At 73.0% G+C, this 55,949-nt stretch carries 49 protein-coding genes (2 of these 49 cut by a window edge); 24 read left to right on the forward strand and 25 right to left on the reverse strand.

The annotated features are described in order from the left end of the window. Window positions 1-536, forward strand: the 3' portion of a protein-coding gene (locus ACFZDL_RS32350) for a 3,4-dihydroxy-2-butanone-4-phosphate synthase (RefSeq protein WP_353594738.1). 127 nt of this gene lie to the left of the window's left edge; 536 of the gene's 663 nt are visible here — the last part of the coding sequence; its start codon lies off the left edge, out of view; the stop codon is at window positions 534-536. A gap of 127 nt (window positions 537-663) precedes the next feature. Here ACFZDL_RS32350 and ACFZDL_RS32355 read toward each other — a convergent pair whose 3' ends face one another. After that, window positions 664-2,202 (reverse strand): ATP-dependent DNA ligase, encoded by a 1,539-nt coding sequence (locus ACFZDL_RS32355; RefSeq protein ID WP_353594737.1) that lies wholly within the window; start codon window positions 2,200-2,202, stop codon window positions 664-666. Between the two features lie 86 nt (window positions 2,203-2,288). On the opposite strand from ACFZDL_RS32355, the gene ACFZDL_RS32360 reads away from it, so the two are divergent. Beyond that, entirely contained in the window at window positions 2,289-3,611 is a 1,323-nt protein-coding gene (locus tag ACFZDL_RS32360) for a SpoIIE family protein phosphatase (RefSeq protein WP_353594834.1), read from the forward strand. Here ACFZDL_RS32360 and ACFZDL_RS32365 read toward each other — a convergent pair. Further along, complete coding sequence (locus tag ACFZDL_RS32365; RefSeq protein WP_353594736.1) at window positions 3,598-4,116, reverse strand: hypothetical protein; 519 nt, start codon at window positions 4,114-4,116, stop codon at window positions 3,598-3,600. The genes ACFZDL_RS32360 and ACFZDL_RS32365 overlap by 14 nt on opposite strands. A gap of 164 nt (window positions 4,117-4,280) precedes the next feature. On the opposite strand from ACFZDL_RS32365, the gene ACFZDL_RS32370 reads away from it, so the two are divergent. The 6 genes from ACFZDL_RS32370 to ACFZDL_RS32395 all read left to right on the forward strand — a co-directional run bounded on the left by ACFZDL_RS32370 (window position 4,281) and on the right by ACFZDL_RS32395 (window position 11,566). After that, complete coding sequence (locus tag ACFZDL_RS32370; protein WP_391193169.1) at window positions 4,281-7,046, forward strand: SpoIIE family protein phosphatase; 2,766 nt, start codon at window positions 4,281-4,283, stop codon at window positions 7,044-7,046. A gap of 238 nt (window positions 7,047-7,284) precedes the next feature. Beyond that, window positions 7,285-8,898, forward strand: coding sequence for an ATP-binding protein (locus ACFZDL_RS32375; RefSeq protein ID WP_353594734.1), 1,614 nt, complete (start codon window positions 7,285-7,287; stop codon window positions 8,896-8,898). 14 nt (window positions 8,899-8,912) lie between these two features. Continuing rightward, the gene (locus ACFZDL_RS32380) at window positions 8,913-9,338 is read left to right on the forward strand and encodes a roadblock/LC7 domain-containing protein (protein WP_353594733.1); all 426 of its coding nucleotides are present in this window, start codon (window positions 8,913-8,915) and stop codon (window positions 9,336-9,338) included. Beyond that, a complete protein-coding gene (locus ACFZDL_RS32385; RefSeq protein WP_353594732.1) occupies window positions 9,335-9,694 on the forward strand; it encodes a DUF742 domain-containing protein in 360 nt (119 codons plus the stop codon). The genes ACFZDL_RS32380 and ACFZDL_RS32385 overlap by 4 nt, the downstream gene beginning before the upstream one ends. Beyond that, on the forward strand, window positions 9,675-10,295 hold the full coding sequence (locus ACFZDL_RS32390; protein WP_353594731.1) for an ATP/GTP-binding protein: 621 nt from the start codon (window positions 9,675-9,677) through the stop codon (window positions 10,293-10,295). Before ACFZDL_RS32385 ends, ACFZDL_RS32390 begins: the two co-directional genes overlap by 20 nt. Beyond that, complete coding sequence (locus ACFZDL_RS32395) at window positions 10,292-11,566, forward strand: cytochrome P450 (protein WP_353594729.1); 1,275 nt, start codon at window positions 10,292-10,294, stop codon at window positions 11,564-11,566. The genes ACFZDL_RS32390 and ACFZDL_RS32395 overlap by 4 nt, the downstream gene beginning before the upstream one ends. A 96-nt stretch (window positions 11,567-11,662) precedes the next feature. Here the strand turns inward: ACFZDL_RS32395 and ACFZDL_RS32400 are convergent, their stop codons facing one another. The 6 genes from ACFZDL_RS32400 to ACFZDL_RS32425 form a co-directional block, all read right to left on the reverse strand. Next, window positions 11,663-12,388, reverse strand: a complete 726-nt coding sequence (locus tag ACFZDL_RS32400) for a DUF305 domain-containing protein (protein WP_353594728.1) — start codon at window positions 12,386-12,388, stop codon at window positions 11,663-11,665. After that, window positions 12,385-13,053 (reverse strand): DUF3105 domain-containing protein, encoded by a 669-nt coding sequence (locus ACFZDL_RS32405; protein WP_353594727.1) that lies wholly within the window; start codon window positions 13,051-13,053, stop codon window positions 12,385-12,387. Before ACFZDL_RS32405 ends, ACFZDL_RS32400 begins: the two co-directional genes overlap by 4 nt. Before the next feature lie 60 nt (window positions 13,054-13,113). Further along, on the reverse strand, window positions 13,114-13,623 hold the full coding sequence (locus ACFZDL_RS32410) for a hypothetical protein (RefSeq protein ID WP_353594726.1): 510 nt from the start codon (window positions 13,621-13,623) through the stop codon (window positions 13,114-13,116). Window positions 13,624-13,707: 84 nt separating this feature from the next. After that, on the reverse strand, window positions 13,708-14,346 hold the full coding sequence (locus tag ACFZDL_RS32415) for a DUF305 domain-containing protein (protein ID WP_353594725.1): 639 nt from the start codon (window positions 14,344-14,346) through the stop codon (window positions 13,708-13,710). Window positions 14,347-14,445: 99 nt separating this feature from the next. Beyond that, window positions 14,446-14,853, reverse strand: a complete 408-nt coding sequence (locus tag ACFZDL_RS32420) for a DUF6153 family protein (RefSeq protein ID WP_353594724.1) — start codon at window positions 14,851-14,853, stop codon at window positions 14,446-14,448. Window positions 14,854-14,879: 26 nt separating this feature from the next. Further along, entirely contained in the window at window positions 14,880-15,239 is a 360-nt protein-coding gene (locus tag ACFZDL_RS32425) for a metalloregulator ArsR/SmtB family transcription factor (RefSeq protein ID WP_353594723.1), read from the reverse strand. A gap of 74 nt (window positions 15,240-15,313) precedes the next feature. Here ACFZDL_RS32425 and ACFZDL_RS32430 point away from each other — a divergent pair, with 74 nt between their 5' ends. The 3 genes from ACFZDL_RS32430 (at window position 15,314) to ACFZDL_RS32440 (ending at window position 18,149) form a co-directional block, all read left to right on the forward strand. Continuing rightward, window positions 15,314-16,375 (forward strand): cation diffusion facilitator family transporter, encoded by a 1,062-nt coding sequence (locus ACFZDL_RS32430; RefSeq protein ID WP_391193173.1) that lies wholly within the window; start codon window positions 15,314-15,316, stop codon window positions 16,373-16,375. A 175-nt stretch (window positions 16,376-16,550) separates the two neighbouring features. Then, entirely contained in the window at window positions 16,551-17,201 is a 651-nt protein-coding gene (locus tag ACFZDL_RS32435; RefSeq protein ID WP_353594722.1) for a DUF4232 domain-containing protein, read from the forward strand. Between the two features lie 102 nt (window positions 17,202-17,303). Further along, window positions 17,304-18,149 carry an aldo/keto reductase gene (locus ACFZDL_RS32440; RefSeq protein WP_353594721.1) on the forward strand — a complete coding sequence of 282 codons (846 nt, stop codon included), beginning with the start codon at window positions 17,304-17,306 and terminating at the stop codon, window positions 18,147-18,149. Between the two features lie 532 nt (window positions 18,150-18,681). Here ACFZDL_RS32440 and ACFZDL_RS32445 read toward each other — a convergent pair. Beyond that, on the reverse strand, window positions 18,682-19,335 hold the full coding sequence (locus ACFZDL_RS32445; RefSeq protein ID WP_353594720.1) for a DUF3558 family protein: 654 nt from the start codon (window positions 19,333-19,335) through the stop codon (window positions 18,682-18,684). A gap of 107 nt (window positions 19,336-19,442) precedes the next feature. Beyond that, window positions 19,443-19,934, reverse strand: a complete 492-nt coding sequence (locus ACFZDL_RS32450) for an FBP domain-containing protein (RefSeq protein ID WP_353594719.1) — start codon at window positions 19,932-19,934, stop codon at window positions 19,443-19,445. 71 nt (window positions 19,935-20,005) lie between these two features. Between ACFZDL_RS32450 and ACFZDL_RS32455 the strand changes: the two genes are divergently transcribed. Next, entirely contained in the window at window positions 20,006-20,575 is a 570-nt protein-coding gene (locus tag ACFZDL_RS32455) for a WHG domain-containing protein (RefSeq protein WP_353594718.1), read from the forward strand. Window positions 20,576-20,666: 91 nt separating this feature from the next. Here the strand turns inward: ACFZDL_RS32455 and ACFZDL_RS32460 are convergent, their stop codons facing one another. Beyond that, on the reverse strand, window positions 20,667-23,126 hold the full coding sequence (locus ACFZDL_RS32460; protein WP_353594717.1) for an ABC transporter permease: 2,460 nt from the start codon (window positions 23,124-23,126) through the stop codon (window positions 20,667-20,669). 176 nt (window positions 23,127-23,302) lie between these two features. Beyond that, window positions 23,303-24,070, reverse strand: coding sequence for an ABC transporter ATP-binding protein (locus tag ACFZDL_RS32465; RefSeq protein WP_353594716.1), 768 nt, complete (start codon window positions 24,068-24,070; stop codon window positions 23,303-23,305). Between the two features lie 110 nt (window positions 24,071-24,180). Here ACFZDL_RS32465 and ACFZDL_RS32470 point away from each other — a divergent pair, with 110 nt between their 5' ends. Together ACFZDL_RS32470 and ACFZDL_RS32475 are read left to right on the forward strand one after the other, a co-directional pair. Next, complete coding sequence (locus ACFZDL_RS32470; RefSeq protein WP_353594715.1) at window positions 24,181-25,371, forward strand: histidine kinase; 1,191 nt, start codon at window positions 24,181-24,183, stop codon at window positions 25,369-25,371. Beyond that, window positions 25,359-26,009 (forward strand): response regulator transcription factor, encoded by a 651-nt coding sequence (locus ACFZDL_RS32475; protein ID WP_353594714.1) that lies wholly within the window; start codon window positions 25,359-25,361, stop codon window positions 26,007-26,009. Before ACFZDL_RS32470 ends, ACFZDL_RS32475 begins: the two co-directional genes overlap by 13 nt. A gap of 144 nt (window positions 26,010-26,153) precedes the next feature. Here ACFZDL_RS32475 and ACFZDL_RS32480 read toward each other — a convergent pair whose 3' ends face one another. Continuing rightward, on the reverse strand, window positions 26,154-27,236 hold the full coding sequence (locus tag ACFZDL_RS32480) for a Ppx/GppA phosphatase family protein (RefSeq protein ID WP_353594713.1): 1,083 nt from the start codon (window positions 27,234-27,236) through the stop codon (window positions 26,154-26,156). 293 nt (window positions 27,237-27,529) lie between these two features. Between ACFZDL_RS32480 and ACFZDL_RS32485 the strand changes: the two genes are divergently transcribed. Next, the gene (locus ACFZDL_RS32485) at window positions 27,530-28,318 is read left to right on the forward strand and encodes an MBL fold metallo-hydrolase (RefSeq protein ID WP_353594712.1); all 789 of its coding nucleotides are present in this window, start codon (window positions 27,530-27,532) and stop codon (window positions 28,316-28,318) included. A 6-nt stretch (window positions 28,319-28,324) separates the two neighbouring features. Here the strand turns inward: ACFZDL_RS32485 and ACFZDL_RS32490 are convergent, their stop codons facing one another. From ACFZDL_RS32490 to ACFZDL_RS32505, 4 genes are all read right to left on the reverse strand, one after another. Further along, window positions 28,325-30,226 (reverse strand): cellulose-binding domain-containing protein, encoded by a 1,902-nt coding sequence (locus ACFZDL_RS32490; protein ID WP_353594711.1) that lies wholly within the window; start codon window positions 30,224-30,226, stop codon window positions 28,325-28,327. 292 nt (window positions 30,227-30,518) lie between these two features. Next, entirely contained in the window at window positions 30,519-32,369 is a 1,851-nt protein-coding gene (asnB, locus tag ACFZDL_RS32495; RefSeq protein ID WP_353594710.1) for an asparagine synthase (glutamine-hydrolyzing), read from the reverse strand. A gap of 195 nt (window positions 32,370-32,564) precedes the next feature. Then, window positions 32,565-32,966: a DUF1992 domain-containing protein gene (locus ACFZDL_RS32500; RefSeq protein WP_353594709.1), complete on the reverse strand. Its 402-nt coding sequence runs from the start codon at window positions 32,964-32,966 to the stop codon at window positions 32,565-32,567. Between the two features lie 28 nt (window positions 32,967-32,994). Beyond that, the gene (locus ACFZDL_RS32505; RefSeq protein ID WP_353594708.1) at window positions 32,995-34,110 is read right to left on the reverse strand and encodes a helix-turn-helix domain-containing protein; all 1,116 of its coding nucleotides are present in this window, start codon (window positions 34,108-34,110) and stop codon (window positions 32,995-32,997) included. A gap of 71 nt (window positions 34,111-34,181) precedes the next feature. Here ACFZDL_RS32505 and ACFZDL_RS32510 point away from each other — a divergent pair, with 71 nt between their 5' ends. From ACFZDL_RS32510 to ACFZDL_RS32520, 3 genes are all read left to right on the forward strand, one after another. After that, complete coding sequence (locus ACFZDL_RS32510; protein ID WP_353594707.1) at window positions 34,182-35,591, forward strand: amino acid permease; 1,410 nt, start codon at window positions 34,182-34,184, stop codon at window positions 35,589-35,591. Window positions 35,592-35,699: 108 nt separating this feature from the next. Beyond that, complete coding sequence (locus ACFZDL_RS32515) at window positions 35,700-40,385, forward strand: putative T7SS-secreted protein (RefSeq protein ID WP_391193177.1); 4,686 nt, start codon at window positions 35,700-35,702, stop codon at window positions 40,383-40,385. Window positions 40,386-40,407: 22 nt separating this feature from the next. Beyond that, window positions 40,408-41,019 carry an N-acetyltransferase gene (locus ACFZDL_RS32520; protein WP_353597078.1) on the forward strand — a complete coding sequence of 204 codons (612 nt, stop codon included), beginning with the start codon at window positions 40,408-40,410 and terminating at the stop codon, window positions 41,017-41,019. 160 nt (window positions 41,020-41,179) lie between these two features. Here the strand turns inward: ACFZDL_RS32520 and ACFZDL_RS32525 are convergent, their stop codons facing one another. After that, the gene (locus tag ACFZDL_RS32525) at window positions 41,180-41,809 is read right to left on the reverse strand and encodes an LUD domain-containing protein (protein ID WP_353597077.1); all 630 of its coding nucleotides are present in this window, start codon (window positions 41,807-41,809) and stop codon (window positions 41,180-41,182) included. A 156-nt stretch (window positions 41,810-41,965) separates the two neighbouring features. Between ACFZDL_RS32525 and sigJ the strand changes: the two genes are divergently transcribed. Then, complete coding sequence (gene sigJ / locus ACFZDL_RS32530) at window positions 41,966-42,904, forward strand: RNA polymerase sigma factor SigJ (protein ID WP_353597076.1); 939 nt, start codon at window positions 41,966-41,968, stop codon at window positions 42,902-42,904. 142 nt (window positions 42,905-43,046) lie between these two features. On the opposite strand, the gene ACFZDL_RS32535 is transcribed toward sigJ, so the two are convergent. Further along, complete coding sequence (locus tag ACFZDL_RS32535) at window positions 43,047-44,231, reverse strand: thiolase family protein (protein ID WP_353597075.1); 1,185 nt, start codon at window positions 44,229-44,231, stop codon at window positions 43,047-43,049. A gap of 234 nt (window positions 44,232-44,465) precedes the next feature. Between ACFZDL_RS32535 and ACFZDL_RS32540 the strand changes: the two genes are divergently transcribed. Continuing rightward, window positions 44,466-44,852 (forward strand): luciferase family protein, encoded by a 387-nt coding sequence (locus tag ACFZDL_RS32540; protein WP_353597074.1) that lies wholly within the window; start codon window positions 44,466-44,468, stop codon window positions 44,850-44,852. A 61-nt stretch (window positions 44,853-44,913) separates the two neighbouring features. On the opposite strand, the gene ACFZDL_RS32545 is transcribed toward ACFZDL_RS32540, so the two are convergent. The 4 genes from ACFZDL_RS32545 to ACFZDL_RS32560 form a co-directional block, all read right to left on the reverse strand. Next, entirely contained in the window at window positions 44,914-46,089 is a 1,176-nt protein-coding gene (locus tag ACFZDL_RS32545; protein WP_353597073.1) for an SPFH domain-containing protein, read from the reverse strand. Window positions 46,090-46,100: 11 nt separating this feature from the next. Further along, window positions 46,101-46,352, reverse strand: a complete 252-nt coding sequence (locus ACFZDL_RS32550) for a hypothetical protein (protein WP_353597072.1) — start codon at window positions 46,350-46,352, stop codon at window positions 46,101-46,103. A gap of 108 nt (window positions 46,353-46,460) precedes the next feature. Continuing rightward, entirely contained in the window at window positions 46,461-47,204 is a 744-nt protein-coding gene (locus tag ACFZDL_RS32555; protein ID WP_353597071.1) for an alpha/beta fold hydrolase, read from the reverse strand. A 138-nt stretch (window positions 47,205-47,342) separates the two neighbouring features. Next, a complete protein-coding gene (locus tag ACFZDL_RS32560; protein ID WP_353597070.1) occupies window positions 47,343-47,903 on the reverse strand; it encodes an NAD(P)H-dependent oxidoreductase in 561 nt (186 codons plus the stop codon). Window positions 47,904-48,023: 120 nt separating this feature from the next. Between ACFZDL_RS32560 and ACFZDL_RS32565 the strand changes: the two genes are divergently transcribed. Beyond that, complete coding sequence (locus tag ACFZDL_RS32565; protein ID WP_391193181.1) at window positions 48,024-48,698, forward strand: TetR family transcriptional regulator; 675 nt, start codon at window positions 48,024-48,026, stop codon at window positions 48,696-48,698. 176 nt (window positions 48,699-48,874) lie between these two features. Beyond that, entirely contained in the window at window positions 48,875-50,221 is a 1,347-nt protein-coding gene (locus ACFZDL_RS32570) for a diacylglycerol kinase family protein (RefSeq protein ID WP_353597069.1), read from the forward strand. Here ACFZDL_RS32570 and ACFZDL_RS32575 read toward each other — a convergent pair. After that, complete coding sequence (locus ACFZDL_RS32575) at window positions 50,118-50,540, reverse strand: transposase (RefSeq protein WP_391193183.1); 423 nt, start codon at window positions 50,538-50,540, stop codon at window positions 50,118-50,120. The two genes, ACFZDL_RS32570 and ACFZDL_RS32575, sit on opposite strands and share 104 nt — an antisense overlap. A gap of 36 nt (window positions 50,541-50,576) precedes the next feature. Here ACFZDL_RS32575 and ACFZDL_RS32580 point away from each other — a divergent pair, with 36 nt between their 5' ends. Continuing rightward, window positions 50,577-51,872 (forward strand): RNA-guided endonuclease TnpB family protein, encoded by a 1,296-nt coding sequence (locus ACFZDL_RS32580; RefSeq protein ID WP_353597068.1) that lies wholly within the window; start codon window positions 50,577-50,579, stop codon window positions 51,870-51,872. Window positions 51,873-52,053: 181 nt separating this feature from the next. Continuing rightward, window positions 52,054-55,356, forward strand: a complete 3,303-nt coding sequence (locus ACFZDL_RS32585) for a BTAD domain-containing putative transcriptional regulator (protein ID WP_353597067.1) — start codon at window positions 52,054-52,056, stop codon at window positions 55,354-55,356. Here ACFZDL_RS32585 and ACFZDL_RS32590 read toward each other — a convergent pair. Further along, on the reverse strand, window positions 55,353-55,949 hold the 3' portion of the coding sequence (locus tag ACFZDL_RS32590) for an ABC transporter permease (RefSeq protein WP_353597066.1). The gene runs 204 nt beyond the window's last position; the window shows 597 of its 801 coding nt (coding positions 205-801); its start codon lies beyond the right edge, outside the window; it ends in the stop codon at window positions 55,353-55,355. The genes ACFZDL_RS32585 and ACFZDL_RS32590 overlap by 4 nt on opposite strands.

The following is a 55,949-nucleotide window of genomic DNA, read 5'->3' on the forward strand; positions in this document are numbered from 1 at the left end:
TGGTGCTCGCCGCCGAGCACACGCACGAGGGCGCGCTCAAGCAGCTGCTGGACCACACCTCCGGCATGGTCTGCGTGGCCCTGCCCCACGGGCACGCCGACCGGCTGCGGCTGCAGCGGATGACGGTGGACGAGGAGCACACCACGCTGCTCAGCGCCGCCTTCACCGTCCCCGTCGACCTGCTGGGGCCCACCACGTCCACCGGCCTGTCCGCCGCGGACCGCTCGCGCACCGTCCAGGCGCTGGCCGATCCGCAGACCACCCCCGGGCAGCTGGGGCGCCCGGGGCATGTCTTCCCGGTGTGCGCGGTGCCGGGCGGGGTGCTGGAGCGGGAGGGCCACGCCGAGGCGGCCGTCGACCTGTCGCGGCTGGCGGGGCTCTCGGGGGTGACCGCGGTCGGCGCGGTCGTCACGGCGGACTGGGAGCTGGCGGGCTACGAGGACCTGAACCGGCTCGCGGCCAGCAGGCTGCTGCCGCTGATCTCGGTGGCCGACCTGGTGGCGTACCGGCTGGCCCGCAAGGCCCTGGGGCGGTAGGGCCCGTCTACAAGGGGCGCGCCCGCGGCCGGCGCGTACGGCTCATACGGCGTCCGCGCCGTACGCCCGCGGTCGGCGCGTAGGGTTACCGGGCCGCGCCGTACGCTCCGCAGTACCCGTACCGTCCTCACGCGACGCGCAGCGCCAGCACCGTCTCGACCGTGTCCGCCTCCGCCGCCGGCTTGTCCTCGCGGTAGCGCAGCACCCGCGCGAAGCGCAGCGTCACGCCCGCCGGATAGCGGGAGGACCGCTGCAGCGAGTCGAAGGCGACCTCCACGACCAGCTCGGGCCGCACCCGCACCACCCAGCCGTCGTCGCTGACGGCCAGCCGCAGCAGCGCCTCCGTCTGCCAGTCGAGCAGCTCGTCGGTCAGGCCCTTGAAGGTCTTGCCGAGCATGGCGAAGGTGCCGTCCGGGCGCCGGGCGCCCAGGTGGAGGTTGGACAGCTTGCCGGTGCGGCGGCCGTGGCCCCATTCGCCGGCCAGCACGACCAGGTCGAGCGTGTGCACCGGTTTGACCTTGAGCCAGGACGCGCCGCGCCTCCCCGCGCTGTAGGGGGCGTCGAGGGACTTGGCCATGACCCCCTCGTGCCCGCGGGCCAGCACATCGGCGGCGAACTCCCGCGCCGCCCGCCGGGTCGCCTCGTCCCCGGGCTCCTCGGCCACCAGCCTGCGGACCCGCCGGGGGGCGGGCGCGATCCGGGCCAGTTCGGCGTGGCGGTCGCGGGCGGGCAGGTCGAGCAGGTCCCGGTCGTCCACGGCGAGCAGATCGAAGAAGACGGGGAACAGCGGCAGCGAGGCGCTGGCCCCGGCCACGTCGAGCCGGGCGCCGACCCGGCCGGAGATCTCCTGGAACGGCCGGGGCCTGCCCGCGGCGTCGAGGGCGATCACCTCGCCGTCGAGGACCGCACGCTCCACCGCCAGCTCACGGGCGGCCTGGACCACCTCGGGCAGGCGGTCGGTGATCTCGTCGAGGGTGCGGGTGTAGACGCGTACGGTCTGCCCGTCCCGGTGCACCTGCACCCGGATGCCGTCCAGCTTCTCCTCGACCGCGCAGGGGCCGAGCCGGTCCATGGCCTCGTCCAGGTCCCGTGCGCTGTGGGCGAGCATCGGCAGCACCGGCCGCCCCACCTGAAGGCCGAACGCGGACAGCGCCGGCGGCCCGTCCTCCAGCAGCGCCCGGGCGACCACGCCCAGCGAGCCGCCGAGCATCACCGCGCGCCGCACCTCGGCGGCGGGCGCGCCGACCGCGGCCGAAAGCCCCTCCACGGCGAGCGCGTCCAGCGCGCCCTGGCGCAGCTCCCCGCCGATCAGCCCGAGCAGAAAGCGCTGCTCGTCCTCGGTGGCGGCGGACATCAGCCGGGAGACCAGCCGCTTGCGCTCGGTGGTGGCGCCGGTGCCGGAGACGGCCGCGACCCGGTCCAGGGCCTGGTGGACGTCGAGCACCCCGAGGCGGGGACCGGCGGCCGGTTCGGGGCGCACCCGCAGTCCGGCCCAGCCCACCCCGATACGGCGCTGCGGCAGCCTGCCCGCGAGGTAGGTGATCACCACGGGCGCCTCGGCGGGCTCCACGCGGCTGAGCAGCCGGGCCAGGGCCGCGATCTTCTCCGATCGGGCGGAGGTGGCCGCGACCTCGCGGGAGGTACGGGCGACTTCAGCCAGCAGCATGGCTTCAGCCTCCCGCTTCCCGCCCGCCCGCGCACCCCGGCCGTGTGCGGAAGCCGCGCAGTCGCCATACATTGGGCTTGAGCACGCTGTTCACCCCGCGGGCGCGGCGTGGCAGGGGCACGAGCAGGGAGCGGGCCACGGGACGGCAGATCGACTACGAAGCGCTGTTCGAGGCCACCCCGAGTCCGAATCTGGTGGTGGGCCCCGATCTGGTGATCGTCGCGGTCAATGAGGCGTATCTGGAAGCCACCCGGTGCAGGCGCGAGGATCTGCTCGGCCGCCATATCTTCGACGCCTTCCCCGACAACCCGGCGGATCCGAACGCCACCGGCACCCGCAATCTGGGCGCCTCCCTGCAACGTGTCCTGGCGACCGGCGAGCGGGACAGCATGGCGCTGCAGAAGTACGACATCCCCGTCCCCGGCGCCGAGGGCGAGGGCGAGTGCGGGGAGGGCGAGAGCAGGGGGCCGAGGGACGAGGGGCGGTTCGAGGAGCGGTACTGGAGCCCGCTCAACACCCCGGTCCTCGGCCCGGACGGCTCGGTGCGGTGGATCATCCACCGGGTGGAGGACGTGACGGACTTCGTCCGGGGGCGGGCGCGGGCGCCGCTCACGCGCACCGCGGAGATAGACGCCGACCTCCACACCCGGGCGCGGGAGCTGCAGGAGCTCAACGAGCGGCTGCGGGAGGCGCACGCCCGGGAGCGGGCGACGGCGCTGGCGCTGCAGCAGGCCATGCTGCCCGCGCTGGTCCCCGGGCATCTGCGGGTGGCGGTCCGCTACCGGCCCGCCGTCGGCTCGCTCAATGTGTGCGGCGACTGGTACGAGGTGTTCGAACTGGCCGACGGCCGGATCGCGGCGGCGGTGGGCGATGTGGTGGGCCAGGGACTCGAGGCCGCGTGTGTGATGGGGCAGCTGCGGAGCGCGCTGAGCGCGGCGATCCGGGTCGTGGACGGGTCCGCCAAGGCGCTGGAGGCGCTCGGTCTGTACGCGAGCTCCATCGAGGGGGCGCTGGCCGCGACCGCCGTGCAGGTGGTCATCGACCGGTCGGAGCGGACCGTCTGCTACAGCTGCGCCGGCCATCCGCCACCGCTGCTGCTGCGGGCTGACCGGCATGTCGTACAGCTCGACCAGGCCACGGACCCGCCGCTGGGCGTCCGCTCGGAGCATGTGGACCGGCCTGAGGCCACCCTCCCGTACACGCCGGGCGGCACGCTGGTGCTGTACACCGACGGGCTCATCGAGCGGCGCAACGAGGACATCGACGTCGGGCTCGGGCGGCTCGCCGACAGCCTGTCCCGGCACGGGGAGCTGGGGCCCGAGCAGCTGGCCGACGCGCTGCTGGTCGACCTCGGCGTCATGCGCGGGACCGTCGCGGACGACACGGCGCTGGTGGTCATCCGTTTGTGACCGGCGGGCCCTGCCCCTGCTGACCCTGCCTCTGCTCCCCTCGCTGCCCCTGGTATCCGCTCGCCTCTCGCTGAGCCCGTTCGGCCATGCCGGGCCCCGTGCACAGCGCCCAGATGACGAGGGCGTCCAGGACGAGCAGCGACACGGCCCAGACCGGGTAGTAGGGCAGCCACAGGAAGTTGGCGATCAGGCTGAGGCCCGCCAGCACCACACCGGTCACCCGGGCCCACATGGCACCGGTGAACACGGCCGCACCGGCGATCACGGCGACGGCGCCGACGATCGCGTGGACCCATCCCCACCCGGTGAGGTCGAACGCGAAGGCGTAGTGATGCGTGACCACGAACACCTGGTCGTTGCGGATGGCCGAGATCCCCTGGCCGAGGGCCAGGAGCCCCGCGAAGATCAACATGATGCCCCCGAAGACGAGCCATCCGCTCGCCGCCGCCCGGTGGTGCGCACTTGGCGCGGCCTGCGGCTGAACTCCACCGACGTGACTGGCCATTGCGGGCTCCTTCGTCCCTGCCGACTCGGCCGACCGAACGGCCGATGGAATGCGGCAATTATGGCTAATTGCACCCTTATCAGGTTTACACAGGCTGCCGGGGACGGCACCTGCGGAACCCGGGTGGCTCGCCTTCCGGGGAGCCGCGGTGTAGATGTAGGGGTATGGCCCGGTTTAAGGGTCGATCGTGGGTACTGGCTGCCCGTATGTTCCCCGGTCGGCGCCCACGGAGTCGGCGGCGTGAGCGCCCGGAGGCGGCGGGGCGGCGCTCTGGTTCTTGGCTGACCACGCGCAGCGTCGCCGGCCAGGTCTTTCTGCTGCAGCTGGTGATCGTGCTGCTGCTGATCGCCGCCGCGTCCGTCGCCCTCGTCCTCCAGGTCCGGCACGACGCCACCAGCGAGGCCCGCCACCGCTCGCTCGCCGTCGCCGAGACCTTCGCCGACGCACCGGGCATGCCGGCCGCGCTGCACTCCCCCCATCCGACCGCGGTGCTCCAGCCGCTGGCCGAGCAGGCGCGGCGGGAGTCCGGGGTGGACTTCGTCGTGGTCATCAACAAGAACGGAATCCGCTACACCCACCCCAAGCCCAACCGGATCGGAAAGCCGTTCGTCGGCAACATCGACAAGCCGCTGGCCGGCCATCCCATCACCGAAACCGTCCACGGCACCATCGGCGACGTGGTGCAGGCGGTGGTCCCGGTCACCGACTCCCGGGGCCATGTCATCGGCCTGGTGTCCTCCGGGATCACGGTCAGCAAGGTCAGCGGCCTGGCCAACCGCCAGATGCCGATCCTCATCGGCGCGGCCGGCGCCTCACTCGCCCTGGCCACGGGCGGTACGGCGCTGGTCAGCAGGCGGCTGCGGCGGCAGACCCACGGCCTGGACCCGGCCGAGATGACCCGGATGTACGAGCACCATGACGCGGTGCTGCACTCCGTACGGGAGGGCGTGCTGATCGTCGACGGCGACGGCCGGCTGATGCTGGCCAACGACGAGGCGCGCCGCCTGCTGGAGCTGCCCGAGCACCCGGAGGGACGGGCCGTCACCGAGCTCGGCCTGGACCCGCAGATGGCCAAGGTGCTGGCGTCGGGGCAGGTGGTCTCCGACGAGGTGCTGGTGGCCGGGGACCGCCTGCTGGCGATCAACAACCGCCCCACGGACCGGGACGGCGGCCCGCCCGGCAGCGTGGCGACCCTGCGGGACTCCACCGAGCTGCGCGCCCTGTCGGGGCGGGCGGAGGTGGCGCAGAAGCATCTCAAGCTGCTGTACGACGCCAGTGTGGAGATCGGCACCACGCTCGACGTCAGCCGGACCGCCGAGGAACTGGCCCAGGTCGCGGTGGGGCGGTTCGCCGACTTCGTCACGGTCGACCTGGCGGGGCCCGTACTGCGCGGCGAGGAGCCGCTGGCGGTGGGCGGTATCGAGATGTGCCGCGCGGCGGTCCGGGGCATCAGGGCCGACGACCCCTTCTACCCGGTGGGCACCCGCTTCTCGTTCGTCTCCTCCACCCCCCAGGCCCGGGGCTTCGGCAGCGGGCGGGCGGCGGTCGAGCCGGACCTGAGGGAGGCCCACGGCTGGCACGCCCAGGACCCGGAACAGACCGGCGTGGCCATCGCCTACGGCGTCCGGTCCCTGGTGACGGTGCCGCTGCGGGCCCGGGGCGTCATGCTGGGGATGGTCAGCTTCTGGCGCATGGAGGAGAACGCCCCCTTCGAGGACGACGAGATCGCCCTCGCCGAGGAGCTGGCCTCCCACGCCGCCGTCTGCATCGACAACGCCCGGCGCTACACGCGCGAGCACACGATGGCCGTGACGCTGCAGCGCAGCCTGCTGCCGCGGGTGCTGCCCGAGCAGAGCGCGCTGGATGTGGCGTACCGCTATCTGCCGGCGGAGTCGGGGGTGGGCGGGGACTGGTTCGATGTGATTCCGTTGCCGGGGGCGCGGGTGGCGCTGGTGGTGGGCGATGTGGTCGGTCACGGGCTGCACGCGGCGGCCACGATGGGGCGGCTGCGCACCGCGGTGCACAACTTCTCCACCCTCGACCTGCCGCCCGACGAACTCCTCTCCCACCTGGACGACCTGGTCGCCCGGATCGACCAGGACGACAACACCGCCACCTTCACCGCCGCCGGCCCGGAGGGGACCGAGGGCGGCGGCGCGGGGATCACCGGAGCCACCTGTCTGTACGCGATCTACGACCCGGTGACCCGGCGCTGCGCGATGGCCCGGGCCGGACATCCGCCGCCCGCGGTGGTCGCCCCCGACGGCTCGGTGGACTTCGTCGACCTGCCGGCCGGGCCGCCACTGGGCCTGGGCGGCCTGCCCTTCGAGACGGCCGAGCTGGAGCTGGACGAGGGCAGTCGGCTGGTGCTGTACACCGACGGGCTCATCGAGGACCGCAGACGGGAGATCGACGTCGGGCTCGACCTGCTGCGCGGCGCCCTCGCCCACCCCGGCCGTACGCCCGACCAGACCTGCGCGGACGTGCTGGACGCCGTGCTGCCCGCCCGCCCCACCGACGACATCGCGCTGATCGTGGCCCGCACCCGGGTGCTGGGAGCCGACCGGGTGGCGAGCTGGGACGTCCCCTGCGATCCGGCGTCGGTGTCCGAGGTGCGGGCCAAGGTCATCCGGCAGCTGACGGAATGGGGGTTGGAGGACCTGTCCTTCACCGCGGAGCTGGTGCTCAGCGAATTGATCACCAATGCGATCCGCTACGCCGCCGGTCCGATCCGGGTGCAACTCCTACGCGATCGCAATCTTATCTGCGAGGTGTCCGACACCAGCAGCACCTCGCCGCATCTGCGGTACGCGGCGACGACGGACGAAGGGGGCCGCGGGCTGTTCCTGGTCGCGCAGTTCGCGGAGCGCTGGGGGACCCGCTACACGACCGAGGGCAAAGTCATCTGGGCCGAGCTGGCGCTGCCCTGAAACCCCTGACGGCCCGGGGCGGCCCGGCTCCGGGACGAACCGCTCCTCGTTCGCGTTCGCGACGTTCGGTGGATGACATACCCTGTTGCCGGTCATGCTGGATGCTCGCCGTGCTGACGAGATGTCAAGGTCCGATTGGCGAGCTGGCCGGTCAAAAGTCTGTGTGCGGTACTACGATGTGCCGCCCATGGCTCGAAACCGCCCTCAACCCTCGACCGCGCCCCTGAGGACCTGAGAGATGTCAGCACATATATCCAGCCAGCCCGTCAAAGGGCTTTCCACGACGCGGCAGGCCCTGGCCGTACCGCTGCTGGCCGCCGTCGTGGTCGGCGGCGTGGGCGCTTGGCTGACGGCCGAAGTGCCCTCCACCAACCGGGCGTCCGTCGGCCTGTTCTGCGGTGTCGTCGCCGTCCTGCTGTGGGTGGCCGCCGCCCTCGCCTCGACCCGAGCCCAGACCCTGCGGCGGCTCCAGGAGCGCGTGGCGGCCGCGGAGGCCGACGCCGCGCGGCGTACGGCGGCGATGGAGGCCGAGGTCACGCGGCGCGCGGCGCTGATGGAGGCCGAGGCCGCCAGGCTCGCCGGCGAAACGATTCCAACTGCGGTGCGGCGTCTTCGCGAAGGCGAGACGGTGGACACCGTGCTCTCCTCGACGCCCTCGCCCGCCAGCAAGGCGCACGACCAGGTGCTCAAGTTGCTGGTGCGGGAAGTGGCCACCGGTGAGCGCATGCGCGCCTCGGCCATGGCGGCCTGCGCCAACGCCGCCGGCCGGGTGCAGGCGCTGGCCACCAGCATGCTCGCCGACCTGCGGGAGATGGAGAACCGGCACGACGAGGCCGTCCTCGGCGACCTGCTGAAGCTCGATCACACCACCGCGCAGGCGGGCCGTATCGCGGACAGCATCGCGGTCCTCACCGGTGCCCGCTCCGGGCGCCGCTGGACCAAGCCGATCGTCATGGAGAGCGTGCTGCGCGGCGCGGTCGGCCGGATCAGCGCCTACCAGCGGGTGCGGATCCACTCGGCCAGCACCGCCGCGGTCGCCGGTTACGCCGCCGAGGGCGTCATGCACGCCCTCGCCGAACTCATGGACAACGCCGCCACCTTCTCGCCTCCCACCGAGGAGGTGCACGTGTACGTCCAGGAGACGCACACCGGCGTCGTGGTGACGGTCGAGGACGGCGGTCTCGTCATGGGCCCGGCCGCCCTCGCCCGCGCCGAGAAGGCCGTCTCCTCCGAGCCCCTGGACCTGACCACGCTCTCCGGCACCCGGCTCGGGCTCGCGGTCGTCGGGCAGCTGGCCCGTAAGCACAACCTGACGGTCTCCTTCCGGCCCTCCTCGCGCGGTGGCACCGGCGTCGTCGTCCTGATCCCGCAGCAGCTGATCACGCATGTGAGCCAGGACGCCGCGACCAGCCCGGCCCCGGCCGCCCGCACGGCCGCGCCCCGCCCGGCCGCCACCACCCAGACCGCGAACCGCTCCGGCGCCGCCGCCTCCCCCTCCACCGCCACCCGGACGGCCGCCCCGGCCCCCGCCGCCTCGCCCCCCGCTCCGTCCGGCGCCCCGGACCCCGGCCCGGCCGCCGCGCAGCCCGCGAGCGAGGGGATGACCGGCGGACTGCCCAAGCGCCGCCGTGGTGAGACGCTGGCCGCGGCCTCCCGGACCGTCTCCCCCCAGCCGCGCAAGGCACCCTCCGACCGCCCGCGCCCCGACGCCACCCGCCTCGATGCCTTCCGCCAGGCCACCCGCGGCGGTTCCGCCGCCGCCTGCCCCGCGGCCGAGCCGGCCCCGCGCGCCGACGACCAGGCAGCCCAAGCCCCCACCTTTGAGACGTCTCCCGAGAACGACCAGCCGTGACAGAAGGAACCCCGATGAACACCACAGATCGCAGCTTGGACTGGTTGCTGGAGAACCTGCTGAAGAAGACCCCCGGCGCCCGGCACGCGCTGGTGCTCTCCAGAGACGGTCTCAAACTGTGCCTCACCTCCGGCCTGTCCCTCGACCAGGCCGACCAACTGGCGGCCATCGCCTCGGGGATCCAGAGCCTGTCGCACGGCGCGTCCATCGAGTTCGGCGACGGCAGCGGCGGCGTCCGGCAGTCGATGACGGAGTTCCACGGCGGGATCCTGTTCATCGTGGAGGCCGGTGAGGGCGCCCACCTCGCGGTCATCGCGGAGGACGAGGCCGACGTCGGCATCATCGGCCACAACATGAACGAGCTGGTCGAGCAGATCGGCGACCATCTGCGCGCCGCGCCCCGCGTGGCCATGAGCGACGGCGGCGGGGCCACGGCATGATCCGAGGGGCCGTCGACAGCGAGGATCCGGACCGGCTCTACACCGTCACCGGAGGCCGCAGCCGGGTGGACGAGAGCGTGTTCGACATGGTCACGCTCATCGTCAGCGAGAGCGAGCCGACCCCGGGCATGCAGTCGGAGCACGCCAAGATCCTGCGGATGTGCCACCGTCCGCTGGCGGTCGTGGAGATCTCCTCCTACCTGGGGCTGCCGGTGAGCGTGGTGAAGATCCTGCTCTGCGATCTGCTCGACACCGGAAAGATCACCGCTCGCCATCCCCAGGTGGTCCGCTCCGACAGGCAGATGCCCGAACCCGAGATGTTGAAGAAGGTGCTCGTTGCACTCCAGAACCTCTGACCGCCCCGAGGGCGCGCAGCTGAGCGAGAGCGCGCGCGACGGCCTCAAGATCGTGATCGTCGGGGGCTTCGGGGTCGGAAAGACCACCATGGTCCGGTCCGTCAGCGAGATCCGCCCGCTGAGCACCGAGGAGACCATGACGCAGGCGGGCGTCGGGATCGACGACGCCTCGCAGGTACAGGACAAGACCACCACCACCGTCGCCTTCGACTTCGGCCGCATCAGCCTGGACGAGCAGATGGTGCTCTATCTGTTCGGCGCCCCCGGCCAGGAGCGGTTCTGGTTCCTGTGGGACCGGCTGTTCATGGGGACCCTGGGCGCGGTCGTCCTGGTGGACACCAACCGGCTGTCCGACTCCTGGTACGCCATCGACCGGCTCGAGCACCACGGCACCCCGTTCATCGTCGCGCGCAACAACTTCGGCGAACCCAAGCACACGCTGGAGGAGGTGCGCGCGGCCCTCGACCTGCCCCCCGGCGTCCCGGTCGTCGACTGCGACGCCCGGGAGCGCGACTCGAGCAAGGCCGTGCTGGTCGCCCTCGCGCGCCACCTCTACGCCCTGTCCACCTCGTCTTCCGCCGCCCAGGAGAGCACCGCGTGACCACCCCGGACCCCACGCTCCCCCCTGAGGAACCCAACCCCTCCGCCGAGCCGCTTGCGGACTGGCCGGAGCAGCCGGACGCCGTGCGGCTGCGCCCCGAGGACTTCACCAAGAGCCAGGAAGACCTCTACCGGCGGCTCCGCCGCGACCACGGCCCCGTGGTCCCCGTGCTGCTCGACGGCCAGATCCCCGTCTGGATGGTGCTCGGCTACCGGGAACTGGTGCGGGTCACCACCGACCCCAATGTGTTCGCCCGCGACTCGCGCCGCTGGCACTCCTGGGACAAGGTCCCGCCGGACTGGGAGCTGATGACCTTCGTCGGCTACCGGCCGACCATGCTGTTCACCGAGGGCGCCGAGCACGAGCGGCGGGCCGAGGCGATCATCGACAGCATGGAGATCGTGGACCCGTTCGAGCTGCGCGCGCTGTGCGAGCGCGTCGCGGACGGTCTGATCGACACCTTCGCGGGCCGCGGTCACGCCGATCTCATCGCCGACTACGCCTGCCAGATCCCGCTGCGCGTGCTCAACCGCATGTACGGCATGAACGAGGCCGAATCCACCGAACTGCAGCAGGTCACGGTCGACCTGGTCAGCGGCAAGGGAGGGCCCGAAGCGCACCAGAACATGGTCGACCGGATGGTGGCGCTGATGGAGCACGCCCGGTCGACCCCGGACCGCAAGAACATCTCCACGGTCCTGGTGCACCACCCTGCGCAGCTCACCGACGAGGAGATCATCAACGACCTCCTGGGCAATGTCTACGCGGCCCACCAGCCCACCACCGACCTGATCGGCAACGCGCTGCGGCTCATGCTCACCGACGAGCGGTTCGCGGTCACCATGTCCGGCGGGCGGCGCAGCGTCGGCCAGGCGATCAACGAGGTGCTGTGGGAGGCCACCCCGGTGCCCAACTGGGTCGGCCGCTGGGCCGCCGAGGACACCATGCTCGCCGGCCGGCACATCAGGAAGGGCGACTGCCTGATGCTGGGCCTCGCCGCGGCCAACGCCGACCCCGACGTACGGCCGGACTTCCGGGCCGGCGCGGCCGGCAACCAGGCCCACATGGCCTTCAGCCACGGCACGCACGGCTGCCCCCCGGTCGCCCGCGAGCTCGCCGAGGCCATCGCCATGGCCGCGATCGAGGTACTGATCGACCGCCTCCCGGACGTGACGCTGTCCGTCGCGCCCGAGGAGCTGGAGTGGCGCTCCCAGCTGATGATGCGCGGTGTGTCGGCCATGCCGGTCCAGTTCACCCCCACCTCCCGCTGACGCCCCCGCCCCGGGAGCCTCGCGGGCAGGCACAAGGCGCCCCTCCGGGGAGGAGGAGCGCCTTGGGGGGAACGCCCGGGAGGCCCGAGGGGCGGGCTACTTCACCGGGTCGGCGCCGCGCTTCTTGAGCATGTCGTTCATCAGCTGGATCTCCGACCGCTGACTGTCCACCATGCCCTGCGCCAGACGCTTGACCGTCGGGTCCTTGGCCAGCTCGACCGCCCCCTTGGCCATGTCGATCCCGCCCTTGTGGTGGGCGATCATCAGCCGCAGGAACATCACCTCGGCGGCCCGGCCCCTGGCCTTGCGCAACGTGTCCAGCTGGGTGTTGGTGGCCATCCCGGGCATGAGGGAACCGTCGTGCGGCTTGTAGGTGCCGTCGTGGCCCATCGAGTCCATGGAGCCGTGGTCCATGGACTCGTCCGAGGACAGGTCCTTCATCCAGGTCATCGGGGGGTCCTCCGAGGTCACGGGGAGCCCCCACAGGTCCAGCCAGCCGAGCATCATCCCGCGCTGGTTGGCCTGGGTGTTGATGATGTCGTACGCGAGGCGGCGCACATCCTCGTCGTCGGTGTCGTCGCGCACGATGAACGACATCTCCACCGCCTGCTGGTGATGGATGGACATGTCCCGGGCGAAACCCGCGTCCGCGGAGGCGCTGTCGGGCTTCGACGGTCCCGTCGTGCCGTCCGAGCGGTCCGCCGTGAGCCACAGGACGCCCACCGCCACCAGCGTCAGCAGCGCGAGCGCGGCGGAGACGCCCGCGATCAGCGGCTGCCGCCCCGTGCGGCCGGTGGCCGCCACCTGGCCGGTGTCCGTCATTCCGACTTACCTCCGGTGCACGCGGCGCCCTTCTCGGGGGTCTGCTTGCCCTGCACGTACTCCTCGAAGAACTTCGCCACGCGCGGGTCGTCCGCCGAGTCGACCTTCAGCTGGACGCCCCACGCGTTGAGCAGTATCGGGCCGTCCTGGTCCTGGTAGGGGCTCATCAGGGAATACGGGGTCGCCTTCACGCGCTTCTCGAGGGCGGTTATGTCCTTGGCCGGCGCCTTGTCGGTGTAGGTGACCCACACCGCGCCGTGCTCCAGGGCGTGCACCGCGTTCTCGTTGGTTATCGGCTTGTCGTAGACGTCGCCGTTGCAGTTCTGCCAGACCTGGTTGTGGTTGCCGCCGACCGGCGGGGACATCGGGTAGTCGACCTTGCCCTCGACGTGGGTCCGGCCGAGGTTCTTCCAGGTCTTCATGCCCTTGAAGGTGCCGGTCTTGACCGTCGACATCGTCACCGCCTTGGCCTTCTCGTCCTTCTCCTTCGTGGCGTCGATGATGAAGTAGCCGCCGACGACCAGACCGACGACGATCACCGTGCACGAGACGATCGTGATGATGCGGTAGCGGCGGTCGCGCGCCCGCTCGGCGCGGCGCAACTCCTCGATCTTCTCGCGGCGCGCGGCGGCCGCGTTCTTCGTCTTCGATCCCTTGGAAGCCATGGTTTGTCCTTGTCCTTGCACTGGAGGAATGAGTGATGTGCGGATCCGGATACCGGCGGCCTAGGTGCGAAGCACTTGGAGCTGGTGGAGGCCGGGGGCGCGGACGGCATGGTCGGGCGGTGCCCGGGTGGCATCCGTGTCGTACGGGCGGTCGCGCGGCACGAACTCGGCGAGCGCGGGCGGCGGGACGGGCGCGGGCACCACGCCCTGGCTCACCCCCCAGGGGCCGGCCACGCAGTTGTCGCCGGCGCCGCCCGCGCTGTCCGCCCAGGGCTCCCGGGCCTGGTGCGCTGCCTGGTGCGGCGCGGACCCGAGGCCCGGACACGGCGGGGCGAGCACGGCCCTGGCGGGGCGGGGCGGGCGGTGCGCCGAGCCGGAGGCGTGGCCTGCGGTGAGGTCTGTGGCGGAGGCGTGCCCCGCGGCGGGGGCGTGCCCCGCGGCTGGGTGCAGGAACGAGGGCGCCAGCCAGAGCGCGACGGTCAGCAGCGGGACCGCACACCGCAGCACCGAGAGCACGGTGGCTCGCACCGTGCCGCCCGGTATTCGGGTCGCGTCGCGCTGTCTACTCATCGCGCCAGATCGTAACCACTGGGCCTGCCGCGGCTGAATGGGCAAAGGACCGGCGGGGTGCCGGTGCCTTCGCCCATCGCTCACTCAGCCCTTGCCGAGGAGCTTGTTCATCTCGGTGATCTCCTCGTTCTGGGCCTTGATGATGTCATCGGCCATGGTCTTGGCGGGGCCGTACGCACCCTCGCGCTTCTCGGTGCCGGCCATCTCCACCGCTCCCTTGTGGTGCTGGACCATCATCTTCAGGAACGCGGTGTCGAAGGCCGCGCCGGACGCCTTCTTCAGCTCCTCCATCTCCTTGGAGCTCATCATTCCGGGCATGCCCTCGTGCTGGGAGTGGTCCATGCCGGGCATCGCCTCGGGGACGTCCTCGCCCCAGGCCTTGAGCCACCCGGACATCGTGCGGATCTCGGGGTCCTGCGCCTTCTTGATGGCGGCGGCCAACTTCTTGACCGTGCCGGAGGAGGCCCTGGTGGCGGCCAGGTCGGCCATCTCCACGGCCTGTCGGTGGTGGGGGATCATCCCCTGCGCGAAGCTCACATCGGCCTTGTTGTGCTTGCCGGACGGGGCGGACGCGCTCGCGCTCGCGGTGGTCTTCGTCGAGTCGTGGCCGGAGTGGCCGCTCTTGCCGCCGCCGTCGTCGCTGCCGCAGGCGGTCAGGGTCAGGGACAGCGCGGCCGTGGTGGCCGCGGCGACGAGCGCCGTACGGCGGGTCAGGGAACGCATGGGGGAACTCCTGAGGAAGTGTTTGGGGTGTTTTCGGACATGCCGGGTCGGCGCCGGACCCATCCGGGATCTGGAGGGTCGACGGCGCGAGGGTGTGTCCTATATCCGCAGGAGTTGGAGTTCGGCCAGGGTGGGCGGCGCGCGCCCGTCGGCCGGGGAGGGTGCCGTACCGGGCCGGGCCGCCGCGAGGTCATGGCCGCAGTCGGCCACGGGGGCCGACGGGGGCGCGGACAGCGTGGGCCCGCCGCTGAGCGCGGGTGACGCACAGGTCGGATCGGCGTGGTGGACATGCGAACCGCCGCACGCGCCGTCGCAGCCGCTGTGCGCGGAGGCGGTGGCCGTCACGGTGGTCGTCATGGCGGCGGGGCGCTCATGGGCGCCCGTCATCAGGCCGCCGGCGGGCCCGAGGGCGTGCATGCCCAGCAGCCCGGCCAGAAGTCCGAGCACGAGCAGCGCGCGCCACCGCCACACGGGCGGCGACGGACGGCACTCGGCAGGACTCGGCACGCGCCCATGCTAAGGGGGCGGCCGGGTCAGCCGTGGCGGGGGATACCGGAGAGCTCGTGGTCCGCGTGGCTCAGGGCCTCGGCGACCAGGCGGGCGAGATGCCCGTCCTGCAGCGCGTAGACGACGCGGCGGCCGTCCTTGCGGGAGGCCACGAGCCCGGCGAGGCGCAGCTTGGCGAGGTGCTGGCTGACGGCCGGCCGGGCGGCGCCGCAGGCGGCGGTCAGTGTGGTCACATCGGCCTCGCCCGCGCTCAGGGTGTGCAGCAGGGCGAGCCGGGTCCGGTCGGCGAGCATGCCCAGCACCTCGGCGGCGCGGGCCAGCTGCTCGCTGCTGGGGACTCGCGGATGCGAACCATGCGCATCTGATAGGTGCATGCGTGCGCTCATACGCACATAATGGGGGGTGGGCGGGGCCCTGTCCAGGCACGCCGCGTACACGCCCGCGCCGGAAGGAAACTCCTGTGACCGACCACGACCACGGCCACCACAGCCACAGCCACCACAGCCACAGCCACCAGGGCCGTACGGGCGGCTGGGCACGGTGGCGCCACCGGGCGGGGCATGTGCTGCGCCCCCACTCCCACGAGTCCGCCGACCGCACCGACCGCGCGCTGGAGTCCTCCGCGCGGGGCATGCGCGCGCTGTGGATCTCGTTCGCGGTGCTCGGGGCGACGGCCCTGGCCCAGGCCGCCGTCGTGGTGGCCTCCGGTTCGGTCGCGCTGCTGGGCGACACCGTCCACAACGCCGCCGACGCCCTCACCGCCGTGCCGCTCGGCATCGCCTTCCTCCTCGGCCGCCGCGCCGCCACCCGCCGCTTCACCTACGGCTACGGGCGCGCCGAGGACCTGGCCGGCCTGGCGATCGTGCTCACCATCGCCGGCTCCGCCGCCTTCGCCGCCTGGACGGCGGCCGACCGGCTCCTGGACCCCCGGCCCGTCCACCACGTCCCCGCCGTCGCCGCCGCGGCCGTCGTCGGCTTCCTCGGCAACGAATGGGTGGCCCGCTACCGCATCCGCGTCGGCCGCGCCATCGGCTCGGCCGCCCTCGTCGCGGACGGCCTGCACGCCCGTACCGACGCCTTCACCTCCCTCGCCGTCCTGCTGAGCGCCGCCGGCTCCGCACTCGGCTGGCGCCTCGCCGACCCCCTGGTCGGCCTCGCCATCACCGCCGCGATCCTCCTGGTCCTGCGCGACGCGGCCCGCGAGGTCTTCCGCCGCGTCATGGACGCCGTCGACCCGGCCCTGGTCGACGCCGCCGAGCGGGCCCTCCTGGCCGTTCCGGGCGTCCGCGGCGTCGGCGAGCTGCGGCTGCGCTGGATCGGCCACCGGCTGCGGGCGGAGGTCGCGGTGGTGGTCGCCGGGGAGCTGAGCGTACGGGAGGCCCACCAGGTCGCCGTGGACGCCGAGCACGCCCTGCTCCACGCGGTGCCCAAACTCACCGCCGCCCTCATCCACCCCGACCCCGCCCCGCTCCCGGGCGCCCCGGACCCCCACGCCCGGCTGGCGCACCATGCGACGGCCTGAGATCGGCAACGGCCGGCAGGAGAGCGGGAGCCGCTGCGATCTCGGCGTCTTTTCCGTGGTCAGCGTCGTGTTAGCGGGGTGTTAGTGGGGCGGCAGTGTTGCGGTAGCGGCCCCGGCCAGAGTGGTTGTCGTACCGAGCAGACCACGACACCGACCTCACCGGGGGGAACCCGAAATGCGCTCCAACACCACTGCCCGCACCGCCCGCCGCCGCACCTTCCGCGTCGCCGCCGCCGTCCTGACCGCGGCCGCCGCCCTGACGCTGACGGCCTGCAACGGCGACGAGAAGGCAGCGGGCCAGACCGGGTCGAGCAGTTCCTCGGGTTCCTCCGGCGGTGCGCAGGGTTCCGGCGCCAAGGACACCGAAGGCGGCGGCAGTGCGCACGCGGGTGTCGAGCGCTGCCACACCGAAAACCTGGAAGCCGCGTTCGCCACGGGTGAGGACGCGCTCCCGGTGCCGGAGGAGAGCGCGGGCGGCGCGACGACCGCCACCATCGTGCTGATGAACAAGGGCACCAGCTCCTGCAGGATCGGCGGCTTCCCCGGTGTGGACCTGACCTCGATCAACGGCGGCGAGCGCTGGTCCCTGGCCCGCTCCTCGCAGAAGTGGAGCCCCATTGAGGTGGAGGGCGGCCAGAGCACCGAGTTCACCCTCAACCTCGCCTTCACCAAGGAGGAAGAGGGCTTCTACCAGCCGGCCTGGGTCGAGATCACCCCGCCCAACGAGACCAAGTCCCTGAAGATCGAGTGGCCCTGGGAGAACGACAGCCTCGTCGACCAGCGCAGCGCCACCCGCCCCGCCACCTACGTCAACCCCATCGGCTGACCAGTCCAGAGCTGCGCCACGAAAGTCCGCTGCCCCGGCCCGCACCCTCGGCAACGGAGCTGTTAACTTGCCCTTGTTGAGCGATGGGGGACAAGACAGCAGATGGCAGCGGACACCTTCCGTATCGGCGGGGACCTGGCGGTACGGCGGCTCGGTTTCGGGGCCATGCACCTGCCGACCGAGCCCGCTTCCGACCGTGAGACGTCCATCGCGGTCGCCCGGCGAGCCGTCGAGCTCGGCGTCACGCTGATCGACACCGCCCACCTGTACGGCGGGGGCGCCAACGAAGAACTCCTCGCCGAGGCCCTGCACCCCTACCCCGCCGGGCTGCTCATCACCACGAAGGTCGGCGTCGCGCGCACGGGCCCCGGCGGCGAGTGGCGGCTGGACGGGCGTCCGGCCATCCTGCGCGACCAGGTCGAGCAGGCCCTCCGCCGACTGCGGGTCGAGCGGATCGAACTGCTCCAGTTGCACCGCATCGACCCCGAGACACCGCTCGCCGACCAGCTGGGCACGTTGCGGGAGCTCCAGGACGAGGGCAAGGTCGGCCGGCTCGGGCTGTCCGAGGTCACCGTCGCCGAACTCGAGCAGGCGCGGGAGATCGTCGACGTCGTCAGCGTGCAGAACCGCTACAACCTGCTCGACCGCGAGCACGAGCCGGTGCTCGCGGCCTGCGAGGCGGCGGGGATCGCGTTTCTGCCGTGGCGGCCCGTCGCGGCGGGGCAGTCGGGGGCGAGGGCGGAGATCGCCGCCGTCGCGGCCGAGCTGGACGCCACCCCCACGCAGGTCTCGCTCGCATGGCTTCTCGGACACTCGCCCGTCATCCTCCCGATCCCCGGCACCGCCCGGACCGCCCACCTGGAGGAGAACCTCGCCGCGGCGTGTCTGGATCTGACCCCGGCCCACCGCGCCCGCCTCGACCGGCTGGCGCACCGAGCGCGTGAATGAACAGGGTCCATCTGCCATGGGGGATCACTCCGGCGAAGTGCTATGTGCCGTGACTTTGTAGTGAGTATGAGACAACGACACGCCGACGCCATGGCGTGTCGTTGTCTCATACTCACTACAAAGGGCGGTCGGAAGAGATCCGGCTGTACGAAGTGGGCGTCATTCCCGGACGCCGAAGGCGCGAGACGATGCCCGCACGCGGCGTCCGGACCCTGTCGTCCAGCGTTCGCCGGCCCGTTCGTCACGCTCGCGCGCCCCGGATCAGCGCACCGCTGAGCTGACCGCCCGGCCACCGCGCGGCAGCAGCTGCGGCGGAGCGCAGCGGAGCCTCTGTGAGCTCAGCCGCCCGCCGGGCTGAGGAACCAGGACGACAGGCCAGCCGCCCCCTCCCCCCCCTTCTCGCCAGCGCTTTGGACCCGGAGGGTCCGAGACGAAACCCGCACCCGCACGAGCCGAATGCCGCGAAACGGCGCACCGGCGCAGGCGAGGCGCAGCGGAGCCCCCTCGGCAACGCCACGCGCAGGCTGAAGCGTCATCGCAGGTGGGTCAGGGCAGCGGCGGCGACCGACGCCCCCGCGGGACACGTTCCGTCCTGCGCTACCCCGCGGTCCGGAATGGTCGTGGTGCCGACCAAGTGGTTGGTGTCGTGCAGTGCGACGAAGATGAAGCAGATCCTCTGGAATTCGGCCTGCACGGCCTGGTGCTGCCCCACCGGCACCTGCGTGACGCGCCCGTTCTTGGTCATGGTCTTCGCGTAGGACAGTGGTAGATCCAGTGCGAGGCTGACGTTCTGGCCTGCCAACTTCCACGCGCACGACGCCCCGTGCTCGCCGGACTCCTGTTTCCCCTCTCCGCTGATTCTGAGGGCGGCGAGGTCGTGCGCGTCGAGGGCGAGGCACGGTCGCGACGCCAACTGCGCCTGGGTGTACCTGCTCGGCCGCGGTGCGGCTGAGGACGAGGCGGAGGCGGAGGCGGAGGTGGATGCGGAGGTGGATGCGGAGGCGGAGGCGGAGGCAGAGGTGGATGCGGAGGACGAGGATGCCGAACGGGGGGACGATGGCTGCGACGCGCCCTGCCCACTCGAACACCCGGCGCTGAGCAGGCTCACGGCAAGTCCAAGCACAAGGCCGCCTGTTCGGCGGGGGCGCCCGACCCGGGAACGCTGATCGTGATCGAAACGCGGCATATCGGGACGGTAGTGGCGCTGTGCCGGGACCGGTCCCGGCGGCGGCCGGAGTCATGAACACGGCCCGCCGCGCGGCGCTCAACCTCGGCAGGTCCGGGTCCGTGTGGTCAGCCGGTCACCTTGGCGAAGAAGGCGGCGACGTTCGCCACGGTCCGCGCGATCTTCTCCTCCAGGGTGAGCGACTCCTGGATCCGCCCGTCCGCGCCCGCGCTCTTCTTGCCCCGTACGTACAGCGAGCAGGCGAGGTCGCTGCATATGTAGGTGCCGACCGAGTTGCCCTGCTGGCTGGCCTGCCGGGCCTTCGGCGCGACCATCAGGGAGACGCCGCCCGTGTGGGAGGTCAGGCAGATCGAGCACATGCCGCGCCGGATCTGCCAGGAGGCGGGGCTGGGGCAGCGCAGCTGGAGGGCTTTGGGGCGGCCGTCCAGGGGGATGACGAGGTAGGCGCGCTCGGAGGCCTGGGGGTCTCGCCAGCCGAGGAAGTCCAGGTCGTCCCAGGGCCGCTCGGCCAGGTCGCGCGGGACGGACAGGCGCTTCACCTCGCCCTTGGTGCAGTTCACGAACGCGGCACGGATCTCTTGTTCGGTCAGGGGCTTCATGAGAGCCAAGCTAATTTGCCTAATCGTCCTAGGCAAATTAATAATCAGTTCTGTCGAGTGAGGGGAAGGGTATGGCAAACGAGGGACTGACCATGGAGCGCCTGACCCGGGCGGGGGCCGAGCTGGCCGACGAGGTCGGGTTCGACCAGGTGACCGTCTCGGAGCTCGCCAGGCGGCTCGACGTCAAGGTCGCGAGCCTGTACTCGCGGCTGAAGAGTTCCCAGGACCTCAAGACCAGGATCGCCCTGCTCGCCCTGGAGGAACTCGCCGACCGGGGAGCCTCCGCTCTGGCCGGGCGGGCCGGTAAGGACGCCCTGGCCGCCTTCGCCGATGTCTACCGCGACTACGCCCGGGAGCACCCCGGCCGCTACGCCGCGGCCCAGCTCAGGCTCGACCCGCAGACGGCGGCCGCCAGCGCGGGCGGCAGGCACGCGCAGATGACACGGGCGATCCTGCGCGGCTACGACCTGACGGAGCCGGACCAGACGCACGCGGTCCGGCTGCTGGGCAGCGTCTTCCACGGCTACGTCAGCCTGGAGATGGGGGGCGGGTTCAGCCACAGCGCCCCCGACACGGATGAGACCTGGGTCCGGATCGTGGACGCGCTCGACGCCCTGCTGCGGAACTGGCCCGCCCCCTGACGGCCTCTACCTGCCCCGCCACGCCACGCCACGTCGCCCCGCCACGCCGCCGCGCCGCCCGCCCGCCACGGCGCGCGCTGTCCAAGCCGTCTCAACCGCCCCCGGCGCGCGTCCCCTTGGCGAGCGCCGCCCTCGCGGGCAGCACGCTCGCCGCGAGCGCCAGCACCAGGCAGCCCGCCACCGCCGCCGTGACGGGCGCGGCGGGCACGATCAGCCGGACCGGGACGCCGAAGGTGCCGCTGAGGCCGGCGCGTACGCCGAGCAGGGACGGGAGGGCGGTCAGGGCGCCGAGGACGGAGCCGAGGGCGACCACGAAGGCGGTCTCCGCCGCGACGGTCCACAGGACCTGACGGAGCGTCGCTCCGGACAGGCGCAGCAGGCGCAGATCGCGCAGCCGGTCGGCGGTGGACATCAGGAGGGTGTTGGCGACGGCGACGCCCGTGCACCCCGCCGACATGGCGACCAGCAGCAGGGTGAAGACCTCGACCAGATGGTCCTCCTCGGCGTCCGCGCGGCCCGCGTACGCGGCCACGCCCACCTCCTCGGCGCCCAGCCGCCGCAGCGCGGCGGACGAGGTGGCCGGGCCGGTGCGGTAGACGACGTCGGTCAGCGCCGAGGGGTCGTGCGAGCGGACCGTGGCCCGGGGGAGCAGCGCGGTGTACGGGGTGGGAGCCGTACGGTCGGAGAGGACCGCCACGATCCGCAGCCTCTCGGTGCGGCCGTCTTCGAAGGTGACTTCGGCGGCGGTCTCTGAGCCCAGCGTGGCCAGCGCCGACTCGGTCACGGCCACCGTCCCGGGGCCGCGCAGCCGGGCGAGCGATCCGGAGACGGTCCGCAGCCGGTGGTGGACGGCGGCGAAGGAGCCGGGGTCGATGCCCGCGGCCTCCATCGGGGTCCTCGCCGCGCCGCCGTAGACGGTCGTGGCCAGCAGCCCCGTCCCCGCGACGGATTCGGCGGCGGCGTCGGACAGCCCCGGGGTGCCGCCGCGGGCGACGACGGCGGCCTCGGCCCGTACGGAGGCGGTGTCGCGGGTGGCGTAGGAGTGCACCGAGGTCTGGGTGATGCCGGTGATCAGGACGACGAAGCCGACGGTGGCCAGCACCGGGGCGGTCGTCGACGCCGTACGCCGCACCGCCGCCAGCATCCCCTCGCGCACCAGCATGCCGAGGGCGCCGCGGCGGCGGGCGAGGGGCCGGGAGACGGCCCGTACGAGGGGTGGGACCACGGCGGGGACCAGCAGGGTCACGCCGGTGATCAGCCCGACGGCCGTGGCCAGGGCGAGGGTCGTCATATCGGTCGGGTCGGCGAAGGCGGTCCCGGCCGCGGCCGCGCAGCCCAGGGCGGTGAAGGCGATGCCGGTCAGCGCGCGGGCGCGGGTCATCGGGCGGTCGTCAGCGGCGGCCTCGCGCAGCGCCTCCAGCGGGCCGGTCCCGGCGGCCCGGCGGGAGGCGGACCAGACGGCGGTCAGCGCGACGGCCAGACCGGCGGCGAACGTCGCGGCGAGCACCCACGCCGGGCGGCGGACCGCGAAGCCGGGCGGCAGGAAGCCCACATCGGTGAGCACGCCGCCCAGCGCGGGGGCGAGCGCCGCGCCGAGCAGGGCCCCGGCCGCCGCGCCGGCCGCGCCGACGGCGAGCGCCTGCCCGTACAGCAGGCGGCGCAGCTGGCGCCCGGTGGCGCCGACCGCGCGCAGCAGGCCGAGTTCGCGGCGGCCTCCGGCCACGCTGAAGGCGAACGTCGAGGCGACGACGAAGACCGTCGCGAAGGCGGACAGCGCGGCCATGGCGGTCAGCACCTGATCGCCGATCCAGCGCGTCCTGGCGTCCCGTACGGGGGCCAGTTCGCTCCGCGCGGCGCCGTCGAGCACCGTGCCCGCGCCCTGGACCACCGAGCGCGCCGCCGCCGCGACCGCCCCGGGGTCCGCGCCCCGCTCGGTCAGCAGCCCGATGACCCGCACCCCGCCGGACAGCTCGGCCGCGCGCTCGTCGGTCAGGTAGTAGCCGGGCCCGTCGACCGTGCCCGAGACGGTGAACCGCTCGGGCCCCGCCGCGGTCAGCAGCGTGATCCGCTCGCCCGGTCGGGCCCCCAGGGCGCGGTCTATGGCCACCTCGTCGGCCCGGTGCGGGGCGCGGCCCGCGGTGAGCCGGTACGGGGCGAGGGCGGCGGCGGACCAGCCGTGGCCCAGCCGGTCGCCCTTCCGCTGCCGGTCGTCGCGTGCGGGGTCGCCGTCCGCGACCGCCTGCGCGTAGAAGGACCGGTCGGGCACCGCGCGCCGCACTCCGGGCATGGCGGCCAGCTCCCGCGTCAGCTCCCCCGTCCGCCGGGCGGACCAGGGTGCCTGCTCCAGGAACACCCCGTCGGGGCCGGCGGAGCCCTGGGCGCTCCGCACGAGCACGGGGGCGCCCGCGTACCGGCCGGGCACCCCGCCGTCCCCGGACAGCAGGATCAGCGCGCTCATGGTGAGCACCGCGACGCCCAGGCACAGGGCGGTGAACGACCCAGCGAAGGCGGTGCGGCGCGCCCGTACGGTGGCGACGGCCAGGCCGAGCATGCCGCCCCAGCTCCCCCGCGCGGCCCTCGTGCCCCCGCTCCTTCCGGCCCTCATGCCGCCCCGGCTCTTGTCGCCTCCGCTCCTTCCGGCCCTCATGCCGCCCCGGCCCTTGTCGCCTCCGCTCCTTCCGGCCCTCATGCCGCCCCGGCTCTTGTCGCCCCCGCTCTTTCCGGCCCTCATGCCGCCGCCTCCAGCACCGACATCCGCGAGGCGATGGCCGCCGCCCCGGGCCGGTCCGCGATCTCGTCGGCGACCCGCCCGTCGGCCAGGAAGACGACCCGGTCGGCCCAGGCGGCCGCGGCCGGGTCGTGGGTGACCATGACCAGCGTCTGCCGGTGGCGGTCGACCAGGCCGCGCAGCAGGCCGAGCACGGCGCGCGAGGTGGTGATGTCCAGCGCGCCGGTCGGCTCGTCGGCGAACAGCACCGCGGGCCGGGTGATCAGCGCCCGGGCGATGGCCACCCGCTGCTGCTGGCCGCCGGAGAGCCGGTCCGGGCGGTGTCCGGCGCGGTCGGCGAGCCCGACCTCGGCGAGCGCGGCGGTCACCCGGGCGGGGTCGGGGCGGTGGCCCGCCAGACGCAGCGGGAGGGCGACGTTCTGCTCGGTGGTGAGGGCGGAGACCAGGTTGAAGGACTGGAAGACGAAGCCGATCCGCTCCCGGCGCAGCAGGGTCAGGGCCGTCTCGTCCAACTCCCCGGTCTCCGTGCCGGCGATGACGACGCGCCCCTCGGTCGGCCGGTCGAGCCCCGCCGCGCAGTGCAGCAGCGTGGACTTGCCGGAGCCCGAGGGGCCCATGACGGCGGTCATGGTGCCCTCGGCGAAGTCCAGCGTGACCTGGTCGAGGGCGGTGACGGCCCGCTCCCCCGTCCCGTACCGCCGGGAGACGGCGCGCAGTTCGACGGGGTGAGGGCCGGGGTGGGGCAAGGGTGTGGTGGTCGTGGGCATGGTGCCGAGTGAAGCGGCGCGGGGCGGGGCGGCACACGGGTGGCCGGGCTAGTCCCGATACTCCATCTGGCACTACTGTGCGCGGCCCGCCGCGTGGCTACGGTCGAGCGGTGATCCCCCGAGACCCACTGGAAGCGCTGACCCGCGGGCCCGCCGCCTTCCTCCGCTCCTCCTGGCCCTGGCGGTCCGCCGGCTATCTGCTCGCGGGCGGGCTGCCGGGCGTCGCCTGCGGGGTCGCGGTGGCGGGCGTGGCCGCGTCCTGGGCGCGGATCGGCGCGGCGGCGGCCGTGGTGTGCGCGCTGCTCGTCCTGGGCTGCGCCACCGTCGCGGCGCGCCCGTGGGAGCGGCGGCGGCTGCGCCTGGCCGCGCCCCACACCGAGCCGCGGGCGCGGCCGTACGCGGAGCTTCACGCACAGCCGTACGCGCGCGAGCTCGGCCACGGCGCGCTGTCCGTGCTGGTGCTCGGCTGGGTCGATCTGGCGGTGGTCCTGGTGTCGCTGGGCATTCCCGGCGCGCTGCTGGCCGCGCCGCTGCAGCCCGAGGCCCCGCCCTGGGCCCGGCTCGGCGGCCCGCTCGCGGGCGCGCTGCTGCTGCCGGTGGCCGCGTATCCGATCGCCGCCTGGGCGGGGGCGCGGGCGGTGGTGTCGCTGGCTGTACTGGCGCCGGGCGACGCGGAGCTGACGGAGGTACGGCGGTCCCGGGCGCGCCTGGTGGACGCGTACGAGGCGGAGCGGCGCCGCATCGAGCGGGATCTGCACGACGGGGCGCAGCAGCGCCTGGTCGCGCTGACCATGAAGCTGGGCCTGGCGGGGCTCGACCTGCCCGCCGGCTCGCGCGCGGCGCGCGAGGTGGCGGAGGCGCACCGGATGGCCAAGGACGCGCTGGCCGAGCTGCGCGAGCTGATCCGCGGGGTGCACCCCCAGGTGCTGACCGAGCGGGGGCTGCCCGCGGCGGTGCGGGACGTGGCGACGCGTTCGCCCGTGCCGGTGGACATGGACATCGACCTGGAGCGGCGGCTGCCGCCCGCCGTGGAGGCCGCGGGCTACTTCGCGGTGTGCGAGGCGCTGGCCAACGCGGCCCGGCACAGCCGCGCGGCCCGGGCACGGGTCGGCGGGCGGCTGCGCGGCGGGGTGCTGGTGCTCGAGGTGACCGACGACGGGCGCGGGGGCGCGGACCCGGCCGCCGGGACCGGGCTGACCGGGCTGGCCGACCGGGTCGCGGCCGTGGACGGCAGAATGCTGCTGTCCAGCCCGGCCGGCGGGCCGACCCGGCTGCGAGTGGAGATCCCGTGCGGCGACTGAGCGTGGTCATCGGGGAGGACGCCGTCCTGCTGCGCGAGGGTCTGGTGAGCCTGCTGGAGCGGTTCGGGCACCGCGTCCCGGCAGCCGTCGGCGACGGCCCTTCGCTGGTCGCGGCCGCCCTGGAGCACGAGCCCGACCTCGTCATCGCCGATGTGCGGATGCCGCCCGGCTTCACCGACGAGGGGCTGCGGGCGGTGCGCGAACTCCAGGCGCTGCGGCCGTCCCTGGCCGTCCTGGTGCTCAGCCAGTACGTCGAGCAGACCTTCGCGGAGGAGCTGCTGGCGGCCCGGCGCGGCGCCGGCACCGGCTATCTGCTCAAGGACCGGGTCGGCGACGTCACCGAGTTCACCGACTCGCTGGCGCGGGTGGCCGACGGCGGCACGGTGATCGATCCCGAGGTGGTGCGGCAGCTGCTGGCCCGCGGGCAGGACCCGCTGCGCCGGCTCACCCCGCGCGAGCGCGAGGTGCTGGCGCTGATGGCCGAGGGCCGCTCCAACTCCGCAGTGGCCCGTGCCCTGGTGGTCACCGAGGCCGCGGTGGCCAAGCACATCGCGAACATCCTGCTCAAGCTGGATCTGCCGCCCGCACCCGACGACCACCGCAGGGTGCTGGCGGTGCTGGCGTATCTGCGCGGCTGAGGCGGGGCTGAGGCGGGGCTGAGGCGGGGCCTCGGCGGGAGCCGATACGGGCCGGGCCGGGGCCGATACGGGCCGGGCCGGGGCCGATACGGGCCGGGCCGGGCCGGGGCCGGTGCGGCGCCGTTCAGGCCCAGGGAAAGCCGTTCAGGCCCAGGGAAAGGTGACGGTGTGCAGCCGCCCGGGCCCGTACCGGCCGCGGCCCGCCGGCAGGGCCACGACGGACGCGCTCGCGGGGGCGGCCGGGACCTCGCGGGAAGGGCCCGGCGAGACCTCACAGGAAGGGCCCGGGACGGACTGCGCCTCCAGCGTCCGGAGCCGGTCCAGCAGGACCCCCTCGCGCAGCGCCCAGGGGCAGATCCGCAGCCGGTCGATGCCCAGGACGTCCATCGCGGCCTCCGCGACGACGGCACCGGCCAGGGCCTGGTGGGCGCGGGCCGCGGAGATGCCGGGCAGCCGTGCGCGCTCGGCCGGACTCCTGGCGGCCAGCCGGGGCACCCAGGCCGCCAGCCGGTCCCGGTCCAGGACGCGTTCGGCATACGGGCCGGCCTTGGCCTTCGGCGCGCCGGTCAGCCGGGCCAGCTGGGCGAAGGTCCTGGAGGAGCCGACGCGGGTCCGCGGCTCGGGCCGGTCGCGCAGCCCCTCGGCCGTCTCGCTCATGACGGACCGTACGAACTGGCGCAGCGCCTTGACGTCCGCCTTCGTCACCGGCCCGGTGGCCGGCAGATGATGGCGGGTCAGCCGCCCCGCCCCCAGCGGTACGGACAGGGCGACGGCGGGCTCGGCGCGGCTGCCGCAGGCGATCTCCAGCGAGCCGCCGCCGATGTCGAGCAGCAGCATCTCCCCGGCCGACCAGCCGTACCAGCCGCGCGCCGCGAGGTAGGTGAGCCGCGCCTCCTCCTCGCCGGTCATGAACGTCAGCCGGATCCCGGTCGCGTCCTCGACCTCGGCGACCACGACCGGCCGGTTGGCGGCGTCGCGGATCGCCGAGGTGGCGAACGCCACCAGCGTCTCCACGCCGTGGGCCTCGGCGACCGCCACGGCCTCGGTGACCGCGGCGACCACCCGCTTGATCGCCTCCTGTTCGATCACCCCCTGCCGGTCGGTGGCCTCCGCCAGCCGCACCGGCCGTTTGAGCGAGGCCACCGGCTCGGGGGGACCGCCCGCCGTGAGGTCGGCGATGTCGAGGTGGGCCGACTGGGAACCGATGTCGAGTACTCCGAGACGCATGCCTGCTGACTGTCCGTTTCCTGGGATTTCACTCATCGTTCGCTTTCCGTCGGAGGGTTCCCGGCCACCCGGCCCGTGATGCCGGGCGTGGTGCGGGTCGGCAGGAAGGGGTCAGCCACGGCGGGTGATACGCGGCGGCCCTGCTCGCGGGTCACCGGCGCCGTCCTCGCGGGGCCCGTGTGCCGGTTGACAATGGAATGCGGCCCCGGACCAATGGAGTGATTGGGCCGGATTCACGCTGTGCCTACGATCGTGCACAGAATCGTCAAAACGAGAGGCAGCGAGACACAGCCATGACCGAGTCGATTTCTCCGGGTGCCTTGGCCGTGCGCTATCTGGGAGGGCCCACGGCGACCCTCGACATCGGTGGCGTACGTCTGCTGACCGATCCCACCTTCGACCCGCCCGGGGACTACCCCATCGGCGAGCGCAAGCTCGTCAAGACCGCGGGCCCGGCCGTCGCGACCTCAGGACTCGGCCCCGTCGACGCGGTGCTGCTCTCGCACGACCAGCACCCGGACAACCTCGACCGGGCGGGCCGCGCCTATCTCGACCACGCGGACCTGGTGCTCTCCACGGCGTCCGCGCGGGAGCGGCTGGGCGCGACCGTGACGGCGCTGCCGAACTGGGAGACCTTCGAGCTGTCGCGCCCCGGCGGCGGCACGCTGCGGATCACGGGCGTCCCGGCCCAGCACGGCCCGGACGGCACCGAGCACCTGGTCGGCGAGGTGACCGGCTTCGTGGTGTCGGGCGGCGGGCTGCCGACGGTCTACGTCAGCGGCGACAACGCCTCGCTGGACGTGGTGCGCGCGATCGCCGAGCGGTTCGGGCAGGTGGATGTGGCCCTGCTGTTCGCGGGCGCCGCCTCGACCCCGCTGGTCCCCGGGGGCTTTCTGACCCTGCCCAGCGACCAGGCGGCCCAGGCGGTGGAGATCCTCGGCGCGCGGCAGGTCGTCCCGCTGCACTTCGAGCACTGGACGCACTTCACCCAGGGCGCCGACACGCTGGTCGAGGCCTTCGAGGCGGCCGGGCTCGCCGGGCGGCTGCACGTACTCAAGCCCGGCGAGCGCATCGAGCTCTGAACCGGCTCAGCGGGTGTCGCAGCGGTGCCCGTTGAGCGCGAGGTCGGTGGGCGCGGCGTTTCCGGCGTCCCAGGAGCCGAGGAAGCCCACCTCGAGATCCTCGCCGCCCCGGGCGGTCTCGTTGTAGTCGGCCGGGGTGACGGTCACCTTGCGCCCGTGCTGGACGAATTCGCCGTTCCACATCTGGGTGATCCGCTGCCCGTTCTCGAACTCCCAGCTCAGCCGCCAGTCCTGGACCGTCTTACGGGGCGTGAGGGTGACCTTCGCCTGGAAGCCGTCGGGCCACTGGTTGTCCAGGCTGTAGCGGGCCGTGCAGGTGACCCCGGCGGGCTCGGGGTGCTCGGGCTGCCTGGAGGGATGCTTCTCGGACGGCTTGTCCGGGGAGGAGCCACCGCCCGGCGACGGCGTCCTGGACGGGGGCTTCGTCGGGCCGGGATGGTGGCCGACGGCGCTCGTGTCGGACGCGGGCGGGACGGGGGACTGGCTGGGGGCGCCCCTCGACGGGAGGGTGGGGCCGACCGTCGGAATGGTGTCCGGTCCCATGCCGCCGTCGGGCGGGAGCCCGTCGTCCCGGTTTCCGTCCGTGCTGGTGTAGGCGATGACGGCGATCACGGAGACCGCGGCGGCCGCCGCCAGGATCCCCGCCGCCCTCGCCCTGCTCCCCTTCCTGGGCCTGCGCCGCCGGCCCCCGCCGCCGCCCAGCCTCCGGCCCGGCACGCCGTGCCCGCCGATCACCCCGGTCGCGGCGGTCGCGCCGACCGCGGCGGCGGCGCCGAAGGCGCCCGTCGTACGGGCCGCCCCGGCCGCCCCAGCCGTACCTGTCGTATCGGGCGTACCTGCCGTGTCGGGCGCGCTGGTTGTGGCGAACGGGTCGCTGGCCCCGGCCGTGCCGAACGGGTCGAACGGGTCGAAGGTGTCGTCCGTACGCGGCGTGCCAGCCGTACGGGCCGCAGGAGCAGCCGTACGCGACGTACGAGCCGCCGAGCCCGCCCCCGCGGCCCCCGCGGCCCCCGCCGCGACGCCCGCGCCCGCCGCGCGTCCCGCACGGGACTTCCCGCGCCCGCCCCGCATCCCCTTGACGCGGTCCCACAGCGGCGGCCCCACGCTGCGCGCGAGCGTCTGCAGGCGCTTGCCGCCGGTGTTCTCGGCCGCGACCCTGCGCCGCCGCTCCAGGTAGGGCAGCCCGCCCCAGCCGAGGACGCCCCCGGCCAGGGCGCCGGGCAGTCCGCTGCCGTGCAGATACAGACAGGCGGCGGCTTCCTTGCAGTGCATACAGCGGGCGAGGTGCTGCCACAGGTCCTCGGGCGCGGCGGCGTCCGGTGAGCGGGTGGCGGCGTCCAGCAGTCCGGCGTAGCTGCGGCACTCCTCGTTGGCGAGCGTGTCGACGTGGTTGCGCTGGCACAGCTCGCGGAACCGGGCGCGGACCCGGGCGATCTCCTCGTCGGCGTAGGCGGAGTCCCAGCCCAGCCGCCGGGCCACCGTGGTGAGGGACTGCGACTCCACTTCGACGGACCACAGCAGATCGGCGTCCACCTCGGGCAGGTCCCATAAGCCGCGCAGCGCGAGCGGCTGTTCGCGCCGCGGGTTGGCGTAGCGTCTGGCCCGGTCGGAGGTCAGCCAGATGCGCAGGGCCGGGTCGAGCCGGTCACCGGCCTGCCGGGCCTGCCAGTCGGCGGCCGTCTTCCGTACGGAGCTCAGGAGCAGCAGGAGCCAGGGCAGACGCGGCCCCCATGCCCGCGTCCGCGAGTTGCGGGTCTCCCGGATGCCGCGCCGGAACGCCTCGGTGGCCAGCCGCATTCCGTCCTGCGGGCTGGTGGTGCACAGGTTCGCGTAGTCGAGCACCGCGTCCCAGTACTCGGAGAGCAGAGCGGTCTCGGATATGGCGTCAGGAGATGACTGGTGGGGCATGGAGGTGGTTTCCTCACTGACGGACAACGGCGCCCCCGCCGGGCAACACTCTTATCAGGCCGGGCAGCGGCTGGCCAAGTGGCCCGTGTTTTTCTGGGAGTTGAGGGATGTTCCACTGTGGGGCCGCCCGAGCCTTTCACGGTTTCGACACAAGTGGCAAGACGCGGTCATCACCTGCCTGGCGCACGTGTCCATGGCATGTACCGAATGCGCCCGAGATGGCGAAACCCCCGGCGGGCCGGGGGTTTGGTCTATACCTGACGTAACGTCAGGGCGGATTGTCCAGCGTGTGTCAGAGCGTCAGATCGACGTCGTACTGGCGCAGCCACGCGTTCAGGCCGAGCACCATCTCGATCGGCTGACGGGCGTCCTGGGCCCCCTCGTCCGCCGCGCGCCGGGCGGCGGCGACATCGAGCAGCGGGCGGACCGGGGCGTCGCCGTCGGCCAGCAGCGCGCGCAGCTCGGCCCGTATGGCGTCGGCGTACCGGGGGTCCTGGGTGCTGGGGTACGGGCTCTTGACGCGCTGGGCGACGGAGTCGGGGAGGAGGTCGCGGGTGGCGGCGCGCAGCAGGGACTTCTCCCGGCCGTCGAAGGTCTTCATCGACCAGGGCGTGTTGAACACGTACTGGACCAGCCGGTGGTCGCAGAAGGGCACCCGCACCTCCAGGCCCACCGCCATGCTCGCGCGGTCCTTGCGGTCCAGCAGGAACTGGACGAAGCGCGTCAGGTGCAGATAGCAGATCTCCCGCATCCGCCGCTCCACGGCCGAGTCGCCCTCGCGGTGCGGGACCTCGGCAAGCGCCTCGCGGTAGCGGTCGGCCTGGTAGGTGTCGAGGTCCACCTTGGCGAGCAGCCCCGGGTGCAGCAGCGCCTCGCGGCCGCCGCCGCGGCTGCCGGTGAAGCCGAAGTCGCGGAACACCGCGAGCCAGGGGAAGGTGTCGGCGGCGACCGCCCGCGGGTCGTGGAACCAGGAGTAGCCGCCGAACACCTCGTCGGCCGACTCCCCGGACAGCGCCACCGTGGAGCGGTCGCGGATCGCCTTGAAGAGCAGATACAGCGAGGTGTCGCTCTCGCCGGAGCCGAACGGCAGATCGCGGGCGGTCAGCGTGGCGCGGCGGTGGGCCGGGTCCATCAGGGTGGCGGTGTCCAGGACGATGTCCTGGTGGTCGGCGCTCACATGCTCGGCGAGCGCGTGGGCGTAGGGGCCGTCGGGGGTGGCGCGCAACGCGTCGGCCTTGAAGTTCTCGGTCTGGCCGACGAAGTCCACCGCGAACGAGCGCACCGGCCCCTGGTCGTGCTCCGCCAGTCCCCGGGCGGCCAGCGCCGTGATCGCGGAGGAGTCGAGCCCGCCGGACAGCAGGGTGCACAGGGGCACGTCGGCGATCAGCTGGCGGGCCACGATGTCGTCCAGCAGCTCCCGCACCCGGCGGACGGTGGTGTCCGTGTCGTCGGTGTGGTCGTGGGTCTCCAGGGCCCAGTAGCGGTGTTCGGCCAGGCCCTGGCGGCGGACGCGGACGACGTGGCCGGGGCGCACCTCGTACATCCCCTTGTAGACCGCGTGGCCGGGGGTCTTGGTGAAGGCCAGCAGCTCGGCCAGGCCGTCGGCGTCGACGGCGGGCCGTACGGAGGGGTGGGCCAGGATGGCCTTGGGCTCGGAGCCGAAGAGCACGCCGTCGGGGGTCGGGTGGTAGTAGAGCGGTTTGATGCCCATGCGGTCGCGGACCAGCAGGAGCTGCTGCTCGCCCGGGTCCCACAGGGCGAAGGCGTACATCCCGTTGAGGCGGTGGGTGAAGTCCTCGCCCCACTCCAGGTAGGCGTGCAGGGCGACTTCGGTGTCGCTGCTGGTGCGGAAGGCGTGGCCGCGGTCGGTCAGCTCGGCGCGCAGCTCGCGGTAGTTGTAGATCTCGCCGCTGTAGGTGGTCACCAGCACCGTGCGGCCGTCGCGCTCGACGGACATGGGCTGTTTGCCGCCCTCGATGTCGATCACGGCCAGCCGGCGGTGGCCGAGGGCGGCGTGGGTGTCCGTCCACAGGCCTGCCGCGTCGGGGCCGCGGCAGGCCATGGTCGCGGTCATGGCGGCCAGGGTGTCGCGCTCGGCGGTGAGGTCCTTGCCGTACGAGATCCATCCGGTGATGCCGCACATCGCGCTGTCGCTCCCTCCGGTCGGGTCGTCCCGGCGGCCACCGTACGCCGAAGTGATTGCATCGACCACCGGTAGCCTGAGGCAACGATCAATTCCGGCCAGCCAGGCCAAGCCAGGCCAGGCCGGACCGGGCCTGACCAGGCCAGGCCTGACCGGGCCAGGCCAGGCCGGCGACTGCCGCGCGGCCAGGTGGTCTCAGCCGGCCCGGCTCTCGCGCCACTCCCGTACGACACCGTCCACGTCGAACGGCACCAGATTCAGCGGCGGGCCCTCCGGCGGCCGCCGCAGCGCCTCGCGGATCCTGTCGTTGATGTCCGCCAGGATCCGCCGCACCTCGGCCTCGGACCCGGCCGCGCGCGCCGCGGCCAGCGCCTCCTCCGCCTCCTTGCGCAGCACGAGCGCCGGCGGCAGGAAGGACAGACCTTCACGGGCCATCTTGTCCTTGACCCACCACATCGCGTCGTACGGCTTGTCCAGGCCCGTGAGCGGCTTGCCCCGCCCGGGAAGGTCGTCGAAGTCGCCCCGCGCCTCCGCCTCGCGGATCTGACGGTCGGCCCACGTCTCGAAGCTGATGCCGGGCGGCTTGCGTTCGGTCACGGTGTGCTCCTCCCTCGGATGCCCGCGGTCACTCCCATGGTGCCGAATGCCGCGCCCCGGCCGGTATCGACCGGGACCGGAACACCTGGCGGTAGGTCTGCGGCGAGACGCTGGTCAGCCGCCGGAAGTGGTGGCGCAGATTGGGCGCGGTGCCGAAGCCGGTGCGGCGCGCCACGCTCTCGACCGGATCGTCGGTGGTCTCCAGCAACTCCTGCGCCAGCCGCACCCGCTCCTGCAGGATCCACTGCAACGGCGTGGTCCCGAGCGCGTCGCGGAAGCGGCGGGCGAAGGTGCGCTCGCTCATATGGGCCGCCGCGGCCAGCCCGGCCACCGTCAGCGGCTCGTGCAGCCGCTCCCGCGCCCACTGCATGACCGGCGCAAGACCCTCGCCCGCGCCCGCCCGAGGCCGGGCCGGGAGCCTGGCGTACTGCGTCTGCCCGCCCTCCCGGTGTGGCGGTACGACCATGCGGCGGGCCACCTCGTTGGCCACCGCCGCGCCGTGGTCCCGGCGCACCAGATGCAGACACATGTCGATCGCGGCCCCGGTGCCGGCCGAGGTGAGGACGGAGCCCTCCTCGACGTACAGGGCCGTGGGGTCGAGGTCGACGTCCGGGAAGCGGTGGGCGAAGTCCGCGGCGTTCATCCAGTGCGTGGTCGCCCGGCGGTCCGACAGCAGCCCGGCGGCGGCCAGGACATACGCGCCGCTGCAGATGGAGACGATCCGCCGGCCCAGCTCGTGGGCCTTGCGCACCGCGGCGACCAGGCCGGGCGGCGGGGCCAGCTGGACGGCCCGGGGGCAGGCGGCCACCACCACGGTGTCCGCCTCGACGAGGTCGTCGAGACCGTACGGGGTGGGGATGCCCAGGCCCGCCGAGGTGCGCAGCGGGCCGGGCTCGGCGGCGCACAGGCGCAGCTCGTACCACGGGTCGACGATGTCCGCGCGGTCGATGCCGAAGACCTCGCAGGGCACGGCGAGCTCGAAGGTGGGGGCGCCGTCGGTCACGGCGACGGCCACGATGTGCGGGCGCGGGGTGGCGGACCGGGGCGTGTGGGCAGGGCGGGGCGTGTCACCGACGGTTCGAGGGGCGTTGGCGGACCGGGGCGTGTGGGCGGGGCGGGGCGTGTCACCGACCGATCGGGGCATGGCGGGAATTTAGCGCACCATGGCATTTCCGCCGATGGCCGCCGGTGGCCGCGTCGGCGAAGCTGCCCGGCATGAGCGAACCGCCACCCCCGTCACCCCACTGCCCCGCGCCCGCCGGGCGGCTCACCGCACTCCAGGGCACCGCGCTGTACGTGGGGGCGGTCCTGGGCACGGGCGTCATCGCGCTGCCCGCCCTCGCGGCCGAGACCGCGGGCCCCGCCTCGCTGCTGGCCTGGCTGGCCCTCGTCGTGGTGTCCGCGCCGCTGGCGGCCACCTTCGCCGCGCTCGGCGCCCGCTACCCCGACGCCGGGGGCGTGTCCACCTACGCCCGGCTCGCCTTCGGCGAGCGGACCGCGGCGGTGGTCGGCTGGTGCTTCTACCTCGCGGTGCCCCCGGGCGCGAGCGCCGCCGCGCTGTTCGCCGGCTCGTACACCGAGGCCGCCGTGGGCGGCGGGACCGCGACCCGCACGGTCACCGCGGCGTTGCTGATGGCCATCGTCACGGCCGTCAACACCGCCGGGCTGCGGGTCACCGGGCGGCTGCAACTCGCGCTGTCCGGGCTGCTGATCGCCCTGCTGCTGGGCGCCGTCGCGCTGTCCCTGCCCCAGGCCCGTACGGACCACCTCGAGCCCTTCGCCCCGCACGGCTGGGCCGCGGTCGGCTCGGCGGCGGCGCTGCTGGTGTGGAGCTTCGCGGGCTGGGAGGCGATCACCCACCTGGCGGCGGAGTTCCGCGACCCGGCCCGGGACCTGCCCCGCGCCACCGCCGCCGCCGTCGTGATCGTCGGGGTGCTGTATCTGTCCGTCGCGTTCGCCGTCGTCGCCGTGCTCGGCGCGGGCGCGGCCGACGCCGACGCCCCGCTGGGCGAGCTGATGGCCCGCGGCATGGGCGGCAACGCCAGGCTGCTCGCCGCCGCGGCCGCGCTCCTGCTGACCCTCGGCACGATGAACGCGTACTACGCCGGCGCGGCCAAGCTCGGCGCGGCCCTCGGCCGGGACGGCGCGCTGCCCGGATGGCTGGGGCGCGGCGGCAGCGCGGGCGAGATCCCGCGCCGCAGCCTCGGACTCGTCTCGGCGCTGGCCTTCCTCAGCCTGCTCGTGGTGACCGCCGCCCACGCGGACGCCCGGCCGCTGGTGCTGCTCACCACGGGCTCCTTCGTCACGGTGTACGCGATCGGCGTGGCCGCCGCGCTGCGCCTGCTGCCACGGCGCGGAGCGATCCGCGCGGCGGCCCTGGCGGCGCTCGCCGCGGTCGTGGCGCTGCTGGTGATGTCGGGCCGGTATCTGCTGTGGTCGGTCGGTGTGGCCGGTGCGGCGCTGCTCTACCAGCGGCTGAGGAGACGGGGGAACGCCGGGCGGGCGAACACAGGACGGGCAGACACCGGACGGGTGCGGGCAGGGCGGGTGCGGACCGGGCCGGTGCAGACCGGGCATGTCCCCGAGGAGTCGGGCACCCCCGTCGAAGTGGCGGAAACAGGCTGAACGCACCCAGTCGTAGGACCCCCGGTGCCCCATGTTCCGGTTGGCGGGTACGGTGCCGATCAACGGCCGGGACAGGCCGCTGCGACTGTTGCACGGGGGTAACTGCGCGTGGGGCTCGGGGATTTCGTTCCGGACGGCATCGAGGACTGGGTCGAGGACCGGGTCGAGGACGTCGGCGGGGCCATCGATGTCGCGGGGGACTGGACGGCCGACCGGCTGGATGACGTCGGCTGGAACAGCGGTGCGGACTGGGTCCGGGACAAGTCCGATTCGGCGGCGAACGCGCTGGGCGCGGCTGTCGATGAGATGCAGCTGGGGGAGAGCGAGGATGCCAAGAAGCTGATCCACGGCAGTCCGTCCAAACTGCGCTCCACCGCGAGTCATCTGAGCGACTTCAAGACGGCGTTCAACAACGTGGGCAAGGGGTTGCAGGGGCTGGGTTCGCGGTCGTTGAAGGGGAAGGCGGCGGACGCCTTCCGGGAGAGCGTGTCGGTCGAGCCGAGGAAGTGGTTCACGGCGGCGGACGCGTGTGAGAAGGCGTCGGGGGCGCTGGAGCGGTTCGCGGGGACGGTGGAGTGGGCGCAGGGTCAGGCCCAGGAGGCGATCCGGCGCTACAAGAAGGGCAAGAAGGCCTCCGAGGACGCCCGTTCGGCGCACAACGACAAGGTGGGTGCGTACAACAAGGCGGTGGACGCGTACAACGCCCTGCCTGAGGACAAGCGGGACCCGTCCTCCCTGCCGGACAAGCCGGGTGCGTTCCATGACCCGGGGACGGCGGACATCAAGGCCGCTGAAGAGTTGTTGGCGGAGGCGCGGCGGCAGCGGAACGAGGCGCATGGGGTGGCCAAGGCGGCGGTGGAGACGGCGCGGGACGCCGCCCCGAAGAAACCGTCATACGCCCAGCAGGTGGGCGACGGGCTGGAAGGGCTGTCCCTGGACACCAGCCATTTCCTGGGCGGGGTGGTGAAGGGCACGGCGGGCGTGCTGAACTTCGTGCGGCAGGTGAACCCGCTGGACCTGTACAACATCACCCACCCCGCCGAGTACGCGACCAACTTGAACAACACCGCTGCTGGTCTGGTGCGGATGGCCAATGATCCGGGCGCGGCGCTCAAGGGCATGTGGAACGCCTTCCAGAAGGACCCGTCGGAGGGTCTTGGCCGTCTGGTGCCGGAGTTGATCGGGACGAAGGGGCTGGGGGGTGCGAAGGCGGCGGTCACGGCTGCCGAGCGGCTGCCCGCCACGGTCACCAGGGCGGAGCGGCCTGCTCTTCAGACGGTGGCCAAGGAGGGCGCGGCCCCGCACGCCACGCCGGATGCGGCGAAGATCGCGGATGGTACGGATCCGGTGGATCTGGCGACGGGGCGGATGTTTCTGCCGCAGCGGGATGTGGTGTTGCCGGGGGCGTTGCCGCTGGTGTTCGTGCGGCGGGCGGAGTCGGGGTATCGGGCGGGCCGGTGGTTCGGGCCCATGTGGTCGAGCACGGCGGATCAGCGGCTGGAGATCGGTGCGCGGGGTGTGGTGTTCGTCGCCGAGGACGGGCTGCTGCTGTCGTATCCCCACCCGGCCCCCGGCCTGCCGACGCTGCCGGAGCTGGGCCCGAGGTGGCCGCTGGAGCGGACCGTGGAGGGCGACTACACGCTCACCGACCCGGACACCGGGCGCACCCGGTACTTCACCGGACCGCGGGGCGGGGGCGACGGCGAGGCGCCGCTGGCCGAGATCAGCGACCGCAACGGCCACCGCCTGACTTTCGAATACGACGCCCAAGGCGCCCCCACCGGGATCGTCCACAGCGGCGGCTACCACCTCGACATCGCCACCGACAACGGCCGCATCACCGCCCTCCACCTCGCGGGCGCCGACCAGCAGCTCATCCGCTACGCCTACACCGACGGCAACCTCACCCACGTGACCAACTCCTCCGGGCTGCCGATGCGGTACGAGTACGACGCGGAGCGCCGGATGATCGCGTGGATCGACACCAACGACCGCCGCTACGACTTCGTTTATGACAACCGCGACCGCTGCATCGCCGAGGGCGGCACCGAAGGACATGTCTCGGTGCGGATCGACTACGGTCCCACGGACGAGCGGACCGGCCACCGGGTCACCACGGTCACCACGCCCGAGGGCCACGCCACCCGCTATCTGGTGAACGACCGCTGCCAGGTCATCGCCGTGACCAACCCGCTCGGCCACACCACCCGCACCCAGCGCGACCGCCACGGCCGCATCCTGTCCCGCACCGACGCCCTCGGCCGGACCACCGGCTATACCTACGACGCGGCCGAGCGACCGGTCGCGGTGACCGCCCCCGACGGCACCCGGCGCACCGCCACGTACAACGCCCTGAACCTCCCCGTGGAGGTGACCCAGCCGGACGGGGCCACCTGGCGATACACATACGACGAGCGGGGCAACCGCACCACCGCCACCGACCCGTTGGGCCACACCACCCACTACACCTACGACCAGCACGGCCACCTGTCCTCGATCACCAACGCGCTCGGCGACACCACGCGCGTGCGCTGCGACCCGGCCGGGCTCCCCGTCGAGATCACCGACCCTCTCGGCGCGGCCACCACCTACCACCGCGACGCCTTCGGCCGCCCCACCACCATCACCGACCCGCTCGGCGCCACCACCCACCTGGAGTGGACGGTGGAGGGCAAGCTGTCCCGGCGCATCGCCCCGGACGGCGCGGAGCAGCGCTGGACGTATGACGGCGAGGGCAATCGCACCACGTACGTGGACGCGGGTGGCGGCGTGACCCGTTACGAGTACACCCACTTCGATCTGCTGGCCGCCCAGACCGGCCCCGACGGAACCCGCCACGAGTTCACACACGACACCCGGCTGCGCCTCACCCAGGTCACCGGTCCCCAGGGCCTGACCTGGACGTACACCTACGACCCGACCGGCCGACCGCTCAGCGAGACGGACTTCGACGGCCGCACCCTCACCTACGCCTACGACACGGCGGGCCAACTGGTCTCCCGCACCAACCCCCTGGGCCAGACCGTCCGCCTCGCGTACGACGTCTGCGGCCGGGTGGTGGAGAAGGACGCCGACGGCCAGGTGACCACCTTCACCTACGACCCGGCGGGGCGGCTGGTGGAGGCCGTCGGCCCGGATGTGGCGCTGACGTACCGGCGGGACCGGATGGGCCGGGCCGTAGCGGAAGTCGTCGGCGACCGGGTCCTCACCCGCGCCTACGACGCGCTGGGCCGCCCCGTGCGCCGCACCACCCCGTCCGGCGCGAAGTCCACGTTCGCCTACGACGCGGCGGGCCGCCGCACCACGCTGACCACCTGCGGCCACACCCTCGACTTCACGTATGACGCGGCAGGCCGGGAAACCGCCCGCCGACTTGGGCCCAACGCCTCCCTCGCGCAGATCTGGGACCCGGCCGGACGGCTGTCCGAGCAGACCCTGACCACCGGCCCGGCGGACGACATCGCCCAGCACCGCGCCTACACCTACCGCCCCGACGGCCACCTCACCGCCACCCAAGACCGGCTCAGCGGCCCGCGCGCCTTCGACCTGGACGACGCGGGCCGGGTCACGGCCGTCCGGGCCGAGGGCTGGACGGAGACCTACGCCTACGACGAGGCGGGCAACCAGACCCACGCCACCTGGCCCACCGACCACCCCACCCCGGAAGCCACCGGCCCCCGCGCCTACACCGGCACCCGCATCACCCGCGCCGGACGCGTCCGCTACGAACACGACACCGCGGGCCGCCTCACCCTCCGCCAGAAAACCCGCCTCTCCGCCAAGCCCGACACCTGGCGCTACACCTGGGACGCGGAGAACCGCCTCACCGCCCTCACCACCCCCGACGGCACCCACTGGCGCTACCTCTACGACCCCCTCGGCCGCCGCACCGCCAAACAACGCCTCGCCGACGACGGCGAAACGGTCCTCGAACAAACCGACTTCACCTGGGACGGCCCCACCCTCGTCGAACAGACCACCGCCACACCGGACCACCCCCATCCGATGACACTGACGTGGGAACACGACGGCTTCCGCCCCCTGACCCAGACCGAACGCGTCACCGAGGCCACCAGCCGGCGCCAGATCGACCACCGGTTCTTCGCCATCGTCACCGACCTCGTCGGCACCCCGACCGAACTCATCGACGAGACCGGCGACATCGCCTGGCGGACCCGTACCACCCTGTGGGGCACCACCACAGAAGACCGCACCGGCCGGCCGCACACCCCCCTGCGCTTCCCCGGCCAGTACCACGACCCCGAAAGCGGCCTCCACTACAACCACCACCGCTACTACGACCCCACCACCGCCCGCTACCTCACCCCCGACCCCCTCGGCCTCGCCCCCGCCCCCAACCCCGTCGCCTACGTCCCCAACCCCCACCGCCGGGTCGACCCCCTGGGGCTGTCGGCCTGCCCCCTGCTGGACGGCTTCCCCGGAGAACGAGCGGACGGCGAGCAGGTGATCGCCGGCCATGGCGGCCTTGATTCGGACCTGCCGACGTTCGAGATACCCGAGGGCACGAGCGTCGCCGTGTACTCCGATCACGGCGAGTTCCTGACGAACTGGGACGCCAACCGCATCATTTCCGGATACCCGGATCCGCCGATGGTGGACGAATTCCTGCCGGGGCAGATGATGCCGGACTACATCCTGGCCCCACCCGACGGCCTGGTGCTCAAGGGCAAGTACATCAGCGCGGACGACGGATGGGTCAATCTGTCGTCCCTGCTCAAGCCGAATATGGGCCGCGTGCACTGGGCCGCCTGCCGGACGATGATCCCGGACTGAACGGAAGCGAGGAACACACGACATGACCGACCCCGTCGAGCTGGTCTGGCCGACCGCCTTGGACGAGGCGCTGCGCGCGAGGACGCACCGTATGGTCCACGCCGTCAGCGAGACCGGCGGGGCCATCGGCTACCTCGCGCCGCCCAGCCGCACGGAGACCGACGCCTGGCTCGACGGGGTGCTGGCCGACGTACGGGCCGGGGACGCGGCGCTCGCCCTGGCGGCCGAGGCGACGTCGGCGGACGGATCGGGTGAGGTGCTGGGCTGTGCGCTGTGGCGGCGGCGCGCCTCCGTGGCCAGCTACCGGCACAGCGCCGAGCTCCAGCAGGTCATGACCCACCCCGAGGCCCGGGGCCGGGGCATCGGCCGGCTCCTGGTGACCGCGCTGATCGACGACGTGCGCGCGGCCGGTCTTGAGCTGCTGCTCCTGGGCGTGCGGGGGAACAACCACGGCGCGATCGCCCTGTACGAGGACCTGGGCTTCCGGGAGTGGGGGCGGCTGCCGAGCGGGATAGCCGTCGGCGACGAGCGCTTCGACGACGTCAAGATGTATCTGGAGCTGGGCCGCCCCGAGGGAGTCGCGGTGCACGGCTCGGCGGCGGTCGGCGCGGGGGCTTCGCGGCGCCGCGCGTGAGCGGGGCCCCGGCGCCCGGCCGGAAAACCGGACGCCGCACCCAGCAGCGCCAGGGGCGCGCGATCAGGGACCGGATGCGGGCGACCAGAGCACGCCGGGTATCCCGCCCACGGTGAAGTCGCGTTCGACGACACCGTTTTCCTTCCACGCTCCTGGTGGTTCAGAATCCGATGGCTTCGCGGAGCAGCAGGACGGTGCCGCGTCCAGGCTGGTGCTCCGCGTTGAGGATGAGAAGGCGGTTGACGGCGCTCGGCCACCCGTAGGCTTCCTGGGTGCGGACGCTTTCCAGCGGGAGGCAGTGGTCTTCGACGCGCCGCAGCGCGGTGTCCAGGTCGGGTACCACCTTCTGCGCCCCGACGACCCAGATCGCGTCGGCGGCGCCGCCGGCCATGCCGGGCAGCTGGCTTCCGCTGCCCGAGGCGATCACGAGGGAGCCGGTTTCGGTGACCGCGTGGACGCTGCCCACGATGACGTCGGGGCTGGCGAGCAGCCGCCGGATCTCGTCCATTTGGGTGGCGCGGTCCATGGCCAGGGCGCGTGGCTTGATGGCCTGGTACCGTCCGCCGGCGTTGATGTCCTCTTCGATGCCGGACAGGCGGAGGGTCTCGCTGGCCCCGGTGAAAACGCTGGCGCCCTGCGGTATCAGATCTTTGACGCGGGTACGCGCGGCGGCGGCGTCGTCGAGGATTTCCACGGTGAAGCCGTGTGCGGCCAGCGCGGTGGCCGCCCGCTCCAGGCGCTGCTCGGACGCCGGGTCGGCGAACGGTGTTGCCGGCAATGAGGTCGTCATGATGTCTGTGAGCTCCCTGTTCGCTGGAGGAGTGTTCCCCTCACCGTCCGACAGGACAGCCCCCCGGAATGTGAGGCGATCCACCGGCCTCACATTCCGGTGGGCTGTTCCGTCGGACTGGTGAGGGCAGATGCGACCAAGGGAGCTGTCGGAACCATGACCACCCGATGCGAGCCAGGACACGGCCGGCCCGATCCGGCCCTGGACGCGATCATGAGCGAGCGGCGCCAGCTGATCAATCTCGCCTACCGCCTTCTGGGCTCCCTGGCCGAGGCCGAGGACGCCGTCCAGGAGACCTACGCCCGCTGGTACGCCATGTCCCGGCAGCAGCAGGACGCCATCGAGTCCCCCGGCGCCTGGCTGACGACGGTCGCCAGCCGCATCTGCTTCAGCCTGCTCGGCTCGGCACGGGTCCGGCGGGAGACCTACGTGGGCGAATGGATACCCGAGCCGCTGCCCGGACGTACGGAGTGGATCAGCGGGCGGCCGGGCGGCACCACCGTCGACCCGGCCGACCGGGTCACCCTCGACGAGTCGGTCAACATGGCCTTCCTCGTTGTGCTCGAAACGATGACCCCGGCTGAACGCGTCGCGTTCATCCTGCACGATGTCTTCTGCCACTCCTTCGCCGAAGTGGCCGAGATCCTCGGCCGCACCCCGGCGGCATGCCGCCAGCTGGCCTCCTCGGCCCGCCGCCGCATCCGGGCCGCGCAGCCTTCCACGACTCCGGCAACCCAGCGCGCCGGCGTCGTCAGGGACTTCAAACAGGCATGGGAGGCCAAGGACATCAACGTCCTGATCGGCCTGCTCGACCCCGACGCCACGGCGATCGCCGACGGCGGCGGCCTCGCCACCACCTTCCTGCGCCCCATCGAAGGCGGCGAGCAGATCGCGCACGCCTGGATCGAAATCGCCTGCCGGAAGCCCGACAACATGACGTTCCTGGAGCGTACGGTCAACGGTCAGCCCGGTCTGGTGGCTCAGCAAGACGGCGTCACCGTGACGGTGTTCGCGTTCGACGTCGTAGGCGACCGGATCACGCGCATCTGGGCAGTACGCAACCCCGAGAAACTCCGTCAATGGACGACGGGCTGACGCGCTCTGGGTTTGTGGTGGGTTTGGGACGGCGACACGCCGAAGCGACGTCGTGTCGCTCCCTGGGTCAGGCGTATTCGCCGGTGCGGATGCTTATACCGCCGCACACCGCGTGCGCACGGCGGGCCCGTGCCCGCGCGGCTCACCCGATGGCCTCCAGCACCGTCGCGTTGGCGAGCCCGCCCGCCTCGCACATCGTCTGCAGCGCGTACCGCGCGCCCCGCTCGCGCATGGCTCCGACGAGGGTGGTCATGATCCGGGCGCCGCTGGCGCCCAGCGGGTGGCCGAGGGCGATGGCGCCGCCGTTGACGTTGACCTTGGCGGGGTCGGCGCCCGTTTCCTGCTGCCAGGCCAGGACCACGCTGGCGAAGGCCTCGTTGACCTCGAACAGGTCGATGTCGGAGAGGCCGAGCCCGGCCCGGCGCAATACCTTCTCGGTGGCCGGGATGACGCCGGTGAGCATCAGCAGGGGATCGGAGCCGGTGACGGCGAAGCTGTGCAGCCGGGCCTTGGGGCGCAGGCCGAGTCGGGCCGCGGTGTCACTGCTGGTGATGAGGAGCGCGGCCGCGCCGTCGTTGACCGCGCTGCTGTTGCCCGCCGTCACCGACCACTGGATCTGCGGAAACCGCTCGGCGAACCCGGGGTCGGCGAAGGCGGGCCGCAGCCCGGCCAGTACCTCGGGTGTGGTGGCGGGGCGGATGGACTCGTCCGTGTCCACCGTGCGCCCGCCCGCCGTCAGGGGCGCGAGCTCGGCGGCGAACCGCCCCTCCGCGGTCGCGCGGGCCGCCTTCTGGTGGGACGCGGTGGCGAACTCGTCCATCTGCTCGCGCGTCAGGGACCACTTCGCGGCGATCAGTTCGGCGCTGATGCCCTGTGGCACCAGCCCCTCGGGGTAGCGGGCCGCGATCCCCGGCCCGAACGGGTCGGCGCCCGCCGGGACGTTCGACCACATGGGCACCCGGCTCATGGACTCCACCCCACAGGCCACCACCAGGTCGTACGCCCCGGAGATGACGCCCTGCGCGGCGAAGTGCACGGCCTGCTGCGAGGACCCGCACTGCCGGTCCACGGTGGTCGCCGGGACCGTATCGGGGAATCCGGCGGAGAGCCATGCGTACCGCGTGGTGTTCATGGCCTGCTCGCCCACCTGGTCGACACACCCGCCGATCACGTCGTCGACCAGAGCCGGGTCCACCCCGCTCCGCTCGACGAGGGCGCCCAGCGTGTGCGCCAGCAGCTCCACCGGATGCACCCCGGCGAGCGCGCCGCCGGGCTTGCCCTTGCCGATGGGGGTGCGGACGGCTTCGACGATGACGGCGTCGCGCATGGCGATCGCCTCCTCTTCCCGCGAGGACGAGTAAGTTTGTTTTTCCAACGAACCTGCCTACTGAAGGGTAGCAAGGGGTGGGGGCCATCACAACCAGGGAGTACGGGAATCGGGCCCGGCAGCCCTCCTGGCGCTCTCCCGGTCCGTCACGCACCCAATCGACTTGTCGTATCTGATGGTTACGGTCAGGCAACGCGAGGGTGAGGCCCCGGGAAACCGGGGGAGGATGTATGCGTGAGCGTGGCGCATCGGGCCATGGAGCGACTGCGGGACTGGCCGGACCTCGACGTGGGCCCGGCCTGCTGTGGCATGGGCCACGCGGTGCGGACGGCGGAGTGCGAGATCGTGCACTTCCACTCCGACCGGGACGCCGACCTGCACCTTACCGAACCGGCCATCCGCCACCTGGCCGTCCACCTGGGGCGCTCCACGGCGATCCGGCTGGTGCCGGACTCGCAGTGGGTGACCGTGCACCTGGACAACGAGCGGGACGCGGATGTGCTGCTGTGCCTGGTCAGCGTCGCGCTGCAGGCGCATGCGCGATGTGCCGGGGCCGCGCCGCGCCGGTGCAATCTCAACCGGGTGACGTTCCCGGACCGGCGGGACTACCAGATGTGCTGACGCACGGCGGCCGGATGCGCTGGCAACTGGCCGCCGTGCGGTGGTCGTACGGCCCCGCCCTTCAGCGGATCTCGACCCTGCCGCCCTCGCCCGCCGGGCGCTGCCCGCCGCTCTTCTGCGCCTTCTCCGCCTTCTCCGCCTTCTCCACATCACCCTCGGGCGAACCCAGGTTGCGCCGCACCGAGTCCAGGATCGTCAGACCCTGCCCGACCAGACCCGCCGCGATCTCGCCCAGTCCGTCGGCGCCATTGAGGACGTTGACATTGGCTCCGGAGAGCCCGGAGGCGGCCTCCTTGACGATCTGCGGCAGCTGGTCGATGAGCATGCGGTCCAGCGCGACCCGGCCGTGCGAGGCCGCGGCCTCGGCCTGGATCCGCATCCGCTCCGCCTCGGCCAGCGCCAGCACCCTGATCCGCTCGGCCTCGGCCTCGGCGGGCTTCACGATCTCGGCCACCAGCTGCTGCTGGCGCAGATCGGCGGCGCGCTGGGCCAGTTCGGTCCGCGCGGCGAGCACCTCCTGCTGCGCATGGGCCTCAGCCAGCGGCCCGGCCTGCCCGGCCTGGGCCTGCGCGCGCTCCACCTCCGCCGAGTACTCGGCCTGCACGATGGCGGTCTGCCGGGCGTATTCGGCCTGCTTGCGCGCGGCCGCCTGCTCCGCCTCGGCCGAGGCCTGCGCGGCCTGGGCCTGGGCGATCTGGGCCTGGCGCTGGATGGCGGCCTTGTGCGGGGCCGACATCGCCGCGATGTAGCCGGTGTCCCCGTCGTCGATGGACTGGATCTGCAGCGAGTCCACGATCAGACCGATCTTCGCCATCTCGGTCTTGGAGGTGTCCAGGACCTCGGTGGCGAGCTTCTGCCGCTCGGTGATGATCTCCTCGACGGTCATCGAGCCGATGATGGCGCGCAGGTGTCCGGCGAAGATCCGGCCGGTCAGCACGGACATCTGGTCCTGGTCGGAGAGGAATCGCTGGCCAGCGTTGACGATGCTCTCGGTGTCGTTGCCGACCTTGAAGGCGATCACGGCACGGACCGTCAGCACGATGCCCTGCTTGGTGACGCACTTCTCGGCGACCTCGGCCTCGCACATCGCCAGCGTCAGGAACCGGGTCTTGCGGAAGACCGGGAGCACGAACTTGCCGTGCCCGGTCACCACGCGGAACGGCGCACCCCCCTGGCCCCGCCTGCCACCGGAGATGAGCATCGCCTCGTCGGGGGCGGGAACGCGGTAACCGAACATTTTTCGTCTCCTCAGCCGGCGTTGCCGGTCTCGCCGGCCAACGCGTTCAACGGATCAGCCCACTCGACGACGTCGACCTGGCGCGCGCCGCGGCAGTCGATGACGAGCACGGACGCCCCCTTGGGCAAGGGCTCGTCGGACCAGGCGAGGAAGGTCTCGGAGCCGCCTCTGACCCGTACCAGGACCTCACCGGGCCCCGCGGCACCGCGCGTGCCGATGACCAGCACACCGGTACAGCCGCGTACGGCATCGTCCGTCGCCATGGATGGCCACGCCCCCTCGTCCTGCTGACCTCGAGGCTCGGACACTACGCCCGTGGCGTCAACGCCTTTGACGGGGGTCGGTGTCGGGGTTGCCGAGGTGGTGGGGGTTCAGATCCGCGTGAGGCCGGTGGGGTCCGGGTCGTGCGGCCGGGTGCACAGGTCCACGAGGCGGGCGCGGTGCTCGGGGTGGCCCGAGAGCCAGCGGCCGAGCTGGTGGTCGGCGCCGTCCAGGACCAGCTTGGAGAAGCGGGACCTGGTACGGAGGGCCTGCTCGATCCCGGCGGTGACCTCGGGCGGGATGATCTCGTCGCGCTCGGGGACGACCAGGACGGAGCGGCCGGTGAAGGCGCCGAGCGCGTCGAAGACCGTGCTGGGGCGCCAGCTGTCGGGCCGGCGGATCAGCTCGGTGAAGCCGTCCCCGAACGGCACCGGCCACGCCTTTGGCCCGTACGCCGCCGGTGCGCACAGGCAGATCGCCTCGACCCGGTCGCCGAGGCGGGAGGTCAGATCGGCGACGGTCTGCCCGCTCATACTGAAGCCGACCAGCGCCAGCGGGCCGCAGTCGGGCGCGAACGCCTCGATGACGCTGAGCGCCTGACGGAACCTGCGCTCCAGGCTCAGCTCCGCCGGCCTCCCGGAGCTGTCCCCGTGTCCGGAGAAGTCGAACGCGAGGGAGGGGTGGCCCGCGGCGGCGAAGTCGCGGGCGAGCGGGATGCTCCGCTCCTTGCTGCCGACACCGGCCCCGTGCATGATCACCACGCGGGCGCGGCCGGCGTCGGACGCCGCGGGCCCGGTGGGCTCGAAGGAGGCACAGCTCAGGGCTTCGCCGTCGGCGTGGTGGATGAATTCCACGGGCACTCCCACTGGTCGGATGCGGCGGCATCGTTGTCTCGGCGGCAGCGTACTGGGCGGCCTCGGGCGGCCCGCGGAGCGCGAGCGGGCCCCGCCGACCGCGTTCGGTCGACGGGGCCCGCCGAGGGGAGCCGGGGCTCAGGCCTGCGCGGCCGCGGCTTCCTTCGTCAGGCGGGCGAGCACGTGGGTCAGCTGCTCGGTGACCTCGGCGTCGTCCGACGGGTGCTGCTCGGCGAAGCGGGTCAGCGAGCCGGGGATGGAGAGCTTGATGTCCTCGACGACGGTGCCGCCGGCGATGCCCACGGACTTGCGGGCGTCGTCGTGGGCCCACTGGCCGCCGTACTGGCCGAAGGCGGTGCCGACGACGGCCACCGGCTTGCCGGAGATGGCGCCGGCGCCGTACGGGCGGGACAGCCAGTCGATCGCGTTCTTCAGGACGCCCGGCATGGTGCCGTTGTACTCGGGCGAGAAGAGCAGGATGGCGTCGGCCTCACCGGCAGCGGCGCGCAGCTTCGCCGCCGCAGCGGGGACGGACCCCTCGACGTCGATGTCCTCGTTGTAGAAGGGCACGTCGGCCAGGCCCTCGTGGATCGTGATCTCGACGCCCTCAGGGGCGAGCTTCACGGTGGCCTCGGCGAGCTGGCGGTTGGTCGAGCCGGCGCGGAGGCTGCCGACCAGGGCGAGGATGCGAACAGACATGAGTTCTCCAAGATCGATAAGCGCCCGCGGAGCGGACCTCGTTAGTTGAAGGTTGTACCAGATAATCGGACCGCGGTCCACTTTAAACTAAGCGGACCGCGGTCCGCTACGATCTCCATCATGGACCCGTCAGCGCCGCCCCAGCCCCCGCCCCCTCCCGCCTCGTCATCCGCACCCGCGGACGTGGCCGGGCGGTCGCTGCTGCCCCTGGCCGGCCAGGCGCCCCCGATGCGGGCCGACGCCGTGCGTAACCGGGCCCGGCTGCTGGAGGCCGCCGCGCGGCTGGTGGCCGAGCAGGGGGTGGACAAGCTGACCATGGAGGCGGTCGCCTGCGCCGCGTCGGTCGGCAAGGGGACGGTCTTCCGGCGCTTCGGCGACCGCACCGGTCTGCTCCAGGCCCTGCTCGACCACTCCGAGCGCGCCTACCAGCAGGCGTTTCTCACCGGCCCGCCCCCGCTCGGACCCGGCGCCCCGGCCGTGGAGCGGCTGGCGGCGTTCGGGGTGTCCACCCTCCGGCAGATGTCCGCGTACCTCGACCTCTACCTGGCCGGCGATCCGCCCGCCGACCGCCGCCTGTCCGTGGCCCCGCGCCAGGTCCGGCTCACCCACATCACCATGCTGCTGCGCGAGGCGCACGCCGACGGCGACGTGGCACTGCTGGCGGAGACGTTGATGGGCTACCTGGAGCCCGCGCTCATCCACCATCTGACCCGGCAGCGCGGCATGGCGCTGGAGCGGCTGGAGGCGGGCTGGCGCGACCTCGTCGCCCGTACGGTCGGGCCCGCCGCCGCCTGAGCTGTCCCGGGCGGTTCGACTGAACCTCGCACCACCCACGGCCCGTCCTCCAGGGTGACGCGGACATGCTCTTGGCGTGGGTGAGCACGAACGGCCCGCCGTACGGCCTACCATGACGCGCTGTCGAGAGAGAGTCGAGAACGCCGTTGAGTGGTTTGCCGGGCCGGGGAGGGCCGATGGTGCTGGACCCTGGGGAGGGGGCCCATGCCGCGCAGCGCTGGTCGGCGCGGCTGTCCCTGGCCGCCGCCGCGCTGGGGCTGCTGCTGCCGATGATCTTCGCCGGGACCGCCAGCCTGATCCTGGTGGTGGTCGGTCTCGGCGGCATGGCGGTCACCGCCGCCGCCGTCTGGTGGGTGCTGACCCGCCGTGGCGTGGTCCGGATCGCGGCGGTCGTCCTGGCGGTGGCGGCGCCGCTCACCGTGATCGGGTTCTACGACGCGCGGAACCTGCTGTGGGTGGTCATGGTCGCCCTGGGCCTGTGGGGGGTGGCGGTCTGGGCGGGGCGGGCCGCGATCCGCAGCACCGGCTTCGGCGCCGTACCGGTGACGGAGTACCGGACCCCCGCGCCGCAGAGCCCCTTCCTGATCATGAATCCGCGCTCGGGCGGCGGGAAGGTGGGGCGGTTCGGGCTCAAGGAGAAGGCCGAGCGGCTGGGCGCGCGCGTGGTGCTGCTCGACCCGGACCACCCGCGGGACGTGGCCGCCCTGGCCCGGGAGGCGGCTGACGCGGGCGCCGATCTGCTGGGCGTGGCGGGCGGCGACGGCACCCAGGCCCTGGTCGCGGCGGTCGCGGTGGAGCGCGGACTCCCCTTCCTGGTGATCTCCTCGGGCACCCGCAACCACTTCGCGATGGACCTCGGCCTGGACCGCGAGGACCCGTCGGCCTGCCTGGACGCGCTCACCGACGGCGTGGAACTCCGCGTCGACCTCGGCTACGCGAACGAGCACCCCTTCGTCAACAACGCCTCCTTCGGGGCGTACGCGGCGGTCGTCCAGAGTCCCGCCTACCGCGACGACAAGGTGCGCACCACCCTGGAGCTGCTGCCCGACCTGCTGACCCGCCAGCGCGGCCCCCGGATGGTCGCGCAGGCCGACGGGGTCAAGATCGCGGCTCCCCAGGCCCTGCTGGTCAGCAACAACCCGTACCGCACCGGCGACCCGGCCGGACTCGGCCGCCGCGAGCTGCTGAACTCCGGCAGGCTCGGCGTCCTCGGCGTCAAGGTCGACAACGCCGCCCAGGCCGCCGGGCTGCTGCGCGGCCGGAAGGCGGCGGGCCTGACGGTGCGGACCGCCCAGGAGGTGGTGGTGGACGCCGACCGCGAGGAGATCGAGGTCGGGGTGGACGGGGAGGCGCTGATGGTGTCGGTCCCGGTGCGCTGCCGCATCGCGCCCGGTGCGCTGCGGGTCCGGGTCCCCAGGGTCAGGCCCGGGGTCCCGGCGGTGAAGCCGCCCCTGGACTGGCGGCGGCTGCGCAAGCTGGGCGCGGTGGTGGGGCGTACGGCGGTTGGCGGGCGCGGGTTCTGAGCGGCCCGGCGCCTCGGCGGCCGTCGGGGCGTGGGTCACTTCCCGCCGGGGCCGAACCGGTCGGCGAGTCGTGCTGCATGGGCAGGCGGCTGCCGACGCCCCGGGGCGTCGAGATCGCCACCTTCGGTGGGAAGTTCACGAACAGGTGGACATAGTCGGCCTCGCCGTCGAACTCCACCGCCTCGGTTCCGAAGTCTGCGCACACGCTGCGCGTGACCCCTTCATGTGCGTCGGTGAACACTTTTTGTCGTGCCTCATTGCGAAAACCAAAAACATATGCGAGAGAGAGTGCAATGTTCGCCAGTTCCGATCGATCCATGCTCGTCCATAAACCAACCGTATTACGGTGATCGGTATGAAGCTCCGGTACAACTTCCGCGTGTACCCGAGCGCTTCTCAGTGCGGCAAGCTGGCGAGGGCGTTCGGGTGCGCCCGCGTCGTATGGAACGACGCCCTCCGTCTGCGCCACGACGCCCACGCCAAGGGCCTGCCGCGCCCGAAGGCGGCCGAGCTGTCCAAGCGGGTCATCACCGAGGCGAAGAAGACCCCTGAGCGGGTCTGGCTCGGCGAGGTGTCCGCAGTGGTGCTCCAACAGTCCTTGCGCGACCTGGAGAGGGCGTACAGCAACTTCTTCGCCTCGAAGGGTGGCACCCGCAAGGGCCCTTCGATGGGCCCGCCGAAGATGAAGAAGAAGACCGCCCGGCAGGCGATCCGATTCACTGCGAACGCCCGCTGGTCTCTCACCAAGGGCGGGAAGCTGCGGTTGCCGAAGATCGGCGACATCCAGGTGTGCTGGTCCCGAGAGCTGCCCTGCGAGCCCACGTCCGTAACCATCATCAAGGACCCGTCCGGCAGGTACTTCGCCAGCTTCGTGGTCGAGGTGGACGACAAGCCTCTGCCCGGGCTGGATGTGGAGGAGACGGACACCGGGATCGATCTGGGCCTGTCTTCCTACGCCGTGCTGCGCGGCCGGAAAATCAAATCCCCGAAGTTCTTCCGCCGCCAGGAACGCAAGCTCAAGCGGGCCCAGCGTGCCGTGTCCCGTAAGCAGAAGGGATCGAACAACCGGCGCAAGGCCAGGCAGGCCATCGCCAGGGTCCATGCCCGCATCGCTGACCAGCGGCGCGACTTCATCGAGCAGGAGACCACCCGCATCGTCCGTCAGAGCCAAGCGGTCTATGTGGAGGACCTGAACGTGAGGGGCATGGCCACCCGGCGCGGCAGGCTCGGCAAGAGCGTCTACGACCAGTCCCTCGGCACCTTCGTCCGCGTTCTCGAAGCCAAGTGTGAACGGTATGGTCGGACTTTCGCCAGGGTCGATCGGTGGTTCCCCTCCACCCAGCTGTGCTCCCAGCCCGGGTGCGGTCGCCTTACCGGCCCCAAGGGCCGCGAGCAGCTCCACATTCGTACCTGGACCTGCACGGGGTGCGGCACCCGCCACGACCGGGACGAGAACGCCGAGGTCAACATACGCGCCGCTGGACGGAAACGTGTCGCTGCGATGCGGCACGAGGCGGAGCGTCAAAACGCCTGTGGAGAGCACGTCAGACCCCGCATGCCGGGGCAGCGCTCGTCGAAGCAGGAACCCACCCGGAGCCCTACCGCTGCATGCGGCGGGGCAGGCGGGAATCACCCACGTTCACGTGGGTGAGGACGTCAATTCGAACGGGCGGCGCCCGCCCTGCGCGCGGCGACCGCTGAGACGAAGGGCTTGGAGCCCGTCGGCACTCGCTGACGGGCCCCGCTGACCGACCTTCATTGACCAGTCCCGCGTACTGGCCCACCCCCGACCGCACAGTCGGGACGGTCCGCCGACTGGCTAACCTGACCCGGTGACCACCGAGCTGACCCTGCTGTCGCGGGTCTCGTGCCGCGGCCGCGAGATCACCGGGCCCCGGCTGCGCGGCCTGCTCGCGCTGCTCGCGGGCGAGCCGCGCACCGGCTGCGGCACCGCGCGGCTGGTGGACGGGGTGTGGCCGCGGGAGCGGCCCGGGGAGCGGCCGGAGAACCCGACCAAGGCGCTCCAGATCCTGGTCTCCCGCGCCCGCTCCCAGCTGGGCGCCGATGTGATCGCCAGCACCCCCACCGGCTACCGGCTCGCCCTGCCCGAGGAGCAGGTCGACAGCTCCGCCGTCCTGCTCAGCGAGGCCGCGAGCGCCCGCCACGCGCGCGCGGGCGACCACGCCGCAGCGCTCGCGCACGCCGAGGCCGGCCTCGCGCTGTGGGAGGGCGACCCGGGCGGCGAGGCCGAGGGCACGGAACACAGCGCGATGGCCGAGGACCCGCTGGCCGCCCTGCGCGCGGAGCGGGCCGCGACGTACCGGGCGCTGGTGCGCGCCCGCGCGCTGGCGCTGTCCCGGCTCGGCCGCCGGGCCGAGGCGGCCGGGCCGCTGGCCGGCCTGGCCCGCGAGCGGCCGCGGGACGAGGAGGTGCTGCTGGAGCTGTTGCGCTGCGAGGCGGCCACGCTCGGCCCGTCCGCGGCGCTGGCCAGGTACGACACCTACCGCCGCGCGCTGCGCGATCAGCTCGGCACCGACCCCGGCCCCGCGCTGCGGGCCGTCCACGAGGAACTGCTGCGGGGCGAGGCGCCGGTGGTGCGCCACGGCGTCCCGTACGAGCCCAATCGCTTGCTCGGCCGCGACGAGGACATCGCCGCGGTGGCGGGGCTGCTGGACGCCTCCCGGGTCGCCTCGGTCGTCGGGCCGGGCGGCCTGGGCAAGACGCGGCTGGCGCACGCCGTGAGCCGCCGGGCCGGGCGGCGCACCGTGTACTTCGTCGGGCTCGCGGGCGTCGCCTCGGACGAGGACGTGGTCAGGGAGGTCGCGTCGGTGCTCGGCGTCGGCGACGCCCCGCCCGTCTCGGTCGGCCCTCTGGGCCTGCCGGCGGACGTCCTCACCGGCATCCTGGGCGCTCTCGGCCCCGGGCCCGTGCTGCTGGTGCTCGACAACTGCGAGCACGTGATCCGCGGCGCCGCCGAACTGGTGCGGCATCTGGTGTCCCAGACCCAGGACCTGCGGGTGCTCACCACGAGCCGGGCGCCGCTCGGCCTCTCGTCGGAGGCCGTGTATCCGCTGCCGGAGCTGAGCCCGGCGACGACGGTCGAGCTGTTCGAGCAGCGGGCACGGGCGGTGCGGCCCGGCGCCGAGCTGCCCGCGGGCGCGGTGGAGGAGCTGTGCCGCCACCTGGACGGACTGCCGCTCGCGGTGGAGCTGGCGGCCGCGCGGGTCCGGGTCATGTCGGTCGCGGAGATCGCCCGCCGCCTGGAGGACCGGTTCACCCTGCTGCGCGGCGGCGCGCGGGACGCGCCGAGCCGCCACCGTACGCTGCACGCCGTCGTCGACTGGAGCTGGAACCTGCTGGACGCCACCGGGCAGGCGGCGCTGCGGGCGCTGTCCGTCTTCCCCGGCGGTTTCACGGCGGACGCCGCGCGCCATCTCCTGGCGGCGGACGACGACGCCCTCGAGGTGCTGGCGGACCTGGTCGACCAGTCCCTGCTGGGGGTCGCCGACACCCCGTCGGGGGCGCGCTTCCGGATGCTCGAGACCGTACGGGAGTTCAGCACCGCCCACCGGGAGGCGGCCGGGGAGACCGACGTGGTGATCGGCCGTTTCCTCGCGTGGGCCCGCGACTTCGGCCTCGCGCACCACGAAGGGCCCCACTCCGTCGACCCCTTCGCCCCCCTCGACCGGATCCGGGCCGAACAGGACAACCTCGTCCACGCCCTGCGGCACGGCCTCGCCCGGGCCGACGGCGCCGCGGTCGCAGCGGTCGCAGCGGTCTCCGCCGTGCTCGCGAGCCTGTGGACCGTCGAGGGCAACTACGCGCGCGTCGCCGTGCTGGCCGACGAGACCAGCCGTCCGCTGTCGCACTTCCGGCCCGAGCGGGAGTGTGACCCCGCGCTCGTCGAGGCCACCCGGACCGCCACCGCGCTGTTCACCGCGAACGCCTTCACGGTCATCGGACTGCACGCCGGCCGCCCGCTCGCCACCCTGCGCCGGCTGCCGCCCGCCGCGCCCGACACCCTGCCCCGGGCCGTCGCGACCGTCCTGGCCGCCGCGCCCGAGGTGCTGGGCGCCGACCCCGCCCCGCTGCGCGCGCTGTGCGACAGCGACGAGCCGCTGTTGGCGGGCGTCGCGAATGCCGTGGCGAGCTATGTCCTGGAGCGGGCGGGCGACCTGGACGGCGCACTGCGGACCGCCAGGAGGATGCTGGACGCGTTCTCGGGCCGCAGCGCCGCCTGGGTCCGTGTCCTCGCCCACTCCCGGATCGGGGAACTGTGCCTCCAGGCGGAACGGGGCGAGGAGGGCAGGCGCCATGGGGAGGCGGCGCTGCGGCTGCTGGAGGAGAGCATGCCGTGGGGGGACGTGTCCGGCGTCAAGGCGGCCCTGACCCTCGTCAATCTGCAACTGGGCGCCATCGACGAGGCGGAGCGCCGACTGCCGCTGACCACGTCGGACCGGATCGACGAAACGGTCGGCGTGCTCATCTTCGACCTCGGCATGCGGGCGGAGCTGCTTCTCGCACGGGGCGAGAACGAGGCCGGTCTTCGCCTGTGGCGACGGGCCGTCGAGGCGTCGCGCAGCGCCGAGAACGCGTTCTACCGCACCGATCCGCCCGGCCTGGAGCCCTGGACCCTGGAGGTCGAGGCCACCGCCATGGTCGCCCACGCGCACCACGGCCGGCTCGACCAGGTCGAGGAGAGCGTCGGCGAACTTCCCCACAAGCTGTGGACGATGCTCAGCCACCCCGTGGAGAAGCCCCCGGCCTATCTGATGGAATTCCCGGTGTGCGGGGCGCTGCTGCTGGCGCTGGCCCTGGTGGAACTGGACCGCGCGGAGCGCACCGGGGACGCGGCGGCCCGTGCGTCCGGCGCGCGGCTGATCGCCCTGGCGGAGCGGTTCCGCTTCCTGCGCGGATTCCAGCCGACCATGGCCTCCGCCCGGGCCCGCCAGGCCGCGGAAGCGGCCGACGGGGCGGCGTACGCGGAGGCGGTGTCCTCGTACACCGCCCTGGGGCGGGACGATCTGCGGGCCGCGGCCCTGACGGCAATCGAGCCCCTGACGGCCGCCCCGCGGGAGTACCGCGGGTACGGCGGGCACTGCCGGGCCCGCGAAGATCGCCCGGCCGGGGGCTAACGCCTCGGCTCCCGCCTGAACACCGCCCGCGCCCAGAGGAAGCCGACCAGGGTGAGCCCCACGCACCAGGCCACCGCGATGACGCCGCTGTTCCCGATCTCCGTGCCCATCAGCAGCCCCCGCAGCGTCTCGATGATCGGGGTGTAGGGCTGGTACTCGGCGAACCAGCGCAGCGCGGTCGGCATCGAGTCCGTGGGGACGATCGCGCTGCCGAGGAGCGGCAGGAACTGGAGCGGCATCGGCGCGTTGCTCGCCGTCTCGGGGCTCCTGCACACCAGCCCCATGGCGGCCGCGAGCCAGGTGAGCGCGACGGTGACCAGCGTCAGCAGGCCGAACACCGCGACCCACTCGACGGCGGTGGCGTTCGGCCGGAACCCCATGAGCAGCGCGAGCCCGGTGACCAGGGCGATGGCGACCAGCGTCTGGAGCACACAGCCGACGACGTGTCCGACCAGCACCGACGACCGCGAGATCGCCATGGTGCGGAACCGGTTGATGATGCCCGCGGTCATGTCGACGGAGATGGCCACCGCCATCGCCAAAGACCCGGAGGTCGCCGCCATCAGGATGATTCCGGGGGCGGCGTAGTCGAT

Source organism: Streptomyces sp. NPDC007917 (assembly GCF_042959105.1).
Lineage (GTDB): Bacteria > Actinomycetota > Actinomycetes > Streptomycetales > Streptomycetaceae > Streptomyces.

Excerpts from the sequence above, each read along its gene's own strand:
- ACFZDL_RS32510 (WP_353594707.1), top strand. The coding sequence starts at position 34,182 with ATGAGCGAACCGCCACCCCCGTCACCCCACTGCCCCGCGCCCGCCGGG.
- ACFZDL_RS32535 (WP_353597075.1), bottom strand. The coding sequence starts at position 44,231 with ATGCGCGACGCCGTCATCGTCGAAGCCGTCCGCACCCCCATCGGCAAG.
- ACFZDL_RS32580 (WP_353597068.1), top strand. The coding sequence starts at position 50,577 with ATGAAGCTCCGGTACAACTTCCGCGTGTACCCGAGCGCTTCTCAGTGC.
- ACFZDL_RS32480 (WP_353594713.1), bottom strand. The coding sequence starts at position 27,236 with ATGCGTCTCGGAGTACTCGACATCGGTTCCCAGTCGGCCCACCTCGAC.
- ACFZDL_RS32465 (WP_353594716.1), bottom strand. The coding sequence starts at position 24,070 with ATGCCCACGACCACCACACCCTTGCCCCACCCCGGCCCTCACCCCGTC.
- ACFZDL_RS32565 (WP_391193181.1), top strand. The coding sequence starts at position 48,024 with ATGGACCCGTCAGCGCCGCCCCAGCCCCCGCCCCCTCCCGCCTCGTCA.
- ACFZDL_RS32425 (WP_353594723.1), bottom strand. The coding sequence starts at position 15,239 with ATGAGCGCACGCATGCACCTATCAGATGCGCATGGTTCGCATCCGCGA.
- ACFZDL_RS32545 (WP_353597073.1), bottom strand. The coding sequence starts at position 46,089 with ATGTTCGGTTACCGCGTTCCCGCCCCCGACGAGGCGATGCTCATCTCC.
- ACFZDL_RS32375 (WP_353594734.1), top strand. The coding sequence starts at position 7,285 with ATGTCAGCACATATATCCAGCCAGCCCGTCAAAGGGCTTTCCACGACG.
- ACFZDL_RS32570 (WP_353597069.1), top strand. The coding sequence starts at position 48,875 with ATGGTGCTGGACCCTGGGGAGGGGGCCCATGCCGCGCAGCGCTGGTCG.
- ACFZDL_RS32410 (WP_353594726.1), bottom strand. The coding sequence starts at position 13,623 with ATGAGTAGACAGCGCGACGCGACCCGAATACCGGGCGGCACGGTGCGA.
- ACFZDL_RS32575 (WP_391193183.1), bottom strand. The coding sequence starts at position 50,540 with ATGGATCGATCGGAACTGGCGAACATTGCACTCTCTCTCGCATATGTT.
- ACFZDL_RS32450 (WP_353594719.1), bottom strand. The coding sequence starts at position 19,934 with ATGAAGCCCCTGACCGAACAAGAGATCCGTGCCGCGTTCGTGAACTGC.
- ACFZDL_RS32560 (WP_353597070.1), bottom strand. The coding sequence starts at position 47,903 with ATGTCTGTTCGCATCCTCGCCCTGGTCGGCAGCCTCCGCGCCGGCTCG.
- ACFZDL_RS32525 (WP_353597077.1), bottom strand. The coding sequence starts at position 41,809 with ATGACGACCTCATTGCCGGCAACACCGTTCGCCGACCCGGCGTCCGAG.
- ACFZDL_RS32440 (WP_353594721.1), top strand. The coding sequence starts at position 17,304 with ATGGCAGCGGACACCTTCCGTATCGGCGGGGACCTGGCGGTACGGCGG.
- asnB (WP_353594710.1), bottom strand. The coding sequence starts at position 32,369 with ATGTGCGGCATCACCGGATGGATCTCGTACGGCAAGGACCTCACCGCC.
- ACFZDL_RS32445 (WP_353594720.1), bottom strand. The coding sequence starts at position 19,335 with ATGCCGCGTTTCGATCACGATCAGCGTTCCCGGGTCGGGCGCCCCCGC.
- ACFZDL_RS32550 (WP_353597072.1), bottom strand. The coding sequence starts at position 46,352 with ATGGCGACGGACGATGCCGTACGCGGCTGTACCGGTGTGCTGGTCATC.
- sigJ (WP_353597076.1), top strand. The coding sequence starts at position 41,966 with ATGACCACCCGATGCGAGCCAGGACACGGCCGGCCCGATCCGGCCCTG.
- ACFZDL_RS32455 (WP_353594718.1), top strand. The coding sequence starts at position 20,006 with ATGGCAAACGAGGGACTGACCATGGAGCGCCTGACCCGGGCGGGGGCC.
- ACFZDL_RS32405 (WP_353594727.1), bottom strand. The coding sequence starts at position 13,053 with ATGGCTTCCAAGGGATCGAAGACGAAGAACGCGGCCGCCGCGCGCCGC.
- ACFZDL_RS32385 (WP_353594732.1), top strand. The coding sequence starts at position 9,335 with ATGATCCGAGGGGCCGTCGACAGCGAGGATCCGGACCGGCTCTACACC.
- ACFZDL_RS32355 (WP_353594737.1), bottom strand. The coding sequence starts at position 2,202 with ATGCTGCTGGCTGAAGTCGCCCGTACCTCCCGCGAGGTCGCGGCCACC.
- ACFZDL_RS32490 (WP_353594711.1), bottom strand. The coding sequence starts at position 30,226 with ATGCCCCACCAGTCATCTCCTGACGCCATATCCGAGACCGCTCTGCTC.
- ACFZDL_RS32415 (WP_353594725.1), bottom strand. The coding sequence starts at position 14,346 with ATGCGTTCCCTGACCCGCCGTACGGCGCTCGTCGCCGCGGCCACCACG.
- ACFZDL_RS32380 (WP_353594733.1), top strand. The coding sequence starts at position 8,913 with ATGAACACCACAGATCGCAGCTTGGACTGGTTGCTGGAGAACCTGCTG.
- ACFZDL_RS32400 (WP_353594728.1), bottom strand. The coding sequence starts at position 12,388 with ATGACGGACACCGGCCAGGTGGCGGCCACCGGCCGCACGGGGCGGCAG.
- ACFZDL_RS32435 (WP_353594722.1), top strand. The coding sequence starts at position 16,551 with ATGCGCTCCAACACCACTGCCCGCACCGCCCGCCGCCGCACCTTCCGC.
- ACFZDL_RS32370 (WP_391193169.1), top strand. The coding sequence starts at position 4,281 with ATGGCCCGGTTTAAGGGTCGATCGTGGGTACTGGCTGCCCGTATGTTC.
- ACFZDL_RS32365 (WP_353594736.1), bottom strand. The coding sequence starts at position 4,116 with ATGGCCAGTCACGTCGGTGGAGTTCAGCCGCAGGCCGCGCCAAGTGCG.
- ACFZDL_RS32485 (WP_353594712.1), top strand. The coding sequence starts at position 27,530 with ATGACCGAGTCGATTTCTCCGGGTGCCTTGGCCGTGCGCTATCTGGGA.
- ACFZDL_RS32520 (WP_353597078.1), top strand. The coding sequence starts at position 40,408 with ATGACCGACCCCGTCGAGCTGGTCTGGCCGACCGCCTTGGACGAGGCG.
- ACFZDL_RS32505 (WP_353594708.1), bottom strand. The coding sequence starts at position 34,110 with ATGCCCCGATCGGTCGGTGACACGCCCCGCCCCGCCCACACGCCCCGG.
- ACFZDL_RS32460 (WP_353594717.1), bottom strand. The coding sequence starts at position 23,126 with ATGCTCGGCCTGGCCGTCGCCACCGTACGGGCGCGCCGCACCGCCTTC.